This window comes from Oceanimonas smirnovii ATCC BAA-899 (assembly GCF_000381965.1).
Classification (GTDB): Bacteria; Pseudomonadota; Gammaproteobacteria; order Enterobacterales; family Aeromonadaceae; genus Oceanimonas; species Oceanimonas smirnovii.
Genome location: NZ_KB908466.1, coordinates 1 through 57,671 on the forward strand (window position 1 = coordinate 1; position 57,671 = coordinate 57,671).

Sequence of the window (57,671 nt, forward strand, 5' to 3'; positions counted from 1 at the left end):
GGAACCAGTGTGAATCGTCCAGGACGTTTGAGTAAAGCGGGTAACGCCTATCTGCGCTCAGCACTGTTTATGCCAGCGATGAGTGCAGTGAGACATGATGCACGCGCTAAGGCGTTTTATGAGGCCCTGATAGCCCGAGGAAAGAAAAAGATACAGGCCTTATGCGCAGTCATGAGGAAGTACCTCACCGGCTTGTGGGCCTGTATCAGAACGGGAACCATGTTTGATTCGACGTTGCTCTTCAGCGAAGAACACATTCAGGCTTGAATTTACGTCAAAACAGAGTATCTACGCAGCTTCCAGCTTTACTGTTGGGCGTCCAGGTAGCGTTCGGCGTCCAGGGCGGCCATGCAGCCGGTGCCGGCAGAAGTGATGGCCTGACGATAAACGTGATCCATTACATCACCGGCGGCAAACACGCCTTCAATGCTGGTTTGGGTGGCGTTGCCGTGCAGACCGGACTGTACCTTGAGGTAGCCGTTTTCCATCTCCAGCTGCCCGGCAAAAATGCCGGTGTTGGGCTGATGGCCAATAGCAATAAAGACGCCGGCCACCGCCAGTTCTTCGGTGGCATCGGACTGAGTGTCTTTCAGGCGCACACCGGTGACGCCCATGTCGTCGCCCAGCACTTCGTCCAGGGTGCGGTCGGTATGCAGAATAATGTTACCGTTGGCCACCTTGTCCATCAGCCGGTCGATCAGAATCTTCTCGGAACGGAACTGATCACGACGGTGAATAAGGTGCACCTCGGACGCAATGTTGGACAGATACAGGGCTTCTTCCACGGCGGTGTTGCCGCCGCCCACCACCGCGACTTTCTGGTTGCGGTAGAAAAAGCCGTCACAGGTCGCACAGGCCGACACGCCCCGGCCCTGAAATGCTTCTTCCGAAGGCAGTCCCAGATATTTGGCAGAGGCGCCGGTGGCAATGATCAGCGCATCACAGGTGTACTCACCACTGTCACCTTTCAGACGGAAGGGACGCTGGGTCAGCTCCACGCTGTTAATGTGGTCAAACACGATTTCTGTTTCAAAACGTTCGGCATGTTCTTTCATACGCTCCATCAATGCCGGACCTGTCAGGCCTTCGGCATCACCGGGCCAGTTTTCTACCTCTGTAGTAGTGGTCAGCTGGCCACCTTGCTGAATACCGGTAACCAGCACCGGGCTCAGGTTGGCCCGGGCGGCATAAACGGCAGCGGTATAGCCGGCAGGGCCTGAGCCCAGAATAAGCAGTTTGGCGTGTTTGGCTTGACTCATGATTTCTCCAACCAGTGGCAAATGGGCGATAATTTTGGTTAACGATTGTAGGGGATTGAGAAAGGGGAATAAAGAACTGCAACCGTCTTTGCCGGCCTGCTGAATGTAAAATCATGACGGCAGCAAGTATAACGAATAGTTATGCAATATAACTCCATTATATTGGAATCTTATTTCAATTCTGGTTCAGGCCGGACAATATGCTGTATATCAGGGCCAATACACGCACTCTGGCGGTGTGCGCACCATAGGTGTGGCGCTATTTCAGCAGTATCCATGGCTTTCTCTGAGCCGGGTATTCGGTTGTCTGATTCAGGCTAAATCCCTGCCGCCTTCACCTAAAGTTATAATTTGACGCTTTTTTGTCGTTCCAGACAAACACTTGTGCTACCGGTTTCCTTTTTATCATGTTAAGCTTCTGTTCATTGCATTTTGTATATGTAATCAATAATTTCAGATTTTTATTTTAGTAAGGCGGTATGCCGTTTTTCACGGCTGTGACAGCGGTAACCGTTACACCTTCTGAGTTTGCACTCGAGTGGTGCCGATGCAGAAGAAGCCCAGAATCCAAAGTGGAATGTACCTAAAATGAGCCAAAGGATGGATGAAGTGTTGGATGCGAACAACCGCCCCTTAAAGGAACTCGACCGGATTGACCGCAACATACTTAACGAACTGCAGCAAGATGGCCGCATCTCCAATGTGGAGTTGTCCAAGCGCGTTGGACTGAGCCCTACTCCTTGTCTGGAGCGAGTGCGCCGGCTGGAGCGTCAGGGATACATTGAAGGCTATACCGCCATTCTTAACCCGCAGTTTCTTGATGCATCACTGCTGGTATTCGTGGAAATTACCCTGAACCGCGGCACACCCGATGTGTTTGACGAGTTCAATGACGCCGTGCAGAAGCTGGAAGAAATTCAGGAGTGTCACCTGGTATCCGGTGACTTTGACTACCTGCTGAAAACCCGGGTGGCCGATATGTCTGCCTACCGCAAGTTACTGGGGGAAACCCTGCTGCGTTTGCCCGGGGTGAATGACACCCGCACCTATGTGGTGATGGAAGAGGTGAAGCAGAGCAACCGGCTGGTAATCAATACCCGTTAAGCTGTGCTAAAGTATGCCGCTCTGGTATTTTGATGCCGGCGGGACGGGAAGATTATCATTCAGCGAGCGGCCCCGGCCGCTCGTTTGTCGTTGTATTAACCATGGTGACGACTTTTTCCGTCGCATTCCCCTGATATTCTGAGCACAATCATCACAACGAGGAGCGGACGTTTGGCGGAGAAAAAGCTGTTTACTCCCATGTCTGGTTTGCAGCGTCTTTTTGAGGCTGGGCTGATAGCCATCATTCTACTGGCCGTATTTATGATGCTGTCACTGGTTTCCTATCACCCGTCGGATCCGGGCTGGTCACAGACTGCCCGTGGCGCAGACATCAGTAACGCAGCCGGCCCTGCGGGGGCCTGGCTGGCCGACATTCTGCAGTTTGTATTCGGGTTCTCAGCCTATCTGCTGCCACCTTTTATGGTGTTTGTGGGCTGGATTACCCTGTGGCGGCCCAAGGGACTGATCGACATCTGCTACCTGACCCTGAGCCTGCGTATCATCGGCTTTCTGATGGTGTTGCTCAGTTTGCTGGCGCTGGCCAGCATGAACATAGGTGACATCTATTATTTTTCAGCGGGTGGCCTGATAGGAGACATGCTGGCCGGTACCCTGAGCCCGGTATTTGGTACCCTGGGAACCACTCTGGTGTTGCTTTGTTGTCTGGCCACCGGCATTACTTTTTTTACCGGCTGGTCCTGGCTGCTGATTGTAGAGCGTCTGGGAGCCATGGTAATGGAAGCCCCCAACTGGCTGTCGACCTTGCCGGCACGCATCGCTGACTGGCAAACCCGCCGTCAGGGCGATGATGCGCCGGTGCCGGCCGCCGCAGTGCCTGCTGCTGCTCAGCTCCGTGAACCGGACGCTGCCAGGGCCGGCTTCAGTGGCTGGCAGCGCTTTCGTGAGCGCCTCGGCAAGCAGGACAGTGACAAGCATGATGACAATGAAGCCGGGCAGGATGATCCGCTGCTGGCTCCCATGCCTGAACCTTCCGCACGGCGCACTCTTATCAGTAAAAAAACGCCACCGCAGCGCCGGGAGCCGGTACTGCAGATGGCTGATGACGATGACAGCGAGCTGCCACTGGCCACGCTGGCCGAGAGCAACGGCTGGATGGATGATGACGACGATGACGAACTGGATTTGCCCTGGGCCGGTGAGGAAGACACACCAGCACCGGTTGCACAAAAGCCCGCCGCGGCACCGGTATCCAGGCCCCGCAACAGTGAACTGACGACCTTGCCGGATGTGACGCTGCTGGATCCGCCCAAGCCACGTCAGCATGAAGTGAGTGAAGAAGAGCTGGAGCGCATTGCCCGGCTGGTGGAAGCCAAACTGGCTGACTATAACGTGCAGGCTAATGTGGTGGGCGTGTATCCGGGGCCTGTGATCACCCGCTTTGAACTGGATCTGGCCCCCGGGGTCAAGGTCAGCAAAATTACCAACCTGGCCCGGGATCTGGCCCGCTCCCTGTCTGCCATCAGCGTGCGGGTGGTGGAAGTGATCCCCGGCAAGCCTTATGTGGGACTGGAGCTGCCCAATACCCGCCGTGAAACCGTCTATTTGCGGGAGGTGATTGACAGCGACCTGTTTCACAGCAGTAAGCACCCGCTTACCATGGTGCTGGGGCAGGACATAGCCGGCGATCCTGTGGTGGTGAATCTGGCCAAAATGCCTCACGTGCTGGTGGCCGGTACCACCGGCTCGGGCAAGTCGGTGGGGGTGAACGTCATGATACTGTCCATGCTGTTCAAGGCCACGCCGGAAGACGTGCGTTTTATCATGATCGACCCCAAAATGCTGGAGCTGTCGGTGTATGAGGGTATTCCGCACCTGCTCACCGAAGTGGTCACCGACATGAAGGAAGCGGCCAATGCCCTGCGCTGGTGCGTGGGCGAGATGGAACGCCGCTACAAGCTGATGTCGGCCATGGGAGTGCGTAACCTCAAGGGCTTCAACACCAAGGTACAGGACGCCATTGATGCCGGAGAACCTTTGCGGGATCCGCTGTGGCAGCCCACTCAGTCCATGGACACTTATCCGCCGGCGCTGGAAAAGCTGCCCCATATTGTGGTGGTGATCGACGAATTTGCCGACATGATGATGATAGTGGGCAAAAAGGTGGAAGAGCTGATTGCCCGTATCGCCCAGAAGGCCCGGGCGGCCGGTATTCATCTGGTGCTGGCCACTCAGCGCCCGTCGGTGGATGTGATCACCGGTCTTATCAAGGCCAACATACCCACCCGTATGTCGTTCCAGGTGTCGAGCAAAATTGACTCCCGCACCATTCTCGATCAGCAGGGGGCTGAGTCCTTGCTGGGCATGGGGGACATGCTCTATATGCCCGCCGGCGACAGCAACCCCACCCGGGTGCACGGTGCCTTTGTGGACGATCACGAGGTGCACAAGGTGGTAGCGGCCTGGAAGGAGCGGGGCGAGCCGGATTATATTGAAGATATTCTTAACGGCGATGTGGGGGCCGACGGCCTTCTGCCCGGTGAAGCGCCGGAAGGCGGTGATGGCGAACTGGACGAGTTATTTGATCATGCGGTGGCTTTTGTCGCTGAGACGCGCCGCGGCTCTACCTCCAGTGTGCAGCGCAAGTTCAAGATAGGCTATAACAGGGCTGCCCGCATTATCGAGCAGATGGAAGCCCAGGGCATTGTCAGCCCGGCGGGCAGCAACGGCCAACGAGAAGTGCTGGCACCACCGCCGGCCAGGGGATAACCAATGAAAAAAGTAATAATGGCAGGAATGATGCTGTGGTCTGCCAGCACTCAGGTGCTGGCGGACGCAGCGACGGATCTGCAACAGAAGCTGTCGGCGCTGGGGCGCTTTTCTGCCGATTTTACTCAGCAGGTCTACGATGAAAGCGGTGAGCCCATGCAGACCGCCGAGGGCAGCATGCAGCTGGCGCGGCCGGACCGCTTTCGCTGGCACACCACCTCGCCCGACGAGAGCCTGATTGTGTCTGACGGCACCGATGTGTGGATGTACGACCCCTTTGTGGAGCAGGTGAGCATAGTGCCTTTGGAGCAGGCGGTGCAGAATACGCCGTTTTTGCTGATCTCCGGTGGTGATAAGGCCCGCTGGCAGAACTATCGCATCAGCGAGCAGAATGACACTTATGTGGTGACCAGCAAGGATCCGGCGGAGCTTATTCAGCGCTTTACGCTGCGCTTTGATAATCAGGGCCGGCTGGCGCGTTTTACCGTGGTGGAGTCCGGCGGCCAGCGCAGCGAATTTACCCTGAGTGAATTTAATACCAGCCCTGAGCTTGCCGCCAACGCCTTTCGTTTTACCCCGCTGGCGGGCGTAATGGTGGACGATCAGCGCTGAGGTGGCATGAGCCCGGCATGCAAAGCGACAGCGGGGTTGCGCTACGCCGACACGCTTCAAGCCCCTCCATGGGACGCTCGGTAAATGCCTTCCCTGGCATTTGACGGTCGGCTTCGGCAATCCCCGTTGCCGCTTCGTGTCGCCGACGAAAGTGCACTATGCAGCAAACGGCACTTTGTTTTATGTGGATGAAATACCATGAGTACCCTGAGTCTGGACTTTGAGCAGGACGACTTTCGCCCGCTGGCGGCACGGATGCGCCCGGCGCGCATTGAGCAGTATCTCGGTCAGCAGCACATTCTGGGGCCGGGCAAGCCTCTGCGCCGGGCGCTTGAAAGCGGTCACTGTCATTCCATGATTTTGTGGGGGCCGCCGGGTACCGGTAAAACCACACTGGCGGAGCTGGTGGCCCACTACTGCGATGCCCAGGTGGAGCGGGTCTCGGCGGTGACCTCGGGGGTGAAGGACATTCGCGCCGCCATCGAGCGCGCCCGGGAGTACAAGCTGGCGGGCCGGCGTACTATTTTGTTTGTGGACGAGGTGCACCGCTTCAACAAGTCTCAGCAGGATGCTTTTCTGCCCCATATTGAAGACGGCACCGTCACCTTTATTGGTGCCACCACCGAAAACCCTTCTTTTGAACTGAACAATGCATTGCTGTCCCGGGCCCGGGTCTACTTGCTCAAGCGTCTGGAAACCGCCGATGTGGAAGCCATGATCGAGCAGGCGCTGAACGATGAACGCGGTCTGGCGGGACAGGGTATCAAGCTTGCCGACGGCGTTCAGCGGGCACTGGCAGAGCTGGTGGACGGCGACGGCCGCAAGGCGCTCAACTATCTGGAGCTGCTGGCGGACATGGCCGGGGAGCACAACGGTGAGCGCTGTATCGACAAGGCATTGCTGGCGGAAGTGACCGGCGAGCGGCTGGCCCGGTTCGATAATCAGGGCGACCTGTATTACGATCTGATCTCCGCCATTCACAAGTCCATTCGTGGCTCTAATCCCGATGCGGGTCTGTACTGGTATGCCCGCATGATCACGGCTGGCTGCGATCCGCTTTATATTGCCCGCCGGCTGCTGGCCATTGCTTCGGAAGATGTCGGCCTGGCTGATCCCAAGGCCATGGAGGTGGCGCTGGCTGCCTGGGACTGCTTTACCCGGGTGGGGCCGGCAGAAGGGGAGCGGGCCATTGCCCAGGCCATTGTTTATCTGGCCTGCGCGCCCAAGAGTAACGCCCTTTACACCGCCTGGAAGGCGGCGCTGCAGGATGCCCGCGAGCTGCCCGATTTTGAGGTGCCGGTGCATTTACGCAACGCCCCCACCAAACTGATGAAAGCGCTGGGCCATGGTGCCGAATACCGCTATGCCCATAACGAGCCGGGTGCTTATGCCGCCGGCGAAACCTATCTGCCCGAAGCCATGATGGGGCGGCGCTATTATATGCCCAACGAGCGGGGCTTTGAGCAGAAAATTCAGGCTAAGCTCGATTACCTCAGCCAGCTTGACCAACAGGCCAAAGGTGGTTCCTGAACAAAGCAGCTGCGCTCAGGATCTGCGTTCTTGGCCCGTTGCGGCCGATGCTGATAAACTGTAGCAGAACTCATTCAACCCCTTTGGCGTGCAAACGCATCACACGAATTTAAGGTAACTCATGCTGGATCCCAAATATCTGCGCGGCGATATCGACGACACGGCGGCGCGGCTGGCAAGCCGTGGTTTCACCCTTGATACGGCTCTGTTCAACCGGCTGGAAGAGCAGCGTAAAACCCTGCAGGCCCGTACTCAGGAGCTGCAGGCGGAGCGCAACGCCCGCTCCAAGGCCATTGGTCAGGCGGCCCGTAACGGCGAAGACATAGTGCCTCTGAAAGCCGCCGTGACTGCCATCAACGACGAGCTCGACAGCTGCAAGGTCACCCTGGATGAGCTGCTGAACGAGATTCAGGACTTTTGTGCCGCCATTCCCAACCTGCCTCACGAGTCGGTGCCGGTGGGCAAGAACGAAGACGACAACGTTACCGTGCGCAGCTGGGGCGAGCCCACACAACTGGGTTTTGAGCCCAAGGACCATGTGGCGCTGGGCGAAGCCCTGGCGGGGATTGATTTTGAAGGCGCGGTAAAACTGTCGGGCTCGCGCTTTGTGATCATGCAGGGCCAGATAGCCCGCATGCACCGAGCACTGGCCCAGTTTATGCTGGATCTGCATACCACAGAGCATGGCTACACCGAATGTTATGTACCTTATCTGGTCAATAGTGATAGCCTGTACGGCACCGGCCAGCTGCCCAAATTCTCGGCAGATCTGTTCCACACCGCCATTGAAGGCGAGGGCGATGACGAGGGCAAGGTACGCCGTTTCTCGCTGATCCCCACGTCTGAAGTGCCGCTGACCAATATGGCCCGCAACGAGATCTTCGAGGCGGCCCAGCTGCCCATGAAGCTCACCGCCCACACTCCCTGCTTCCGCTCTGAAGCCGGCTCCTACGGCCGTGATACCCGTGGGCTTATTCGCATGCACCAGTTCGACAAGGTGGAAATGGTGCAGCTGGTGCACCCCGACACCTCATGGGATGCGCTGGAAGAAATGACCGGCCACGCCGAAAAGGTGCTGCAGCGTCTGGAGCTGCCCTATCGGGTGATGGCGCTGTGCACTGGTGATATGGGCTTTGGTGCCGCCAAAACCTACGATCTGGAAGTCTGGCTGCCGGCCCAGAACACCTACCGTGAAATTTCGTCCGTATCCAACTGTGGTGACTTTCAGGCCCGTCGCATGCAGGCACGGGTGCGTGGTGCCGACGGCAAGCCGCAGCTGCTGCACACCCTGAACGGCTCCGGCCTGGCGGTGGGCCGCACCCTGGTGGCGGTGCTGGAAAACTACCAGCAGGCAGACGGCCGCATTCGTGTGCCGGACGTGCTCAAACCCTATATGGGCGGGCTGGAATTTATTGGCTGAGTTGGTTTTTCAGTTAACCAAGCCGGGGTCTGACCCCGGTTTTTTTATGCCTGAAAAATATAAATTCGTTTTAACTCGGTTTCTGATGATGTGATCTCACCGTGAAATGGCCGTATTGCAATGTATAAAACTGTTGGCTGACTAACCTTTGGCATCATATTTTGTTGAGTGTGTTAACGTCATGTGTATAATCCACCGGAATTTTTAACCTGGCCGGCATATACGGTTACTTATAACTTTTGTTATGAAGTATTGTGCTGTCGGTGCCTGCGTCTATCCCGATGGAGAATTTCGACATGACGTCATCCTCAACCCGCTGTGATGGTAATCAACGCCAGCAGCCAGCCCCTAACAAAGGCGGCTTCACCCGCTTTCTCGATACGGTAGAGTGGCTGGGTAACCTGTTACCCCATCCCATTACCCTGTTTGCCATCTTCTGTGCCGTCATTTTGCTGGCATCCGGTGTGGCTGGTTATTTTGAAGTGAGCGTGGCGGATCCCCGGCCGGAAGGTGCCCCGGGCCGGGCCGCCGATGGCATGATTACCGTGGTCAGCCTGCTTAACGGCGAAGGGCTGGCGCGCATTGTAGGCAGTCTGGTGAGCAACTTTACTGGTTTCGCTCCTCTTGGCACCGTGCTGGTGGCGCTGCTGGGCGTCGGTGTGGCCGAGCATTCCGGACTGCTGTCGGCAGCCATGCGGGCGTTGGTGATGAATGCTTCACGGCGTATGGTTACCGTGACCGTAGTATTTGCCGGTATTGTTTCCAATACTGCGGCTGAGCTTGGTTATGTCGTCTTGATCCCGCTGGCGGCCATGATCTTTCATTCTCTGGGGCGTCATCCTCTTGCCGGTCTGGCTGCGGCCTTTGCTGGTGTATCCGGCGGTTACAGTGCCAACCTCTTGTTGGGTACAGTCGATCCGCTGTTGTCAGGCATTACTCAAACTGCCGCTCGCATCATTGATCCTGTCTATGTGGTAGGGCCCGAAGTGAATTGGTATTTCATGTTTATCAGCACCTTTGTGATTTCCATTCTGGGTGCGCTGGTAACGGAAAAACTGGTGGAGCCCAAGCTGGGAGAGTATCGCAGTGAAGAGGCTGGGGATCTCAGTGAAAACCAGGACATGGGCAGGGTAACGTCAGCGGAAAAGCGCGCTCTCAAGGGAGCCGGTCTGGCGGCCCTGGCGGTGTGTGCTGTGCTGGCGTTGACCATAGTGCCCGAGAGCGGTGTATTACGGCATCCGGTGACCGGAGCCGTGGCCGGCTCGCCGTTCCTTAAAGGCATAGTGGTATTTATTTTTGTGTTTTTTGCCATTCCGGGCTTTGTGTACGGCCGCATGATGGGCACCATGAAAAGTGACCGGGACGTGATTGATGCCATGTCTAAAAGCATGAGCTCCATGGGCATGTACATAGTACTGGTGTTCTTTGCCGCCCAGTTTGTGGCTTTTTTCAGCTGGACCAACTTTGGTACTGTCATTGCGGTGCAGGGTGCTACTCTGCTGCAGAGCCTGGGACTGACCGGCCCTGTACTGTTGCTGTGCTTTATTGTTGTCTGTGGCTTTATCAATTTGATGATAGGCTCAGCCTCAGCTCAGTGGGCAGTAACGGCACCGATTTTTGTACCCATGCTGATGCTGGTGGGCTACTCGCCGGAGGTAGTACAGGCGGCCTATCGCATTGGTGACTCCACTACCAATATCATTACCCCCATGATGAGCTACTTCGGCTTGATCATGGCAGTGGCCACCCGTTACAAGAAAGACATGGGCATAGGCACCCTGATGGCCATGATGCTGCCTTACTCCATGGTATTTATTGTGGGCTGGTCTGTGCTCTTCTATCTGTGGGTATTTGTATTTGGTCTGCCGGTAGGGCCGGGAGCGGCTACCTATTACAACGGTCTTTAACATCGTATAAAGTGCCGGATCCGGTGCGATGTGTTTCGCACCGGTGCTCATCTTTGTTCAGCGGTTAGTTTGATATTGAATGAACTTTATCCGCTTTTTCGTCGCCTTTTACCAAACGTGTTTGATAGAATGCGCGGCAATCAGGAGGGCTTCGGCACTAACATGATGGTTTGGATAGATTTTGTAATACTCGGCATTATCGGCCTGTCGGCCCTCATCAGCCTGGTCCGCGGCTTCGTCAAGGAAGCCATGTCACTCGCCACCTGGGTGGCTGCCTTTTTTATTGCCAGTCGCTTTTATGCCGACCTGGCAGTATTTCTCGATATCAAAGACCCGCTTTTTCGCAATGGGGCTGCCATTGCCATTTTGTTTGTGCTTACCCTGATCCTGGGTGCTCTGGTCAACTACATTATCGGCGAGCTGGTCACCCGCACCGGCCTGTCGGGCACTGATCGAGTGCTGGGCGTCTGTTTTGGCGCCGTGCGTGGCGTTTTTATTGTGGCCGCGCTGCTGCTGTTAACCGATACCATGACTGCTTTTTCCCACAGCCCGTGGTGGAAGGAGTCGGTACTCATTCCCGAGTTTGGCATCGTTATTCAGTGGTTTTTTAATATGCTGCAGAATTCATCCAGCTTCTTACCCCCCAAGCTATAGTAATTCGAGGAAATTTTCACATGTGTGGGATAGTCGGTATACAAGGTACGACCCCGGTCAACCAGGCGCTTTACGACGCGCTCACAGTGCTTCAGCACAGAGGACAGGATGCCGCCGGCATCGTGACCATCTCCGGTAACAACTTCCGTCAGCGCAAGGCCAATGGGCTGGTCCGGGATGTGTTTGAAGAGCGTCACATGGAGCGTCTTATCGGAAACGTCGGCATTGGTCATGTGCGCTATCCCACCGCCGGCAGCAGCAGTGTGGCTCAGGCTCAGCCTTTTTATGTGAACTCTCCCTTTGGTATTGCGCTGGCCCACAACGGCAATCTGACCAATGCCGCCGAGCTGAAGGAAGAGCAGTTCCGGGTAGCCCGACGTCATATCAACACCACCTCTGATTCTGAGGTATTGATTAACGTACTGGCTCATGAGTTGGATCAGCAGACTCAAAAGCTGCACCTGGAGCCGGAGCATGTGTTTGCTGCGGTAGCCAAAATACATGAAAAGGTTCGCGGCGCGTATGCTGCCGTTGCAGTGATCATCGGCCACGGCATGGTGGCGTTCCGCGATCCCAACGGCATTCGTCCGCTGGTACTGGGTAAACGTGATGCTGAAGACGGCAGCACCGAGTATATGGTGGCCTCGGAAAGTGTGGCGCTGGATGCGGTAGGCTTTGAGCTGGTACGCGATGTAGCGCCTGGTGAAGCGGTTTATATTACCGAGCAGAATGAGCTCTTTACCGAGCAGTGCGCCGCTGAGCCCGAGCACAACTCCTGTATTTTTGAATATGTATACTTTGCCCGCCCGGACTCCTTTATTGATAAGGTCTCTGTCTATGCTGCCCGTGTGCGTATGGGGCAGAAGCTGGGTGCCAAAATTGCCCGTGAGTGGGAAGACCTGAACATTGATGTGGTGATTCCCATTCCGGAAACGTCCTGCGACATCGCCCTGGAAATTGCCCACAATCTTCAGCTGCCTTATCGCCAGGGTTTTGTGAAAAACCGCTATATCGGCCGTACCTTTATTATGCCCGGTCAGCAGCAGCGCCGGCAGTCGGTGCGCCGCAAGCTGAATGCCATTCCGTCGGAATTTGCCGGCAAGAATGTACTGCTGGTGGATGACTCCATCGTACGCGGCACTACCTCCGAGCAGATCATTGAAATGGCCCGGGATGCGGGAGCCAAGAAGGTGTATTTTGCTTCGGCTGCCCCGGAAATCCGTTTTCCCAACGTGTACGGCATCGATATGCCTTCCGTCAACGAGCTGATCGCTTATGGCCGCGAGTCGGATGAGATTTGCAAGCTGATTGGCGCCGACGGCCTGATTTTTCAGGATCTGGAAGACCTGGAAGATGCGGTGCGTTATTTCAATCCCGAGCTGCGCCGCTTTGAAACCTCCGTGTTTACCGGCGAATACGTGACTCAGGATGTTAACCAGGAATATCTGGATGCCCTGAACGCCTTGCGTAACGATACTGCCAAACAGCAGGACTGCATCGACAACAGTCATCTGGAAATATATAACGAAGGTCAGTCCTGACCATAAGAAAGCCGGGGAGTTCCCCGGCTTTTAATGCCATCAGCAGAGGGTCAGTGAGTATAGATGGGGCCCAGCCCCCAGCTCCATACAATGACCGAGCCCACCATAATACACACCAGCAAAACCAGCCCGCAGGTCACCACAGAGCTTGCATAGATAAAGCCCCGCTCCTCAGGAATGTGCATGATAATGGGGACGCCGGAATACAGCAGATAGACCGAGTAGGCCAGCCCGGCCAGGCCCACCAGCATCAGGAATATCGGCTCGGGATAAAGCACAGCCAGCCCTGTCATAAACAGGGGGGTGGCAGTGTAGGCAGCCAGCTCCAGACTTTGGGTAAAGGTAGGACTGGCGCCAAAGGTCTTGGCCATCCAGAAAGTGAGGTAGGCGAGCGCAAACACACCGGCAATTAAGGTGAAGTACATGCCCACTGACATGAACAGGGCGCTGCCCGTGGTCATCATGATGGTGTTCTGGGTGCCAAAGTGCCAGCCAATCAGGGTGGCAGAGATAAAAGTACAGACTGAAGGGATCAGGGCGATGAACGCCAGATGGGTCAGGCTGTAAGACAGGCTTTCATGGTGGTCGTCTATGGTATGCCACTCATCCTTGGGGTGGGCATACAAACCCCAGATGTGGTTCAAAATCATGGCTCTTTCCCCCAAATTCATTAAAGCCGGCTGGCTTGATAGCAGCGAGTGCAATGAGTTTGCGTTATCCCGCCTCTGATTAGTTATTGGTCACGCATTGACTGGCGTCAAGTTTTTCTACGTATAAACCACAATAATCAGTTTTCGCTAATTTAAAATCCCCGCCAGCAGAGAGGATTGCTTAGGGAGCGTCAGCCTTGTCTGATAAACTGCGTGTTTTGTGGCTTTGACCCGCAATATCAGCCGTAAGTGCTGGTGACTTTATGCGGTTCATACTATGTTTTTTCATCCTTTGTCACCGTTTGAGACACATGCTCATCACCGTTATGCAACAGGCCGTTATTCTGCTGGCCATGGGCTGGGCCCTGACGCTGAATATGCGCAAGGCTCGCCATCATCCTCATTTGCAAGTGTTTACTACCGGCTTCTGGTTCGGGCTGGCTGCGCTGGTATGTATGCTGCAGCCTTTTCATGTGGCCCCCGGCGTGTTGCTGGATGCGCGCAATGGCGTGCTGTTTGTGGCAGGCCTGTTTGGTGGTCCGGTATCAGCAGGCATGGCAGCCCTGATTGCCGGTCTGTTCCGGTATGGTATTGGCGGCGACGGTGCGTTCACCGGCACGGTGAATATCGTGCTGTCGGTGCTGCTGGGGCTTGGCTTTCGCTATGGTGTGAACCGTCAGTGGCTGAAGGTTAACATTTTTCATTTGTTGCCGGTGACGCTGCTGCTGCATACCAGTACGCTGGCAGTCATCGCCAGCCTGCTCAACGTGCAGGACAGGCTGACGTTGCTTGCCTACTTGTGGCCTTTTCTCGCAGTGATGGTGCCGTTGACGGTAATTCTTGCGCTTATTCTGCAAGATGCGGCTCTCAGGCAGCAGGAGCAGGACAGGCTCAAGAGCAGCGAGTCCCGGTTGCGGGCCATTACTTCCGCTTTGCCTGATTTGATGTTTGTGATGGATGAAGATGGTCGGTACCTGGAAGCCATGGCATCCAATGCGTCCCTGCTTTATCCGGTCAATGACAGTGTCATTGGCAGACGAGTACACGACTTGTTTGAGCCGGTGCAGGCAAACCGCTTTGTCGCCTTTATCCGTCAAACACTTAACAGCCAGAAAACTCAGCGGCTTGAATATGAGCTTAATACTCACGACGGAATGCGTATATTTGAAAGTCAGGCGCAGGTGATGGACAGGGGAGAGGGCAGTAAGCCCGCCGTCGTGATCCTTACCCGTGACATTACCCAGCGCCTGCAGAATGAAACGGAGCTGCGTATTGCCGCCACTGCTTTTGAGGGCTTTGAAGGCATGATGATTACCGATGCCGACAAAAAAATATTACGGGTAAACCGTGCCTTTACCGACATTACCGGTTTCAGCAGCGACGACGTAATTGGCAAAACGCCGTCCATTCTCAGCTCGGGCCAGCATAGCCGGGACTTTTATCAGCACATGTGGCAAAGCATTAACGAGCATAACCACTGGCAGGGCGAGATTATCAACAAGCGCAAGTCTGGCCAGGTTTATCCGCAGTGGCTGTCTGTAAGTGCGGTACGGGATAAACACCAGCATATTACCCATTATGTGGCGTCCATTACCGACATTACCCAACAGAAGAAAGACGCAGAACGTATCAACCATCTGGCCTTTTATGATGAAGTGACCGGCTTGCCCAACCGTCGTTTTTTACATGAACGTCTGCAGCACTACCTGTCCGGAGAGAGGCAGGAAAGTGCCGGCCTGATTTTTATTGATCTGGATAATTTCAAGGCCATTAATGATCTCTGGGGGCTGCCGGTGGGTGACGAACTGCTGCGCCAGGCTGCCCGCCGCCTGAGCCGGCCGTTGCGCCAGCAAGATATGGTTGCCCGCCTGGGCGGCGATGAGTTTGTGGTACTGCTATCCGGCTTACCCACTGAGCAAGCCGCCGCCGCCACCGAGCTGGAAGCAGTCGGGCTCAGGTTACTGACATTACTGGAGCAGGCCTACACTCATGAAGGTCATCAGCTCAAATGCAGTGCCAGCCTGGGGGTGGTACTGCTTAATGACTCAAGCGCGACCGCCGACGAGCTGGTACAGCAGGCAGAGCTGGCCATGTATGACGCCAAGTCTGGCGGCCGGGGCAAGCTGCGCTTTTTTGATCCGAAAATGCAGGAAGCGGTAGCCCAGCGTTTACTGCTACAGCAGGATATCAGTCGTGGTCTGGATCATGGTGAGTTTATTGCTTACTTTCAGCCTCAGTTTGACTATCAGGGGCATATCACCGGCGCTGAAGCGCTGGCCCGCTGGGAACACCCTGAGCAGGGCTTGCTGGCACCGGGGGCGTTTATTGAAGTAGCCGAGCAGGCCGGTCTGATGAACCGTATCGACAGAGAGGTATTGCACCACGCCTGCTCTTACATGGCTGCCTGGGCGGAGCTGTCTGCAGCAACCAGTTTTACCCTGTCGGTGAATATCAGTGCTGCCCGTTTGTATCAGCCAGAGTTTATTGATGATGTATTAGCCATATTCAGGCAAACCGGCGTCGATCCTGCACGGATAAAGCTGGAAATTACCGAGTCGATGTTGCTGAATGATATGCCGATGGCGATTGGGCGCATGCAGATACTGAAACAGCACGGCGTACGTTTTGCCATTGATGATTTTGGGACCGGCTATTCTTCGTTGCTGTATCTGCAGCAGTTGCCTCTGGATCAGCTGAAAATTGATCAGTCCTTTGTGCGGGCTCTGCCCGATAACAACAGCCTGAATATTATTAAAGCCATTATTGCACTGGCTCACAGCCTGAAACTGGAAGTCATCGCGGAAGGGGTGGAAACCGAAGCTCAGCGGCAGTTGCTCTATCAGCATGGCTGTGAACACTATCAGGGCTATCTGCTGGCCAGGCCCAAGCCGGCAGACCAGCTGGAAGCCCGGCTACAACAGCAGTTATGCACCCGGGTCAGCTAGCACGGCTCTGTTACGCCCCTGTTGTTTGGCCTGATACAAGGCCTTGTCGGCACGCTTGAGGGCGTCTGTTATGGAGTCTGCCGGATCACAATAAGTAACGCCCAGCGAAATGCTGATTTGACCTACCAGCTCAACTGAGGTCGCCTGCACCTGGTGCCGCAGCCGCTCTGCTACGTCCAGTGCATTGCTGGCGCTGGTACCTGGCAGAAATATCATAAACTCTTCGCCACCGCTGCGGCACAGCACATCATTGCGACGAGCCTGATGCTGCATAATGCCGGCCAGCTGTCTGATGACCTGGTCACCGCTGTCATGACCAAACCGATCATTCACACTCTTAAAGTGATCAATATCCAGTGCGATCAGAGAAAATGGCACCTGCTCTTTCTGAAAATGATCCAGCGCCTGCTGCATCCCCCTGCGGTTCAGCAAGCCGGTGAGGGCATCGGTATGGCTGTCGGTATGCAACTGGTGAATGCGCTCATTCAGCAGTCCGATGCCACGCAGTATGGCCTGTTTAAGCTGGGCCGCCTCAAAATACCAGGAAGACACACCGGTAATATCCGTTTGAGCGCTTTGTCGGTTCATCAGGCCGGCGGAGGTAGCCAGTTGCCGCAGTGGCTGTGAAATAAACAGGGCCGACAGCCAGATACCGGCCAGGGTCAGCAGCCCGACGGGGACGCTTTTCAGCACTACCTGTAACAGATGCTCTTTGATGCCCGCCAGAGTAGCGGCCTTTGGCCGCTGGGCCACTATGCCCCAGCCAGTGCTGTTAACCGGTGCAAAGCCGGCCAGCATATCGGTTCCTGCGGAATTTATCACCTGATGTGCATGTTCCTGTCCTTGCAGTACTTCATCTATGGCCGGATTACCGCTGACGCGTTCGCCAATACGGGCAGGATCAGGGTGATAAATCAGTGTTTTGTTACGATCAACCACATACAGGTAAGAGCCATCCTGGTAGTAATGCCTGCCGAGTAACTCTCCCAGCATATTGCTTTGTTTCAGGTAAATGGTGCCGGAAATATACCCGAGATACTCACCGCTGGCGGCAAACACCGGGTGTGACAGACTGACAATATAATTCCCTGACGGTGATACAAAGGGATCTGTAATGAGTGGTGCCCTGGCTTTTAAGGACTGCAGGGCACTGGCAGAGCTGAGCCTGAGCCCCTTAACCTGCAAGGTATCCGGTGAGGTGGCCACAATTACCCCTTTTGCATTAACCACAACCACCGAGTTAAAGGTATTTGTCTGCTCATGCAGCCGGCGCGCTTCCGCCATCAGGGCTGACTCATCGTTCATTCGGGTGACCAGCTCAGCAGCACTGTAAGCCAGCTGCTGCCGGGTGGAGTGAATCACACTGTCCGTCACTTCTGCCAGCTTGGCCGCATAGGCCCGGTTGGCCTCCAGCGTGTTGTTGATAAGCAGGGTACGCTGTACCTCGTAGGTGGCATAAAACGTATTGAACAGGGTGATCACTACGCTGAAGATAGCCATGGCCAGCATTAAATTACGAAGGTTTAGCCGGGGCAGGGGACGGAAGGACATTAATACTGAACCTATGAACGGGCGTTATTTGAGCCTGATGATAATCTGACAGGGATACTAATGAAATTTGCCCGCTGTGGCCACCCTGGCTGACCTTGTATAATAAATATTGGTATGACCAGCCTGCCGGCAACAGAAGAGAAAACCCGGATTACCAAAACAAAAAGGCCCCTTGCGGGGCCTTTCCAATCGATTGGTGGAGCTGGCGGGAGTTGAACCCGCGTCCGAAAAACCTACGTCGTCGGTACTACATGCTTAGTCAGTCATTAAATTCGCCAGCTGCTGCGGACTGACACGCCACAGACAGACTATCCTGAATTGGTTTTAACGCTTCAACCGTCAGGCACGGCATCCACGCGATCCTGTGAAGGATGACCTTCCGATTCCCTAAGTCACAGGCAAGCTAGGGCAGAAGGGCTCTCTGCAGGTTATTAAGCTGCGAGTGCGTAGTTTTCGTCGTTTGCGACTATTTTTTTGCGATTTTTTTACGAGGCCTATCGCACCTCGGCATGCACCTTGGAGTTCGAGAATCTCGTCGAATCCTGAATCAGCCCCAAGTACAGATTGATGATATTGCATATCATCGTTAAACACAAGAGGGGTCTAGCGGCCCTTGTGTTTCATCATACGTGCTTTTTCCCGCTTCCAGTCGCGCTCCTTCACGTCCTGGCGCTTGTCGTGGGCTTTTTTACCCTTTACCAGGCCTATCTCTGCCTTGACCCAGGATTTGGACCAGTACAGGGACAGCGGTACCAGGGTATAACCTTCCCGCTCAATCAGGCCGGTGAGACGGTCCAGTTCCCGTTTGTGCAGTAACAGTTTGCGGTTGCGCATGGGATCGCATACCACATGGGTTGATGCCATATTCAGCGGGTTGATGGTGGCGGCAAACAGAAAGGCCTCACCATTTCGCATAAATACATAGGCATCACCAATGTTGGCCTTGCCGGCCCGTAGCGCCTTGACTTCCCAACCCTGGAGCTCAAGCCCCGCCTCAAATTTTTCCTCAATGGAATATTCGTGCCGTGCCTTGCGGTTAACCGCAATGGTATTGGAGCCGGGTTTCTTTTTGGTTTTGTTTTTTGCCATAGTGAAATCATTATACGGTGACCAATGACGCTTTGGAATTAGTGAACTGGCGACCGGTTGTTTTTTGAACGATTGTCTCAGGTGAGCTTGCTGGCCAGAAGTGTTAAAATCACCGAGTCAGAATGCCAGGAGAGGTTATGCCAAGTATTACCCGAAGCGCACTGGTGATGTTCAGTGCCAAGCAAATGTATGAGCTGGTCAATAATGTCGATGATTATCCGCAGTTTTTGCCCGGATGTGTGGCCAGCCGGGTAGTGGAGCAGAGTGAGCACAGCATTACCGCCGCACTCGACGTGGCCAAGGCTGGCATTCGAAAAACGTTTACTACCCGCAATCGTCTCGAAAAAGACCATAAAATTAATGTGGAACTGGTAGACGGGCCTTTTAAATCCCTGAATGGTGGCTGGACTTTTATTCCGCTGGATGAAGATGCCTGCAAGGTTGAGCTGAAACTGCACTTCGAGTTCAAGTCACGACTGGTAGAGCTGGCGTTTGGCGGCATTTTCAAGGAGCTGGCCAATGCCATGGTGCATGCATTCAGTGAACGGGCTCGGGAGGTTTACGGCAGTGAATCTTATTCAGGTTGAGGTGGTTTATGCGCTGCCCGATAAACAAACGGTGCTGAGCCTGCGGGTCCCGCCAACGGCTACCGTGCAGGAGATCATTGAGCAGTCCGGTATTTTACGCCAGTTTCCCGACATTGATCTTGAGCGCAATGCGGTGGGCATTTTCAGTCGTCAGGTCAGGCTGGAGCAGAGCGTAAATGAAGGTGATCGCATAGAGATATATCGGCCTCTGCTGGCCGATCCAAAAGAAATCCGGCGTCGGCGCGCCGAACAGGCCAAGGAAGAAGGACGGGCTGATAAAGTGACCGGCGGCCGGCCAGATCCGAAGCGCCGCCAGTAACATGATAAAAAGAAGCCGTCAGGCTTCTTTTTCAGTTAAAGGCCCTGATGAAAGTCGTCGGGCAGTTCAAAGTCACCGCTCATGGTGGCCAGACCATCATTGATAAAGTCCAGCACCAGCCGCTTTTGCTCGGTGTCGCCCCGGCCAGGCTTGAAGTAATAAATGTAGACCCAGCGATCGTGATTAAAACCGTCGAGACTCATGGGGTTACCCAGCAGAAAACGCACCTGCTCTTTGGTCATGCCCTGACGAAGCTGGGCTACCTGCTTTTCTTCCAGGTAATTACCCTGGGGAATATCCACTTTGTAAACCAGACCACAGCCGGTGAGAGGAAGGGCGAGAAACAGAGGTAATATCAAGCTTTTGAGTTGCATAGGGAGTGTTGTCCTTAAAATTCTGAAAGCATCATAGCGGCTGCCGGTTTCGATGTAAAAGACAGACCGGTACCAAAGCCAATGGTTCCCTTTAGAGACATGGTTATTTACCCCCGGCTGTCTTACTATTTCAGGCTGATACACTGCTTCACTCTTTATGCTATGGGAGCTGGTTATGACTAAACACGTATTTCATCTGGGTATTACCGATGAGGATCTGCGGGGGGCTGCCGTGGCGATTATTCCCGGTGATCCTGAGCGGGTAGAGCGGATTGCCGGCTACCTTGCCAATCCGCACAAGCTGGCCAGTAAGCGGGAGTTTACTTCCTGGCTGGGGGAGCTTGACGGCAAGCCGGTAGTAGTGTGCTCCACCGGCATTGGCGGACCTTCTACTTCCATTGCGGTAGAAGAGCTGGCGCAGTTGGGCGTGCGTACCTTTTTGCGGGTGGGCACCACGGGTGCCATTCAGCCCAATGTGGAGGTGGGCGATACCATCGTCACCACCGGGGCCGTGCGTCTGGACGGTGCCAGCACACACTTTGCACCCATGGAATTTCCGGCGGTCGCCGATTTTGACTGCACCTGTGCCCTGGTGGATGCGGCCCGCGAGCTGGGCGTCACACCTCATGTGGGCATTACCGCCTCGTCCGATACCTTTTATCCCGGACAGGAACGTTACGACACTTACGCCGCCCATGTGGTACGCCGTTTTCAGGGCAGCATGAAAGAGTGGCAGTCCATGGGCGTACTGAACTATGAGATGGAATCAGCCACCCTGTTTACCATGTGTGCCAGCCAGGGGCTGAAAGCCGGCTGTGTGGCCGGCGTGATAGTTAACCGCACCAAGCAGGAGATTCCTGACGAAAATACCATGAAAAATACCGAGCAAAGGGCCATTGAAATTGTGGTGGGAGCCGCCCGCCGGCTGGTGTGATCAGCACACTAGCAGTTCCCGCGCGTTGGCCAACGTATTGTCGGTAATGCGGTTGCCGCCCAGCAGCCGGGCCAGTTCCTGCAGCCGGTGCTGCTCGTCCAGCTCCTGCATGCGGGTTTCAGTATGGTCGGCATCGCTGCTCTTGCTCACAAAAAAGTGCTGGTGGCCGTTGCCTGCTACCTGGGGCAGGTGTGTAATCACCAGTACCTGGGTAGACTCGCCCAGCTGGCGCAGCAGTTTGCCTACCACGGCGGCGGTGGGGCCGCTGACGCCCACATCCACCTCATCAAAAATCAGCGTCGGGGTTTCCACTTTCTGTGCGGTAATCACCTGAATTGCCAGGCTGATGCGTGACAGCTCACCGCCGGAGGCCACTTTGGCCAGCGGGCTCAGGGGCTGGCCCGGGTTGGTGCTCACCAGAAACTCGACCCTGTCGATGCCAAGGGGTGAAAAGCCCGCTGCTGCATCTGCGTGCACCTCTATTTCAAAACGGCCCTTTTCCATGCTGAGCTGGTGCAGGCTTTGGGTGATTTTCTTGTTCAGGGTAGCGGCGTAGCGCTGGCGGCTTTGGCTCAGGCGCTCGGCAGCCTGAATAAAACCGGCTTTGGCTTGCTCCACTTCCTCGTCAAGATGCTCCAGCCGATGGCTGCTTTCATCCATATTGGCCAGCCTGGCTTTCAGCTCCTGATGAAAACCATGGAGTTCAGCTGCAGGTACATGATGCTTGCGGGACAGCTCCATCAGTTTGCTCATGCGGCTTTCCACCTCATGCAGGCGCTCCGGATCCAGCTCCAGCCGATCCAGATAGCGGCTCAGCTCATTGTGACTTTCTTCCAGCTGGATCAAGCCGGCTTCTGCCATTTCCAGCACCGGTGCCAGCTGCGCATCCATAGTCACCAGCTCGTTCAGGGTTTTCAGGCCCTGACGTACCAGCTGCAGGGCATTGGTTTCATCGTTGTCGGCCAGCACATCCATCACCAGCTGGCAGTCGGTGACCAGCTCAGCCCCGTTGGACAGCCGCTTGTGCTCGGCTTCCAGCTCAGGAAATTCGTCTTCGGCCAGGGCCAGCTCGTCGAGCTCGGCCACCTGGTATTCCAGCAACTGGCGTTCTGCCTGCCATTTTTCCTGCTCTTCCTGCAGTCGTTTGCGTTCATTACTGAGCTGACGCCAGTGCTGATAATTGCGGCTGACGCCATTGACCAGTTGATGATGTCCGGCGTAGGCGTCGAGCAGGGCTCGCTGATGATCGGGCTTTTGCAGCTCCTGATGAGCATGCTGACCGTGAATATTGATAAGCAGGGCACCCAGTGCCTTGAGCTGCGACAAGGGCACGGGCGTGCCGTTAATGTAGCCGCGGGAGCGGCCTTCCCGGCTCAGAGTACGGCGCAGAATGCATTCATCCTGCTCGTCCAGCTCCTGCTCGCTAAGCCAGGCTTTTACCCGGGGAAGTTTGTCGATGCGAAAGCGGGCGCTGATGTCGGCCTTGTCGGCACCGGGGCGTACCGAGTCGGCGTCGGCCCGCTCTCCCAGGGCAAGGGCCAGGGCATCGATAGCAATGGATTTACCGGCACCGGTTTCACCGGTAATGCTGGTCATGCCCTGGCGCAAGTCCAGCTCAAGAAAGGAAACAATGGCAAAATTGCTGATGGTGAGCTGAAGCAACATGGAGATTCCCCTGCAACAAAAAGAATGCTGTATGGGAATACAGTATACTGTAGTTTTATACAGTGCAAGCTCAGAACAGTTTACTGCCCCAGCCCAGTTTGCTGCGCAGCACTTCAAAATAGCTGTGGCCACGGGGGTGCAACAGCTTCAGCCGGTGCGGGCTCTTGTTAATGTGAATTTCATCGCCGGGCTGCACTGCCAGTGAGACATGGCCGTCGCAGCTGACCAGCATGTGTTCGCTCTTGTTGGCGGGGGAGAGCACCATTTTGATCTGGGCGTCGGCGTCAATAACGATGGGCCGGCAGCTCAGGGTGTGCGGAAACATGGGCACCAGGGTAATGGCGTTGAGGTTGGGAGTGAGAATAGGGCCGCCCGCAGACAGCGAATAGGCGGTGGAGCCGGTGGGGGTGGCCACTATCATGCCGTCGGCACGCTGGCTGTACATAAAGTGGCCGTTAATATAGACCTCAAACTCTATCATGTGAGCAATTTTGCCCGGATGCAGCACGGCTTCGTTCATGGCAGTGTTGCTGGCCTTGAGCTGACCGTGACGGTGCACCTGCGCTTCCAGCAGAAAGCGATGTTCGGTTTGATAATCACCGGCCAGCAACCGCTCCAGCGGCTGTTCAAAACTGTCGGGAGACAAGTCGGTCAGAAAGCCCAGATTGCCCCGGTTAACCCCCACCACCGCAACATCAAAGCGTGACAGCACCCGGGCTGAACCCAGCATATTACCGTCGCCGCCCACTACAATGGCCAGATCGGCGCGTTCGCCCAGCTCCACCATTTCCAGCAGTTCAGCGTCATCCAGCCCCAGCTGTTCGCCTACCCGGCGCTCTATCACTACATTCAGGCCCAGTTGGTCGAGATAACGGTACAGTGCCACCAGCGTTTGGTTGGCCCCTTTATGATCCGGCTTGCCGATAAGAGCAATGGTATTGAAATCGGTATCCATTAATTGCGTTCCCGCTGGCCGTGTTGTTCGGTAAAAGTGAATATTCATCATTCTAATCAGAGTCTTGCCCTTGTACCAGCGCCGGTCTTGCAAGTCTGTCGGGTTTTCCCCCTTGAAAAGCATACTGACACCCCCATATAGGCTGCAGGCTAATTGATACTCACGGGAGACGAGATGAGCAGCAAGCAGAATCAGGTAGACCAGGAGCAGGAGCTTCAGACCGAACAGGAGCAGCACGCCGCCGCTGAGGCAGAGCTGCAGGAAGGTACTCAGGCCGATGCCGCCCTGGTAGCCGAGCTTGAGAAAAAGCTGGCCGAGGCAGAAGCCGCCGCCAAAACCGAAAAGGACACCGCCCTTCGTGCCGTGGCGGAAATGGAAAATATTCGTCGCCGTGCCGCTCAGGACGTCGAAAAAGCCCAGAAGTTTGCACTGGAAAAGTTTGTGAACGAGCTGCTGCCGGTGATCGACAGCCTGGAGCGGGCTATTGAGCACACCAGCGATGAAACTGATGCTTTTAAAGCGGTACACGAAGGGGTGGAGCTGACCCTGAAGTCGTTGATAAGTGCAGTAGAAAAATTTGGTGTCGCGCAAATCGATCCTCAGGGCCAGCCTTTTGATCCCAACAAGCATCAGGCCATGAGCATGGTGGAAAGTGACGAAGTGGCCCCCAATGCGGTGCTGGCCGTCATGATGAAAGGCTATGAGCTGAACGGTCGTGTGCTGCGCCCCGCCATGGTGATGGTGGCCAAGGGCCCGGCTATCGACACTCAGGCCTGAGCCGGTCTTCTGAACAAAAAAATGTGACTGTCGTCTTGAAAGCCGCGACCGGCAGCCACATATAGACGTTAACGCGAAATACCTAAAACGTTTGTTACCGAATTTGTAATATCAAGAGAGGATTCTATGGGTAAAATCATCGGCATCGATCTGGGTACCACCAACTCCTGCGTTGCGATCCTGGATGGGGATACTCCACGGGTCATTGAAAACGCCGAGGGTGCCCGCACCACTCCCTCCATCATTGCTTATACCGATGATGGCGAAACCCTGGTAGGTCAGCCGGCCAAGCGCCAGGCGGTGACCAACCCCAAAAACACTCTGTTTGCCATCAAGCGTCTGATTGGCCGTCGTTTTGAAGATGAAGAAGTGCAGCGTGACATCAAGATCATGCCCTTTAACATCGTGAACGCCGACAACGGTGACGCCTGGGTAGAAGCCAAAGACAAGAAAATGGCACCGCCTCAGGTGTCTGCCGAAGTGCTGAAAAAAATGAAGAAAACCGCCGAAGACTACCTCGGCGAGCCGGTGACCGAAGCCGTTATTACCGTGCCGGCTTACTTCAACGATGCCCAGCGTCAGGCCACCAAAGACGCCGGCCGCATTGCCGGTCTGGATGTAAAGCGCATCATTAACGAGCCGACCGCTGCTGCTTTTGCTTACGGTGTGAACAAGTCCAAGGGCGACCGCAAAGTCGCGGTGTACGACCTGGGCGGTGGTACCTTTGATATCTCCATCATCGAAATCGATGACATGGACGGTGAAAAGACCTTTGAAGTACTGGCTACCAACGGTGACACACACCTGGGTGGTGAAGACTTTGATAACCGTCTGATCAACTACCTGGTGGACGAGTTCAAACGTGAGCAGGGCTTTGATCTGCGTAACGACATGCTGGCGCTGCAGCGGCTGAAAGAAGCCGCCGAAAAAGCCAAGTGCGAGCTGTCTTCCGCGCAGCAGACTGAAGTAAACCTGCCTTACATCACGGCAGACGCTTCCGGTCCCAAGCACCTGAACATCAAGGTGACCCGTGCCAAGCTGGAGTCGCTGGTAGAAGACATGGTCAAGAAGTCTCTGGATCCGGTGCGTACCGCGCTGCAGGATGCGGGTCTGTCTGTGTCCGACATTGATGACGTGATCCTGGTGGGCGGTCAGACTCGTATGCCGTTGGTGCAAAAGGCCGTGAGCGACTTCTTCGGCAAAGAGCCGCGTAAAGACGTGAACCCCGATGAAGCCGTGGCTGTGGGTGCTGCCATTCAGGGTGCCGTATTGTCCGGTGACAAGAAAGACGTGCTGCTGCTCGACGTAACTCCGCTGTCTCTGGGTATCGAGACCATGGGCGGTGTGATGACGGCACTGATTGAGAAGAACACCACGATTCCGACCAAAAAGTCTCAGGTGTTCTCTACCGCTGACGACAACCAGTCTGCCGTGACCATTCACGTCATTCAGGGTGAGCGCAAGCGGGCTGCCGATAACAAATCGCTGGGTCAGTTTAATCTGGAAGGCATTCGTCCGGCGCCCCGTGGTCTGCCGCAAATCGAGGTCACCTTTGACATTGACGCCGACGGTATTCTGCACGTGTCCGCCAAAGACAAGGACACCGGCAAGGAGCAGAAGATCACCATTCAGGCCTCTTCCGGTCTGAGCGAGGAAGAGATCGAAGCCATGGTGCGTGCCGCCGAAGCCAACGCCGCCGACGACAAGAAGTTCGAGGAGCTGGTGACAGCACGCAACCAGGCTGACGGTCTGGCTCATGCTACCCGCAAGCAGCTGGAAGAAGCCGGTGATGCTCTGGCCGCCGACGACAAGAGCGCTATTGAGTCTGCTCTGAGCGACCTGGAAACCGCCGTTCGTGGTGAAGACAAGGCCGAGATTGAAGCCAAGCAACAGGCGCTGCTGGAAGCCTCCCAGAAGCTGATGGAGGCCGCTCAGGCCCAGGCGCAGTCTCAGGCTCAGGATGCGGGCACTCAGGATGCCGGTAACAAGAAAGCCGATGATGATGTTGTGGATGCCGAGTTCGAAGAAGTCAAAGACGACAAAAAATAAGGCAACCCCGGCGCACAGACGCTGACAGTGCGGGCGTTGGGATACCAACGCCCGCCTTTGTGTTAATCAGCAGGTAAACACGCAAGCTATGTCGAAACGAGATTATTATGAAGTGCTCGGGGTTTCCAAGGGAGCCGACGAGCGCGAAATCAAGAAAGCCTACAAGCGAATGGCGATGAAATATCATCCTGATCGCAACAAGGATGATGCCGACGCGGCCGATAAATTCAAGGAAGCCACGGAAGCCTATGAAGTGCTGACTGACGCCCAGAAGCGGGCCGCCTACGACCAGTTTGGCCACGATGCGGTTAATGGTCAGCACGGTGGTCAGGGTGGCTTTGGTGGCGGTGCCGATTTCAGTGATATTTTCGGTGACGTATTCGGCGACATCTTTGGCGGTGGCCGTGGCCGGCAGCAGCGCGCTGCCCGCGGGTCGGATCTGCGCTACAACATGGAGCTGACCCTGGAAGAGGCGGTCAGGGGCGTGACCAAAGAGATCAAGGTACCCACACTGGTGGGCTGTGATGTCTGTGACGGCAGCGGTGCCAAGCCCGGTACTCAGGCCAAAACCTGTCCCACCTGTCATGGTCACGGCCAGGTACAGATGCGCCAGGGTTTCTTCACCGTACAGCAGCCTTGCCCCCATTGTCGTGGCAAGGGCAAGGTGGTCAGTGACCCCTGCACCAAGTGTCATGGTGAAGGCCGCTATCAGAAAACCAAGACCCTGTCGGTGAAAATTCCGGCCGGTGTCGACACCGGTGATCGCATTCGTCTGTCCGGTGAAGGCGAAGCGGGTGAGTCTGGCGCCCCGGCAGGTGATCTGTATGTGCAGATGCACGTGCGCGATCACGATATCTTTGTGCGGGACGGCAACAACCTGTTCTGCGAGGTACCCATCAGCTATAGCGCGGCTGCGCTGGGGGGCGAGGTGGAAGTGCCGACCCTGGATGGCCGGGTTAAACTGAAGATTCCGGCTGAAACCCAGACCGGACGCATGTTCCGGCTCAAGGGCAAGGGCGTACGCTCAGCGCGTAACGGTCAGCTTGGCGATCTGGTGTGCAAGGTCTATATCGAAACGCCGGTAAACCTGACCGACGAGCAGAAAGAGCTGCTGCGTCAGCTGGAAGAATCCTGTGGTGGCTCTGCCGCCAAAAAGCACAGACCCAAGTCTGAAGGCTTTTTTGACGGGGTAAAGCGTTTCTTTGACGATTTGACCCGTTAAGCCTGCTGTATTAGGGTGGATAACTGACCACCGGCTTGCAGCCGCCAAACAATAAGCGATCTGAGCCCTGTTCCGGCAGGGCTCTTGTTATTTCAGTAGTTCGAAAGGAACCGGGTTTCCATTATGACACAAACACCGATGACCATTCGTGGTGCGCAAAAACTGCGTGAAGAGCTGGATCACCTCAAGTCCGTGCGTCGCCCGCAAATTATTGAAGCGATTGCCGAGGCCAGAGAGCATGGCGATCTGAAAGAGAATGCTGAATATCACGCCGCCCGTGAGCAGCAGGGATTTTGTGAAGGTCGCATTCAGGAAATTGAAGCCAAGCTGTCCAATGCCCAGATTATTGATGTAACCCGCATGCCCAAAAACGGCAAGGTCATCTTTGGTTCTACCGTGACGCTGTTCCGGGTGAATGACGAGCAGGAAATTACCTATCGCATCGTGGGAGACGACGAATCTGATATCAAAGCCAATCTGATTTCCGTCAATTCACCAATTGCCCGTGGTTTGATCGGCAAGGAAGAAGACGATGTGGCAGTGATCAAGACCCCTGCTGGTGAAGTGGAATACGAGATTATCAAGATCGAGTATCTGTAAGTAATTACGAAGCAGCCTCGTCAGGCTGCTTCGTTGTTTTGTTCAGCTCTCTGATAAACCCTCTGAAGACGAACTCCGACAATACCAGTCGCTCTGCCACTGCCAGTTCAAACGTCACACTGGTCAGCCAGAACTGATTCCCTCTGTGCTGGCGCACCAGCGTCATACTCAGTGGAATGGTCAGCTCCGTGTTCAGCTTCATCAGTACGTTGCGTGTTGCTCGATGAGCAAATAAACAGCGGCGTGACAAAAGCCTCATGCCATTGACCGATAAGTCCTGAATATCGGCCGCCACTCTTTTACCGTTCCGATAGACCAGGCTCAGGCCTTCCGGCGCAGGAAGCCGCCAGGCGCGGGGATGAAGACCGTCAGAGGTGATAAGCGGTGCTGTCAGTTGCGCTTCGTTTAACTGGGCGGGCAGCTGCACCGGAAAGTGCAGCACCTGATTATTCAGTTCCATGCGCAGCTCCAGTGCCGAGGCTTTTTCCAGCAGAGCACGCAGGCTGGCATCCATCGCTATCATTAAAGGTACATCTGTACGATCAGCCGAGTCGCGGAACAGCCCTGCCAGCATGGCAAGCTCGTCGTCATCGAGATATTTGTCAGACATGATAATGGCACCTGAAATACACTGTTAAAGCGTAGGTGCAATGGCGCGAAGAAAGAAAGGTAAAAACAGCAGTAACAGCAGGCGAAGCCTGACAAGGCCTCGCCATGGAGCAGGTTAGCCCCGGGGCAAAATAATTTTACGCTGCTCACTCTGACGATAGATGGTCAGCATATGGCCAATGCTCTGTACCTTGATGGCACCGGTTTCGCGTACAATGGCGTCCATGATCAGCTGTTTGACTTCCCTGTCTTCGGCGGCAACCTTTACCTTGATCAGTTCGTGATGGTTCAGGGCCAGGTCAATCTCGGCCAGAACACCTTCGGTCAGGCCATGCTGGCCAAGCAACACCACCGGCTTCAGGCTGTGAGCCAGTCCTTTCAGGTATTGTTTTTGCTTATTGTTCAGGGTCATTGCAAAATGCTTCAGTTAATCAGGTTGAAAGGGGGCTATTGTACCCCCATCTAGACACTAATGGTAATAGCAGAGCGACAAATTAATGGGCAAAAAGAAACGTTCGGCCAGCTCAACCCGCTGGCTGAAAGAGCACTTTGACGATAAATATGTACAACAGGCACAAAAGAAGGGCCTGCGCTCGCGTGCCGTATTCAAGCTGGAAGAGTTACAGGGGCGGGACAAACTGCTGCGTGCTGGCATGACGGTGGTGGATCTGGGGGCTGCTCCGGGCGGCTGGAGCCAGTATGCCACCGAACAGGTCGGTCAGAGCGGCAAAGTTATTGCCTGCGATATTCTGCCCATGGATCCCATTGCCGGTGTTGACTTTCTGCAGGGTGATTTTCGTGAAGAAGCGGTTCTCAATGCCTTGCTTGAACGGGTAGGGGACGATAAGGTCGACGTATTGCTGTCGGACATGGCACCGAACATGAGCGGCACGCCGGAAGTAGACCAGCCAAGAGCCATGTATCTGGTGGAGCTGGCACTGGATATGTGCCGTGAGGTGCTGGCGTCCAGAGGCAGCTTTGTGGTGAAAGTATTCCAGGGGGCCGGATTTGATGAATTTCTCAGCGAGGTACGCCGGTCTTTTGCTACGGTCAAGGTAAGAAAACCCGACTCTTCGCGGCCCAGATCCCGAGAAGTCTACATTGTGGCTACAGGTTTTAAACTGTAGTACCCTGTTTCTGTCATAAACTGTCAGCCGGTGAGGTTAGTAATTTGAGTGACATGGCGAAAAATTTGATCCTGTGGTTGGTCATTGCCGTGGTGTTGATGTCCGTATTTCAGAGCTTCAGCCCAGGTGAACCGTCCGGCCGCCAGACGGATTATTCCACTTTTGTACAGGAAGTGGCTCAGGGCCAGATCCGCGAAGTGCGGATGGATGGTCAGACCATCAACGGCGTTAAGCGAAGTGGTGATCGTTTTACCACCATAATGCCTTCTGAAGATCCTCAGCTGCTCAACGATCTGCTTAACAATAATGTGCGGGTAGTGGGTGAGAAGCCGGAAGAACCAAGCCTGCTGACGTCCATCTTTATTTCCTGGTTCCCCATGTTGCTGCTGATCGGCGTCTGGGTATTCTTTATGCGCCAGATGCAAGGTGGTGGCGGTAAGGGTGCCATGACCTTTGGCAAGAGCAAGGCGCGGCTGATGGGTGAAGATCAGGTGAAAACCACCTTCGCCGATGTGGCCGGCTGTGATGAAGCCAAGGAAGACGTAAAAGAGCTGGTGGATTATCTGCGTGATCCCAGTCGCTTTCAGAAGCTGGGTGGTCGCATTCCTACCGGTATTCTGCTGGTGGGCCCGCCCGGTACCGGTAAAACCCTGCTGGCCAAGGCCATTGCCGGTGAAGCCAAGGTGCCGTTCTTTACCATTTCCGGTTCTGACTTTGTTGAGATGTTCGTAGGTGTAGGTGCATCCCGTGTGCGCGACATGTTTGAACAGGCCAAAAAGTCGGCCCCCTGCATCATTTTTATCGATGAAATCGATGCGGTAGGCCGTCAGCGTGGTGCCGGTCTGGGTGGTGGTCACGATGAGCGTGAGCAGACCCTGAACCAGATGCTGGTTGAAATGGACGGCTTTGAAGGTAACGAAGGCGTGATTGTCATTGCCGCTACCAACCGTCCCGACGTGCTTGACCCGGCACTGCTGCGTCCGGGCCGTTTCGACCGCCAGGTAGTGGTAGGCCTGCCCGATGTGCGTGGCCGTGAGCAAATCCTTAAGGTGCATATGCGTCGCGTGCCCCTGGGTGATGACGTAGAGCCGTCACTGATTGCCCGTGGTACACCCGGCTTCAGTGGTGCAGATCTGGCCAACCTGGTGAACGAGGCTGCCCTGTTCGCTGCCCGTGGTGGTCGCCGTCTGGTGTCCATGGAAGAGTTTGAAAAAGCCAAAGACAAGATCATGATGGGTGCCGAGCGCCGCTCCATGGTGATGTCCGAGTCCGAGAAGGAAATGACGGCTTATCATGAAGCCGGCCATGCCATAGTGGGCCGCGTGGTGCCCGAGCACGATCCCGTGTACAAGGTGTCCATTATTCCCCGTGGCCGGGCTCTGGGTGTGACCATGTATTTGCCCGAGCAGGACAGATTCAGCTACAGCAAGCAGCATCTGGAGTCGATGATTTCCAGTCTGTATGGCGGTCGTCTGGCCGAAGAAATTATCTACGGCTTTGACAAGGTGACCACAGGGGCATCCAACGATATCGAGCGGGCCACTGAAATTGCCCACAAGATGGTAACTCAGTGGGGTCTGTCCGAGAAAATGGGTCCTTTGCTGTATGCAGAAGAAGAGGGTGAGGTGTTCCTCGGACGCAGTGCCGCCAAGAGCAAGCACATGTCTGATGAAACCGCCAAGCTGATTGATGCGGAAGTGAAAGAAGTGATTGAGCGTAATTTCCAGCGCGCCAAGCAAATTCTTCATGACAACATCGATATTCTGCATGCCATGAAAGATGCGCTGATGAAGTACGAGACCATTGACGCTCACCAGATCGATGATCTGATGGCGCGTCGGGATGTACGTCCGCCTGCCGACTGGAAAGACGAGCATGGCAACAAGCCTCAGGGGCCTGCCGCCGGGACCGGCGACAAAAAGGAAGAGGATGATGAGCAGAAAGTGTCGTCTCCCGACCTGAACAAGCCCGGTGATGCCACCAGCAATTAAACTTTTATGATAAATTAAGCCCCGGTCATGGTTACCGGGGCTTTTTATTTTCAGGACACTCTGCTTTATGTTGTTATCTTCTTCTACTCGTACGCTGGATCTTTCTACCCCACAGATTATGGGGGTGCTGAATATTACACCCGATTCTTTTTCTGATGGTGGCCGTTACCATGGTGAGGATGCCGCGTTGCGTCACGCCCTGCAGATGGTGACCGATGGTGCCACCATCATTGACGTAGGCGGAGAGTCAACCCGCCCCGGGGCCGATGAGGTGGCTGCACAGGAAGAGCTGGAGCGGGTGGTACCTGTGATTGAACGGCTGCGGGCCGAGCTGGATTGCTGGATATCCGTGGACACCAGTAAGGCGGCAGTGATGGGCGAGGCGGTAAACGCCGGCGCTGACTTGATCAACGACATTCGCGCCCTGCGTGAACCGGGCGCACTGGAAACCGCCGCTGCCAGTGGTGCGGCGGTTTGCCTGATGCATATGCAGGGCCAGCCTCGTACCATGCAACAGGCACCGGATTATGCCAATGTGATTGCCGAGGTGGCGGAGTTTCTGGCGGCACAGGTGGCCGCTTGCGAAGCCGCCGGCATTTCCCGGGAACGCATTTGCCTGGATCCCGGCTATGGCTTTGGCAAGTCTCTGGAGCATAACTATGAATTGCTGGGGCGGGTAGGTGAGCTGCACCGGCTGAGTCTGCCGCTGCTGGCAGGCATGTCCCGCAAATCCATGCTGGGGCAGCTGCTGAATCGGGAAGTCAACGAGCGTCTGGCCGGGACCCTGTCGGCCCACCTGTTTGCGGTGGCACAGGGAGTACAGATTGTGCGGGTACACGACGTTAAGGAAATGGCAGACGCCCTGCGCGTATGGCGTAAGGCAGCACATTATCAGGAACAGTTTTTATGAGCAGAAAATACTTTGGTACTGACGGCATTCGTGGCCGGGTAGGTGAATACCCCATTACGCCTGAATTCGTGATGAAGCTGGGCTGGGCTGCCGGTAAGGTGCTGTCGCAGACGGGTACCAAAAAGGTACTGATTGGCAAGGATACCCGTATTTCCGGCTATATGCTGGAGTCAGCGCTGGAAGCAGGCTTGTCTGCTGCCGGTCTGCAGGCAGCGCTGCTTGGCCCCATGCCGACTCCGGCCATTGCCTACCTCACCCGAACTTTCAGAGCCGAGGCGGGCATTGTGATCAGTGCTTCACACAATCCTTATTATGACAACGGCATCAAGTTCTTCTCTCACGATGGCACCAAGCTGCCCGACGAAGTAGAGCTTGCCATTGAAGCCATGCTCGATCAGCCCATGGACTGTGTGCCGTCGGATCAGCTGGGAAAAGCCAGCCGCATCAATGATGCGGCCGGCCGGTATATCGAATTTTGTAAAAGTACTTTTCCGTCCGGTCTGCATCTGGACGGCCTGACCATAGTGCTGGACTGTGCCCACGGTGCTACCTATCACATAGCACCGGCGGTATTTGAAGAGCTGGGGGCAAAGGTGATTCGTACCGGTGGCAACCCCAATGGCCTCAACATTAATGACGGTGTCGGCTCCACTGCACCGGCAGCGTTGCAGGCAGCGGTGCTGGCGCATAACGCGGATTTGGGTATTGCCTTTGACGGCGACGGCGATCGTCTGGCCATGGTGGATCATACCGGTGCCCTGATCGACGGTGATGAAATTCTTTACATTATCGCCCGGGATGCACAGCAGCGGGGCAAGCTGCAGGGCGGAGTGGTTGGCACCCTGATGACCAATATGGCGCTGGAGCTGGCCCTGGCCGATCTGAATATTCCCTTTGAACGGGCAAAAGTCGGGGATCGCTATGTAATGGAGTTGCTCAAGGAGCATGGCTGGAAACTGGGTGGCGAAAACTCCGGCCATATTATCAGCCTGGATCACAACAGCACCGGCGACGGCATTGTCGCGGCGCTGCAGGTCATGCGGGCGCTGCTGAACAGTGGCGGTAACCTGGCGCAACTGCGCAATGGTCTGACGCTGTTCCCGCAGGTACTGATCAATGTGCGCTATGCTGCCGGCACCGATCCGCTGGCCGATGCAGACGTAAAACAGCGGGTGGCCGCCGCGGAAGCCGAGCTGGCCGGCAATGGCCGGGTGCTGCTGAGAAAGTCGGGCACTGAGCCGCTCATTCGGGTGATGGCAGAAGGGGCTGACGAGTCGCAGGTGCGCCGCCTGGCGGAGCATATCGCCGAAGCGATACCGGCCTGACCGGCTTCGCCGGAGCTTTAACGGCTTCGCCGTAGCTGTAAGCTCGCCCGGCTGCGCCGAGGCTGGAAGCTGTCAGCTGTAAGCAACCCGACCGGGTTTTGGCATTCATACGGGCAACTGAGATATATAACCGTATGCGGAGCCTTTAAACCACTTCGGGCGGCTGAACGCTTACAGCTTATAGCTTACAGCTTGGGTTAAACGGTTGTTGAATCATCGCTTTGCCGGCTTTTTATGCAGTCGGCAGTTTTTTTTGAAATTGCGCTTGTATCCGGATGAGGGTATGGCTAGTATTAGCCCCGCTCCCAAGGGCAGAGTGGTCCGGGACGCAAGCGCCAACCAAAGGTAGCAACATGTACGAGATTCTTTTGGTGGTGTACCTGCTGATTTCACTGACCTTGATAGGTCTGGTGCTGATACAGCAAGGAAAAGGTGCAGACATGGGCGCCTCTTTCGGAGCAGGTGCATCCAATACAGTATTCGGATCCAGCGGTTCAGGTAACTTCCTGACCAAAACGACCACACTTCTGGCAGCTGGGTTCTTTGTGGTCAGCCTGGTGCTTGGTAACTTGTCTACCAACGCAGCCAAGCAAAGCAGTGAGTGGGAAGACCTGTCGGCTCCCGAAGTTATAGAAGCTCCTGCTCAGAACGACGTGCCTGTTACTGGTAACAGCAGCGACGTTCCGCAATAAAGTTTTAGCCGAGGTGGTGGAATTGGTAGACACGCTATCTTGAGGGGGTAGTGCCCGTATGGGCGTGCGGGTTCAAGTCCCGCTCTCGGCACCAATTTATAGACAGTTGAGAAGTTAGCTCAATTTGACTATAATCTCGCACGATTTCGGACGCGGGGTGGAGCAGCCTGGTAGCTCGTCGGGCTCATAACCCGAAGGTCGTCGGTTCAAATCCGGCCCCCGCAACCAATTTCACGTTCGTCGTCTGCTCACGATGAATGGTCGCTGCGAGGCGACAATCAGGGTACAGGTGAATAGCCCCGATTTGAAAATCGGGGCTTTTTGTTATCTGTATTCCGGCATTGGCAGGATCAATGCACTTTAAACTGGGCTGCGAGCCCTTTTTTTGTTTTTGAAGGGGGGTAGCTTTGGCTACATTGGAACAACGATTAACCGAAATGCTCAGTGAGCCGGTTGCGGCCCTGGGCTTTGAGCTGCTGGGGCTCGAGTATATTCGCGCCGGCCGGCATTCGACGCTGCGGCTGTACATCGACAGCGAGAAGGGCATCGATGTCAATGATTGTGCCGAAGTCAGCCGGCAGGTAAGCGCCGTGCTGGATGTGGAAGATCCCATTTCCACCGAGTATGATCTGGAAGTCTCATCCCCGGGGCTCGCACGACCCTTGTTCAAGCCGGCCCACTATCAGGCCATTATCGGTCAGGAAGCCGAACTGGCATTGCGTATGGCAGTGAATAATCGCCGTAAACTCAAGGGCACAGTGGTGTCTGCTGACGACACCATGGTCCGGCTCGAGGTGAATGGCCAGGAGTTTCCTGTGGCCTACGCCAACATTCAAAAAGCAAATCTGGTTCCGAATTTTGACTGACGAGGCCATCGGACATGAATAAAGAAATATTGCTGGTTGTAGACGCCGTTTCCAACGAAAAGGCGGTGCCTCGCGAAAAAATCTTTGAGGCGCTGGAAACCGCGCTGGCTACGGCCACCAAGAAAAAATATGACGGCGACATCGACGTTCGGGTTGCCATTGATCGTAAAAGCGGTGACTTCGACACTTTCCGCCGCTGGCAGGTAGTAGAAAATCAGGAAGCCCTGACTAACCCTTACCGGGAAATCACCCTGGAAGCGGCTCAGATTGATGAGCCGGAAATTGAAGTGGGTGATTATGTTGAAGATCAGATTGAATCTGTCGTCTTTGACCGCATTACTACTCAGACCGCCAAACAGGTTATCGTGCAGAAAGTACGTGAAGCCGAACGCATGCAGGTGGTGGAGCAGTTCCAGGATCAGGAAGGCGAAATCATTACCGGCGTGGTAAAAAAGGCCACCCGCGATAACGTGATTCTGGACCTGGGCAACAACGCCGAGGCAGTGATCTTCCGTGAAGATTTGCTGCCTCGTGAGTCGTTCCGCTCCGGTGACCGGGTGCGTGGTCTGCTCTATGCGGTTCGCCCCGAAGCCCGTGGTGCCCAGCTGTTTGTCAGCCGTTCCAGCCCGGACTTTCTGAAAGAGCTGTTCCGCATTGAAGTGCCGGAAATTGGCGAAGAAATCATTGAAATCATGGCCGCCGCCCGGGATCCGGGCAGCCGTGCCAAGATAGCGGTTAAAACCAACGATCGCCGTATCGATCCCATCGGTGCTTGTGTGGGCATGCGTGGTGCCCGGGTGCAGGCAGTATCCGGCGAGCTTGGCGGTGAGCGCGTAGACATAGTGCTGTGGGATGACAACCCGGCCCAGTTCGTGATCAATGCCATGGCTCCGGCGGATGTGGCGTCCATTATCGTGGACGAAGATGCCCACTCCATGGACATCGCCGTGGAAGCGGGCAACCTGGCTCAGGCAATTGGTCGTAATGGTCAGAACGTGCGTCTGGCGTCTCAGCTCACCGGCTGGGAGCTGAACGTGATGACCGATGAAGATCTGGCGCAAAAGCACCAGGCTGAAAACGACAAGACCATGAATTTGTTCGTGAACAACCTGGACATTGACGACGACTTCGCTGCTCTGCTGGTGGGTGAAGGTTTCTCCACTCTGGAGGAGATTGCCTATGTGCCTGTCAGTGAGCTGCTGAGCGTAGAAGGGCTGGATGAAGACACGGTTGAAGAGCTGCGTACTCGAGCCAAAGATGCACTGACTACCAAAGCACTGGCCCAGGAAGAATCTTTTGAAGGGGTAGAGCCGGCAGACGATCTGCTGGGGCTGCCTGGAATGACCCGCGAACTGGCTTATCAGCTGGCTGGCCGCGGTGTTGCGGATCTGGAAGAGCTGGCAGAGCAGGGCATTGATGACCTTGAAGGCATTGAAGGTCTGGACGAAGCCCAGGCGGGCGAACTCATCATGGCTGCCCGTAATATCTGCTGGTTCGGAGAACAGAACCAGGAATAAGATCATCGGAGGTAAATGAATGGCAGAAGTATCATTAACGCAACTTGCCAGTGACATCGACACGCCGGTTGATCGTCTGATCCAGCAGTTTCGTGAGGCGGGCATGGAGAAATCCGGTAACGATTCCGTTTCTGAAACTGAAAAAGCCGCTCTGCTTGCTCATCTTAAAAAGCAGCACGGTGGCAATGACGATAAAGAACCCAAACGGATGACCCTGCAGCGTAAAACCATCAGTACCCTCAGTGTTCAGGGTGCCGGTGGCAAGAACAAGGCAGTGCAGGTAGAAGTGCGCAAGAAGCGCACCTATGTAAGACGTGACGCGCTCGAAGAGCAGCGTCGTGAAGAGGAAGAAAAGGCGCGCCAGGAAGCCGAGGCTCAGGCGCGTCGTGAGGCCGAGGAAGCGGCCAAACGAGAAGCAGCCGAACAAGCCAAGCGTGCAGCCGAAGAAAAGGCCAAACGTGAAGCTGAAGAAAAAGCTCGTCAGGCTCAGCTGCAGGCTCAGAAAAACACCGAGCAGGGGGCAGCCCCGAAAAGCAAAGAGCAGAAAAAGGCGGACGACATGGCCAAGCGCGAAGAAGAAAAACTCAAACAGCAGCGCGAACAGGAAGCACTGCGCAAAGCCGAGCTGGAAGCCCAGCAAAAGGCAGAAGAAGTGCGCAAGCTAGCAGAAGAAAATGAAAAACGCTGGGCGGAAGAAGCGGCCAAAAAGCCGGAAGACGCCGACTATCATGTCACCACCAATCAGCACGCCCGTGCGGCTGAAGATGAGGCCGACAAGAGCGAAGAGCAGAAAGCCCGTCGCACCGGTGGCAAGAAACGCAAGGGTGGCAAGACCAAGGAAGACAGGGAAAACCGCGAAAGCCGCAATGAGCGTCAGCGCAAGGGCAAACGCGCCAAGGTAATGACGCCCAAGTCCATGAAGCACGGCTTCCAGAAACCGGCTCAGCCGGTAACCCGTGAAGTGGAAATTGGTGAAACCATCACTGTTGCCGAGCTGGCTAACCGCATGGCAGTAAAAGGTGCCGAAGTCATCAAAACCATGATGAAGATGGGTGCCATGGTGACCATCAACCAGGTGATCGATCAGGAAACTGCTCAGCTGGTGGCCGAAGAAATGGGTCACAAGGTGGTGCTGCGTCGTGAAAACGAGCTGGAAGAGCGGGTACTGTCTGATCGTGATACTGACGCTGAGCGTAAGACCCGTGCTCCTGTGGTGACCATTATGGGCCACGTTGACCACGGCAAAACCTCTACTCTCGACTACATTCGTCGTACCAAGGTAGCGTCTGGTGAGGCCGGTGGTATTACTCAGCATATCGGTGCCTATCATGTAGAAACCGAGAACGGCATGATCACCTTCCTGGATACCCCGGGACACGCGGCCTTTACCTCCATGCGGGCCCGCGGTGCCAAGGCTACCGATATCGTAGTGCTGGTGGTGGCGGCCGATGACGGTGTGATGCCGCAAACCATTGAAGCCATTCAGCACGCCAAGGCCGCTGAAGTGCCGCTGATTGTGGCGGTAAACAAGATGGACAAGCCGGAAGCCGATCCGGATCGAGTCAAGAGCGAACTGTCCCAGCACGGCGTTATGTCGGAAGAGTGGGGCGGCGAGAACATGTTTGTTCATATTTCTGCCAAGGCCGGTACCGGCATTGACGAGCTGCTGGAAGCCATTCTGCTGCAGGCCGAAGTACTGGAACTGACTGCAGTATATGACGCCATGGCCTCTGGCGTGGTGATTGAATCCCGTCTCGACAAGGGGCGTGGACCGGTTGCTACCGTGCTGGTACAAGACGGTACTCTGCATCAGGGCGACATCGTACTGTGTGGCCTGGAATATGGCCGGGTACGTGCCATGAAGGATGAGCTGGGCCGCGAAGTAAAATCCGCCGGTCCGTCCATTCCGGTGGAAATTCTGGGTCTGTCCGGCGTGCCCACTGCCGGTGATGAAGCCACTGTTGTGCGGGACGAGAAGAAAGCCCGTGAAGTGGCACTGTACCGCCAGGGCAAGTTCCGCGAAGTCAAGCTGGCCCGTCAGCAAAAAGCCAAGCTGGAGAACATGTTCGCCAACATGAACGAAGGCGAAGTGGCCGAGGTGAACCTGGTACTGAAAGCAGACGTACAGGGTTCTATCGAAGCTATTGCCGATTCGCTGATGAAACTGTCCACCGACGAAGTGAAGGTGAAGATAGTTGGCTCCGGCGTGGGTGGCATCACCGAAACCGACGCCAGCCTGGCTGCGGCGTCCAACGCCATCATTCTGGGCTTTAACGTGCGTGCCGATGCCTCTGCCCGCCGCATGATTGAAGCGGAAGAGATTGACCTGCGCTACTACAGCGTTATCTATGAGCTGCTGGATGAAGTGAAGCAGGCCATGACCGGCATGCTGGCTCCTGAGTTCAAGCAGGAAATCATCGGTCTGGCGGAAGTGCGGGACGTGTTCCGCTCACCCAAACTGGGTGCTATCGCCGGCTGTATGGTGACCGAAGGTAACGTCAAGCGCAGCAACCCGATCCGCGTGCTGCGTGACAACGTGGTGATTTACGAAGGCGAGCTGGAGTCTCTGCGTCGCTTCAAGGATGACGTTCAGGAAGTGCGTAACGGCATGGAATGCGGCATCGGCGTGAAGAACTACAATGACGTACGAGTAGGCGACCAGATCGAGGTTTATCAGATTGTGGAAGTACAGCGCACCCTGTAAGGTGGCGGTGAACCACGTCTGAACACAGTAATCAACGGGGGCCGGCAGGCCCCCTTTGTCTTGGAAGTAAAGTATGGCCAGAGAATTCAGCCGAACCCGCCGGGTAGGTCAGGAACTGCAAAAAGAAATTGCCGTTATCCTGCAGCGGGAAATCAAAGACGAGCGTCTGGGCATGGTCACCGTCTCCGGTGTGGAAGTGTCCCGTGATCTCAATTATGCAAAAGTGTTTGTGACCTTTCTCGACAACGATGCCGAGCGGGTAGAGCAGGGCATGGAAGTACTGAAAGAAGCCAGCGGTTATATTCGCAGCCTGGTGGCCAAGGCCATGCGCCTGCGGGTCACCCCCGAGCTGCGCTTCTCCTATGACCAGAGCCTGGTGGAAGGCATGCGTATCTCCACCCTGGTGTCGAGCACGGTGGAAGAAGACAAGCGCCGCAGTGCCGGCCGCAACGATGAAGACGAGAAGGAGCAGGACTGAGATGGGGCGTCAGCGACGTTTTCGCGGCCGTGAGGTAGACGGCATTTTGCTGCTCGACAAGCCGGCGGGCATCACATCCAACGATGCCCTGCAGCAGGTCAAGCGCATCTATGCCGCCGCCAAGGCCGGCCACACAGGAGCACTGGATCCGCTGGCTACCGGCATGCTGCCGATCTGTCTGGGTGAGGCCACCAAGTTTTCCCAGTTTTTGCTCGATGCCGACAAGCGCTACCGGGTGGTGGCAAAACTGGGCGAGCGGACCGACACCAGCGACGCCGACGGCGAAGTGGTTGAGACCCGTCCAGTCAATGTGTCCACCGGCGAGCTGATTGAAGCCCTGGATCATTTCCGCGGCGACATCATGCAGGTGCCGTCCATGTACTCAGCGCTCAAATATCAGGGCAAGCCCCTGTACCAGTACGCCCGGGAAGGCATAGAAGTACCCCGGGAAGCGCGCCCCATCACGGTATTTGAGCTCAAGCTCATTCGCTTTGAAGGGGACGAAGTGGAGCTGGAAGTACATTGCAGCAAGGGCACCTACATTCGTACCATAGTGGACGATCTGGGTGAGCGCCTGGGTTGCGGTGCCCACGTTGCCGTGCTGCGCCGGCTGGCGGTAGCCGGTTATCCGGCGGAGCGCATGCTGACCCTTGAGCAGCTGCAGTGCATTCTCGATAACTGCAAGGCCAATGACATTTCACCCCGGCTGGAGCTGGATCCGCTGCTGCTGCCCATGGATACCGCTGTGCAGAGTCTGCCGGAAGTGAACCTGTCCGAGCTGGTGGCGGGTTATCTGCTGCACGGCCAGGCGGTGCAGGTGTCCGGCGCGCCCCTCGACGGCTTTGTGCGCATGACGGTGGGCGATGACCGCCGCTTTGTCGGTGTCGGTGAAATCGACGATGACGGCAAGGTAGCGCCGCGCCGTCTGGTACGTTAATTGACGGTGATTTAAGGTTGCCAAGTGCGCCTTTGCTGGTAGAATGCCGTCCTTCCTTCCGGCTGAATTAGTGATCGGCTGGAATTCATTCATGCTTATTTTGGAGTAGACACAATGTCACTAAATGCTGAAACCAAAGCCCAGATCGTTGCCGAATTCGCCCGTGGCGAAGGCGACACCGGCTCTCCCGAAGTGCAGGTAGCTCTGCTGAGCGCCCAGATCAACCACCTGCAGGGCCACTTCAAGCAGCACATCCACGATCACCACAGCCGTCGCGGTCTGCTGCGCATGGTATCCCAGCGTCGTAACCTGCTGGACTACCTGAAGCGTAAAGACGTAGAGCGCTACCGTGACCTGATCAGCAAGCTGGGCCTGCGTCGTTAATCGACTCCAAAGCCTTGTTAAAAAGGGAGCCTCGGCTCCCTTTTTTAATGCCCGTAAAACATGGCTTGAAGCCATAAGCTGTCAGCTGTAAGTCAAACAAGTCTACCGCTTCCTGCTTCCCGCTGTTTTCTGTTTGTCATTCTGTCCTTTAAACAGGAATCAAGTATACTGTGCCGGCGTATTAAAGAATCAAACAATTAAAGGAATCTACCGCGTGAATCCTATCGTAAAGACCTTCCAGTACGGTCAGCATACCGTTACTCTTGAAACCGGCGTGATTGCCCGCCAGGCCACCGCCGCTGTCATGGCCAGCATCGACGACACTTCCGTGCTGGTGAGTGTGGTTGGCAAGCGTGAAGCCGACGAAAGCCGCGACTTCTTTCCGCTCACGGTGAACTACCAGGAGCGTACCTACGCCGCCGGCCGTATTCCCGGCAGCTTCTTCAAGCGTGAAGGCCGCCCCACCGAAGGCGAAACACTGACTGCGCGTCTGATTGACCGCCCCATTCGTCCGCTGTTTCCCGAAGGATTCAAAAACGAAGTTCAGGTGATTGCCACCGTGGTTTCCGCCAACCCGGAAATTGCCCCGGACATTATCTCCATGCTGGGCACCTCTGCGGCTCTTGCCATCTCCGGCATTCCCTTCGCCGGCCCCATCGGTGCCGCCCGCGTAGGTTACATGAACGGTGAATACGTGCTGAACCCCAGCATCAGCGAGCTGAAAGACAGCCAGCTGGATCTGGTGGTGGCCGGTACTGCCGGTGCCGTGCTGATGGTAGAGTCCGAAGCCTCCGTTCTGCCCGAAGATGTGATGCTGGGTGCCGTTATGTACGGTCACGAGCAGCTGCAAACCGCCGTGAACGCCATAAACGAATTTGCTGCCGAAGTGGGCACTCAGCCCTGGGACTGGCAGCCCAAAGCCGAAAACGAAGCGCTCAAGGCCAAAATTGCCGAGCTGGCCTCTGCCGAGCTGGGTGAAGCCTATCGCATCACCGACAAGACCGCCCGTCGTGACGCTATCTCCGACATCAAGGCCAAGGTTCAGGCTGCCATTCTGACCGACACCCCGGAAGCGGAAATCAAGGATATTCAGGAGCTGCTGGGCAAGCTGGAAAAAACCATTGTGCGTGGTCGTGTGGTACGCGGTGAGCCCCGCATCGACGGCCGTGAGCCCGATATGATCCGCGCCCTGAACGTGGCCACCGGCCTGCTGCCCCGTGCCCATGGCTCTGCCCTGTTTACCCGTGGTGAAACTCAGGCGCTGGTTGCCGCTACCCTGGGCACAGAGCGTGATGCTCAGCTGATTGACGAGCTGACCGGTGAGCGCGCCAACCGCTTTATGCTGCACTATAACTTCCCTCCCTACTGTGTGGGCGAGACCGGCATGGTCGGCAGCCCCAAGCGTCGTGAAATTGGTCATGGCCGTCTGGCCAAGCGCGGCGTTGCCGCCGTGATGCCGAGCCAGGAAGAGTTCCCGTACACAGTGCGTGTGGTGTCCGAGATCACCGAGTCCAACGGCTCTTCCTCCATGGCGTCTGTGTGTGGTACTTCACTGGCCCTGATGGACGCCGGTGTGCCGATCAAGGCGTCGGTGGCCGGTATCGCCATGGGTCTGGTAAAAGAAGAAGAAGGCTTTGTGGTACTGTCCGACATTCTGGGTGATGAAGACCACCTGGGCGACATGGACTTCAAGGTGGCCGGTACCAACGAGGGTGTGACTGCCCTGCAGATGGACATCAAGATCGAAGGCATCACCAAAGAGATCATGGAAGTGGCCCTGAAGCAGGCCCGCAATGCTCGTCTGCACATTCTGAAAGTGATGGATGAAGCCCTGCAGGCCCCCCGTGCCGATATCTCCGACTTTGCCCCGCGCATTCACACCATCAAGATCAACCCCGAGAAGATCCGTGATGTGATTGGCAAGGGCGGCGCTACCATTCGCGCCCTGACCGAAGAAACTGGCACCACCATTGAGCTGGATGACAACGGCATTGTGAAAATTGCCGCTGTTGACGGTGAAGCCGCCAAACTGGCCATTCACCGCATTGAGCAGCTGACCGCCGAAGTGGAAAGCGGCACCATCTATGAAGGTCAGGTGGTGCGTCTGGCCGACTTCGGTGCCTTTGTTAACATTCTGCCCGGCAAGGACGGTCTGGTACACATTTCCCAGATCACCGAAGAGCGGGTGAAAAATGTGTCCGATCACCTGAAAGTGGGTGACAAGGTCAAGGTGAAGGTACTGGAAGTGGACCGTCAGGGTCGCATTCGTCTGTCCATCAAGGAAGCCAACAAGCCGGAAGAGGCAGAAGCCGCGCCGGCCGCCGAGGCAACCGAAGAGCCCAAGACCGACAGCGCCGAATAAGCCTGAGCAATAACACCGAAAGCCGGGGAAATTTTCTCCGGCTTTTTTGTATCTGTTGCCTATGTAAAGCTGCTTGCCAATTGGCAGGCGGCTTTGCACAATGAAACCACTTTCAGCAAAAGGAACCCATTTTCATGGAGCTGGCAGATTACCGACGTGAATACCTGCAGGGCGGTCTGCGCCGCAATGACCTGCCCGACGCCCCCCTTGCCTTGTTTGAAACCTGGATGCAGCAGGCCATTGCTGCCGGTGTGCCCGATCCTACCGCCATGGTAGTGGGCACAGTAGACGAGCAGGGACAGCCTTATCAGCGTATTGTGCTGCTCAAGCAGGTGGATGAGCAGGGCTTTGTGTTTTACACCAATATGGGCAGCCGCAAGGCCGCACACCTGAACACGAATCCGCGTATCAGCCTGCTGTTTCCCTGGCACTCACTGGAGCGTCAGGTGCATGTCACCGGCCGGGTGGAAAAGCTCGCCGCCACCGAGGTGATGAAATATTTCTCCAGCCGGCCCAAAGACAGCCAGATTGGTGCCTGGGTGTCAAAGCAATCATCCCGCATTTCAGCCCGCGGTCTGCTGGAAGCCAAGTTTCTGGAAATGAAGCAGAAGTTTGCCAGCGGTGAAGTGCCACTGCCGAGCTTCTGGGGCGGTTTCAGAGTGAAGTTCGACTCGGTGGAATTCTGGCAGGGCGGAGCCAACCGGTTGCATGACCGCTTTATTTATCAGCGCGAACATGATGGTTGGGTCATTTCCCGCCTGGCACCCTGAATATGTGAGAGGCTGGCATGCTGATCTGCAGAACCGAGCGTCCCGGTGATGGCGACGAGATAGACGAGGTGGTGTTTGCCGCCTTTAACCGCCCTGACGAGGCGGATCTGGTGCTGTCCCTGCGCGAGCAGGGGGCCATTACCGTCAGTCAGGTAGCGGAATACGAGGGGGCCATTATCGGCCACCTGGCCATGAGTCCGGTGCTGGTAAACGGTGAAGACATCGGCTGGCTGGGGCTGGCGCCGGTGAGCGTGTGGCCCGACTGCCAGAATCAGGGGGTGGGCACCGAGATGATCCGCGAAGCCATTCAGGCCGCCAGCGACTTTGACTGGGCCGGCATAGTGGTGCTGGGCAATCCGGCCTATTATCAGCGTTTCGGCTTTCGTCCGGCCAGCGAGCTGGGGCTGAGCTGTCCTTATCCTGATGCCGGCGATGCCTTTATGGCACTGGCCTTAAAGCAGCCTGCACCCACCGGTCTGGTGACCTACCACCCAGCCTTTGAGCAGCTGTAAGAGCTGACAGGTATTTCCTGAGACACTCGAAGCTGGCTGACATAGCTTGCCGGCGAAGTGCAACAGCACTGATACTTCACATTGTGCCCCTTGCAGGGGCATAATACTCACCAACTTTATGCCCCCGTTGCGAGTTTTTCATGCACAGCCCACTCAACCTGGATATCGAGCACTTTCTGGCCCACGACTGGCAGCGCAAACCGTGTCTGTTCAAGGCCGCCCTGCCGGGCTTTGAAGACCCCTTAAGTCCCGACGAGCTGGCCGGCCTGGCGCTGGAGCCCCATATTGAGTCCCGCCGGGTGTGGCGTGAGCAGGAACTCTGGCAGGCGGAAACCGGGCCCTTTGACAGCTACGATCATCTGGGGGAAACCGACTGGACCCTGCTGGTGCAGGCGGTGAACCAGTGGCATCCGGGCGTACAGGACCTGGCCGAGCTGTTCCGGTTTATTCCCGGCTGGCGCTTTGATGATGTGATGGTGAGCTTCTCCACCCCCGGTGGCGGTGTGGGCCCCCATATCGACCAATACGGTGTTTTTATTCTGCAGGGCAGTGGCAGCCGTCGCTGGCGGGTAGGGGAGCGCCAGAGCCTGCGCGAATTTGCAGCCCACGGTGCTCTGCGCCACTGCGATGACTTTGAAGCAGTGATCGACGAAGTGCTGCAGCCCGGCGACATGATTTATATTCCGCCCGGCTGCCCCCACGAGGGCTATGCCGACACACCGGCCATGAACTACTCCATCGGATTTCGTGCCCCCGACGCCAAAGATCTGTTCTCCGGCTTTGCTGATCATCTGCTGGCTCATGTGGATATTACGCCGCGGTTTGATGATGCCGGCATGGCGGCCGCCAGCGCTCATGGCCGTCTCGATAGCAGCGTAATGACGCAGGTAAAAGGCCTGATGCAGGAGCTGCTGAACGACGACGCCCGCCTTAATGACTGGTTTGGCGAAATGATCTCGGAAGCCAGGCATGATCTCGATCTGGAAGTGGCCGAGCCGGCCTACAGTCTGGAAGAACTGGTGCTGCGGCTGGATCATGGTGACCATCTCTACCGCCTGGGCGGGGTGCGCTGTTTCTACCATGAAGGCAGCGAGAACGTCTTTTATCTTGACGGTGACCGTTATCAGCTGGCCGAGCCTGATACTGATGCCATTGCCCTGCTGTGCGATCAGGCTCGCATCTGCGGCCCGGAAGTGGCCTGCCTGAAAGAACCCCGTAATCTGCTCGACTGCCTGCTGCCGCTGGTGAACCAGGGCTACTGGTATTTTGAGGAAGACGAATAATGGCGGTGGAGCTTTACTTCGTGCTGGAATCGCCGGCGCGCCCCGAGAACGTGGGGGCTGCCGCCAGGGCCATGAAGACAATGGGCTTTGAGCGCATGCGGGTGATTAACAGCCGGGTGCATGAGCAGGATGAAGCGGGCTGGGTGGCCCACGGTGCGCAGGAGATTCTGGCGCAGGCCGAGCATTTTCCCTCCCTGGCCGAGGGGCTGGCCGACATGGATCTGGTGATTGCCACCACGGCCCGCCGGCGTGGCCGCTATCAGCACTATCTGACGCCCCGTGAGGCGGTGACCCAGATCAATAACAAAGTGGTACACAAGGTCGCCATACTGTTTGGCTGCGAGGAGTCGGGCCTCAGCAACGAGCATCTGGCCCAGGCCGATATCATCAGTTACCTGCCGCTCAAGGTGAGCTATCCGTCACTCAATCTGGGTCAGGCCATCATGCTCTATGCCTGGGAGCTGAGCCAGGGACTGACACCAGAAAGCGCGCAAAAAAACAACGGTCAGACCGAAAGCGCTCAGCTTCGTGTGTTGCAGCAAAAAACAGAGCAATTACTGAGTAAGGTGGGAGTTTCCCAGCAGGAAAAACTGGCTGAATGGGTTAAAGACCGGTTGCCTGTGCTGGAGCAGCGCGATCTGAACCTGCTGCACCTGCTCTGCAAGGACCTTGAGCGGGCCCTCAAACCCGGGGAGCCAGGTTGACAAGTCCGCAGCCACAGGGTATTGCTATGCCATTCGTTGTTACAGGTTGTATGTCATGCTGCACTCCATCCGCACCACCACCATTATTATTACCGGCACCACCATGAGTGGCACCGGGGCGGGCTGATGCGCTGACGACAAACAAAATTTGAATCGAAAAGCCCGTGTCCCCATCAGATACGGGCTTTTTTAGTTTTACACAGGGAGTAATGAATGCGAGTCCTGAAATTTGGCGGTACATCGCTGGCAAATGCCGAGCGGTTCGATACCGTGGCCGATATCGTGGTCAACAATCAGCGCCAGTCCCAGGTGGCACTGGTGTTGTCGGCCCCGGCCAAGGTTACCAATCATCTGGTGGCCGTGGTGGAGCAGACCATTCGCGGCCTGGAAGCGGCCCCGGTACTGAAAGACATAGAGCAGATCTTTCACGGCATTATCGACGGACTCAAGAGCAAGTACGCCGGTCTGGATGACGCTGCTCTCAAGATAACCGTAGAGCGGGAGCTGAACCAGCTGACCCGGCTACTGCAGGGTGTCAGCCTGCTGCAACAGTGCCCCGACAATATTCAGGCCCGCATTCTCAGCCGGGGCGAAGCCCTGTCCATCGCCACCATGAGCGAGCTGTTGCGCACCCGCGGTGAGCAGGTGGAAGTGATAGTGCCGCAGGACATGCTGCTGGGTGAAGGCAGTGTGCTGGAAGCGCAGGTTAATATTGAAGTCTCCCGTCAGCGGTTTATCGACAAGGGCCTGCGCAGCGACTGCGTCTACCTGATGCCGGGCTTTACCGCCGGTAACGAAAAGGGCGAGACCGTTATTCTCGGCCGTAACGGCTCCGATTATTCTGCCGCTGTCCTGGCTGCCTGTGTGGGCGCCGAGTGCTGCGAAATCTGGACCGATGTGGACGGCGTGTACAACTGCGATCCGCGCCTGGTGCCCGATGCCAAGCTGCTGCGCCAGCTGTCCTACAAGGAAGCCATGGAGCTGTCCTATTTCGGTGCCAAGGTACTGCATCCGAAAACCATAGCGCCCATCGCCCAGTTTCATATTCCCTGTCTTATCAAGAACACCGGCAATCCCCAGGGCGAAGGCTCGCTGATCGGCCCCGAATGCAGCGACGACGATCTGCAGGTAAAAGGTATTTCCGATCTGGCCGGCATGACCATGATCAACATCTCCGGCCCCGGCATGAAGGGCATGGTGGGCATGGCCGGCCGGCTGTTCTCCTGTATTTCCCGCGCCGGTGCCAGCATAGTGCTGATCACCCAGAGCTCCTCGGAATACAGTGTCAGCTTCTGTATTCACACCTTTGACAAGCAAAAGGTGCAAAAGGCCATTGCCAACGAATTTGCGCTGGAGTTCAAAAACAAGCTGCTGGAGCCGCTGGATGTCATCGACGATCTGGCCATTATCTCTCTGGTGGGGGATCGCATGCGTACCGTGCGGGGCGTGTCGGCCCGCTTCTTTAACTCCCTTGCCGAGGCTTCCATCAATATCGTGGCCATTGCGCAGGGCTCCAGCGAGCGTTCCATCTCGGCGGTGATTGGTAAAGAGAAGGTCACCGAAGCGATCAAGGCCTGTCACCAGAACTTTTTCTCCAGCCGCCAGTTTATTGATGTATTCCTGGTAGGCTGTGGCGGCGTGGGCGGCGCTTTGCTGGAGCAGATCCGCCGGCAGCAGCCGGTGCTGGAAGCGCAGGACATCGGCATTCGGGTAGTGGGTATTGCCAACTCCCGCAAGATGCTGCTGGATCGCAATGGCATCAGCCTGAATGACTGGCGTGATCAGCTGGAGCTGGCTCAGGAGAGTTTCAGTCTGGAGCGGGTTACCCGGCTGGTGGAAGACAGCCATCTGATCAACCCGGTACTGGTGGACTGCACCACCAGTGACGTTATTGCCGATCAGTATGCCGACTTTTTGTCCGCCGGCTTCCATGTGGTTACTCCGAACAAAAAGGCCAACACCGCCAGCCTGGACTACTACCGCGAGCTGCGCCGCTCGGCCCGCTCCACCCGCCGCAAGTTTCTGTATGAAACCAACGTGGGCGCGGGTTTGCCGGTGATTGAAAACCTGCAGAACCTGATCCGCGCCGGTGATCAGCTCAAGGCCTTTGGCGGCATTCTCTCCGGCTCCCTGTCTTACATCTTTGGCAAACTGGACGACGGCATGAGCTTTGCCGAAGCCACTCGTATTGCCCGGGAAAATGGCTTTACCGAGCCGGACCCACGGGATGACCTGAACGGCATGGACGTGGCCCGCAAGCTGCTGATCCTGGCCCGGGAAGCGGGCATGGAGCTGGATCTCGACGATATCGAGGTGGAGCAGGCGCTGCCGCCGGGCTTTGATGCCAGCGGCGATATCGAGACCTTTATGGCTCGTCTGCCACAAGCCGATGCCTGGTTTGCCGAGAAAACCGCCGAAGCGGGCGAGGGCAAAGTACTGCGCTATGTGGGTGCCATTGAGGACGGTAAATGCAAGGTTGTGATCAAGGCCGTGGACGGGGATGATCCCCTGTTCAAGGTGAAAGACGGCGAAAATGCCCTGGCGTTTTACACCCAGTATTACCAGCCCATTCCGCTGGTGCTGCGGGGCTATGGTGCCGGTGCCGATGTGACCGCAGCCGGCGTGTTCGCCGACCTGTTGCGCACCCATAACTGGAAGCAGGAGATTTAAATGAGTGTTGTAGCCTATGCGCCGGCCTCTACCGCCAACGTCAGTGTTGGGTTTGATGTGCTGGGGGCTGCGCTGGCCCCCCTCGACGGCTCCCTGCTGGGAGACCGCGTGCTGGTGGAAAATGCCAGCGGCGAATTTCAGCTCACCAACGCCGGCCCCTATGCCCAAAAGCTGCCGGAAGACCATACCCAGAACATCGTTTACGATTGCTGGCTGGCTTATGAACAGGCCCTCGACAAAAAGGGCCTGGCGCGCAAGCCGCTGACCATGACTCTGGAAAAGAACCTGCCGGTGGGCTCGGGGCTGGGCTCCAGTGCCACCAGCATTGTTGCCGCCTTTGTGGCGCTGAATGCCTTTTATGACAACGCCATGAGCGAGCATGAGCTGATGCTGCTGATGGGCGAGCTGGAAGGCCAGATTTCCGGTTCCATCCACTACGACAACGTGGCCCCCTGCCATCTGGGCGGCATGCAGCTGGTGCTGGACGAAGCCGGCGTGGTCAGCCAGACCCTGCCGTCCTTTGAGGAATGGTACTGGGTGGTGTGCTACCCGGGCATTGCCGTGTCTACCTCTGCCGCCCGGGAAATTCTGCCGGCCCAGTATCGTCGTCAGGACTGCCTGGAATACGGCCGCCGGCTGGCGGGTTTTGTGCACGCCAGCCACACCGGCCAGGAAAAACTGGCCGCCGCCATGTTGAAAGACGTGATTGCCGAGCCCTACCGCGCCCAGCTGATCCCGGGCTTTAATGCAGTGCGTGAGCATGCTGCCGCCATGGGCGCATTGGCCACCGGCATTTCCGGCAGTGGTCCCACCGTGTTTACGGTGATGAAGGATCTGCATCAGGCAGAGAAACTGCAGGCCTGGCTGGCCGACCACTTTATTCAGAATCAGGATGGCTTTTGCCACATTTGCAAACTCGACGCCGAAGGCGCACGAGTCACAGGAACCAGACTATGAAGTTGTACAACATCAAGGATAATGCAGAAACCATCAATTTTGCCGGGGCCGTCAAACAGGGTCTGGGCCGCGGCCAGGGCCTGTTCTTTCCGGAGCAGTTAAGCCCGCTGGCCAATGTGGATGCCTTGCTGGAGCAGCCATTGGTGCCGCGCTCCGTGGCCATTCTGCAGCATCTTATCGGTGACGAGATCCCACAAGACACCCTGACCGCCATGGTGGAGCAGGCCTTTACCTTCCCGGCACCGCTGGTGAAGGTGGACGATCACACCTACGCCCTGGAGCTGTTCCACGGCCCGACCCTGGCGTTCAAGGACTTCGGCGGCCGTTTTATGGCCCAGTGCCTGGCCACTTTGCGCAGCGACGGCAAGATCACCATTCTGACTGCCACCTCCGGCGACACCGGTGCCGCCGTGGCTCATGCTTTCTATGGTCTGCCCAATATCGACGTGGTTATTCTGTATCCCGAGGGCAAAATCAGCCCGTTGCAGGAAAAGCTGTTCACTACACTTGGGGGCAACATTCGCACCTTTGCGGTACAGGGCGACTTCGACGCCTGTCAGGCGCTGGTGAAGCAGGCTTTTGACGATGAAGAGCTGAAGGCCGCCGTGGGTCTGAACTCCGCCAACTCCATTAACATCAGCCGGCTGCTGGCCCAGGTGTGCTACTACTTTGAAGCCGTGGCCGAGCTGCCCGCCGAGCAACGTCACAAGGCAGTGATTTCCGTGCCGTCCGGCAACTTCGGTAACCTGACTGCCGGACTCATCGCCAAGGCCATCGGCCTGCCGGTGAAGCGCTTTGTGGCCGCCACCAACGCCAACGATACGGTGCCGCGCTATCTGCAAAGCGGGGACTGGGCACCCAACGCCACTGTGGCTACTTTGTCCAACGCCATGGACGTCAGTCGTCCCAACAACTGGCCGCGAGTGGAAGAGCTGTGCCGGGTCAAGGGCTGGGAGCTGTCTGATATCGCCTCCGGCATGCTCAACGACGAGCAGACCGAAGATGCGCTCAAACGTCTGTTTGCACAGGGTTACCTGTGCGAGCCCCACGGTGCCATCGCCTGGGATCTGCTTAACAAGGAGCGGGGCAAGGACGAAGTGGGCATTTTTCTGTGTACTGCCCATCCGGCCAAGTTCAAGGAAAGTGTTGACCGTATTCTGGAGCAGGATGTTGAACTGCCGGGACCACTGGCCAAGCATAATGCCATGGAGTCCCTGTCCGAGACCATTGCTGCCGATTTCGCCGTGCTGAAAGCGAAAATGATGGGCTGAGGCCAACACCTTTAGTCTGTAAAAATGCCGGGCAAGCCCGGCATTTTTTTGCTATTCCCTAATCCCCATTCCCTATTCCCCTTATTCTTTGTAAGCGATCTCTCAAAGCAGTCTGGGAAAAGGCGCTTTTGATATATGGTTTTAGCTGCATCTTTTTATAAGTATATGAATTTTAATGCTTTTAATTTTAAGGTTGAAATCTGAGCAGTCAGGTTCGTGCCTGGCCTGCATTGCTCCCGGAACAGGGTAAGGTATAGTTATTTCCAGAAGGAACACAGTGCTGGCAGGCAAGCCGGCAGCCAGGAACGGCAAAGGACAAGGTCCGGGAAGACCAAGGGGACAGGCAAGGGAACGCCAAGGGATACCTTCAGGACGAAGCGGTTGGTTGCAGGAGCGCAGCCATTCATGGAAGAGCCAGGGACAAGCCCGACGGAGCGGGAAAGGGGAAGACCCGGAGCGGTCAGGTCAGGGAATGCAGGGAGCAACTCAGGTTCAGGAAGGAGCCGACGACACCAAAAGGGGCAGCCACTGGCTGCCCCTTTTCTATGACGCTCACATGGCCGGCGGCTGAATATCCAGCTCGTCCACAAAGCGCTCTACCGTCAGCTCCGCCTGTTTGATCTCATCAAACAGGGCAATATGGCAGATGGCATCGCCTTCATTCACCAGCGGCATGGTCAGGCTGCCAATCACAATACCGCTGCGCGGAGCCACAATAAGACACTGCTCGGCTCCCAAAGGAGCGCTGATAGTCCCCAGAATATCCCCCTTGCGAATACGATCTCCCAGCCGTACCTTGAGGTGCAGCAGGCCGTCGTGCTCGGCCCGTATCCAGGTACTGCTACGGGCAATAATGGCCTCGCTGGCAGACTTGACCGTGCTGCTTTTCAGCATGCCCAGGCCACGCATCACGCGAATCACGCCACGCACGCCCGCCTTGATGGGCAAAGGGTCAAAGCGCAGTGCCTCACCGGCCTCATAGAGGATCACCGGCACCCCCTGAGCTTCTGCCACTGCCCTGAGTGAGCCATCGCGAATGCTGGCATCAAGAATAATGGGTGCACCAAAATTTTCTGCCATTTGCCGGGTTACCGGGCAGTCGAGCTGAGCCCGTATCTGGGGCAGATTGGCCCTGTGAATGGCCCCCGTGTGCAAGTCGATAATATGACTGCATTTGCTGACAATTTCATTGACAAAAAAGTGCGCCACCCGGGCCCCCAGCGAGCCTTTTTCCGAGCCGGGAAAACAGCGATTCAGATCGCGCCGATCCGGCAGATAGCGTGATTTGTGAATAAAACCAAATACGTTGACCACAGGCACGGCCACCAGAGTGCCTTTCAGCCGGGCCGGATTGATTTTCGCCAGCACCTGATTGACTACTTCAATACCGTTCAGTTCATCACCGTGAATGGCGGCACACAGCAACAACACCGGCCCCGGCTGCTTGCCGTTCACTACTTCCACCGGTACTGTCAGTGGCGACTGGGTATAAAGCTGGGCCAGCGCCAGCTGCATGGTCCGGCGCTGGCCTGCCGGCACTGACTGACCCGCCAGTTCAAAGTGATGGCTCATCAGCCTCGCTCCCGGCTGCGGGTTTTGCGGTGCAGATTTTTCTCAATATGCTCTACAATCAGCTCGGCCACATCTTTCCCGGTTGCCTTTTCAATGCCTTCCAGACCGGGAGAAGAGTTTACTTCCATCACCAGAGGGCCACGGCTGGATCGCAACAAGTCTACTCCGGCCACTTGCAGTCCCATGGCCTTGGCCGATGCTACCGCAGTTTTGCGTTCTTCGGGCGTAATACGCACCAGCCGGGCTTCCCCGCCTCTGTGCAGGTTTGAGCGAAATTCACCTTCCTGAGCCTGACGCTTCATGGCTGCAATGACTTTGTCGCCCAGCACAAAGCAGCGAATATCGGCACCTCCGGCTTCTTCAATAAATTCCTGCACCATGATATTGGCCTTGAGGCCCATAAAAGCTTCCAGCACGCTTTCTGCCGCCTTGCGGGTTTCTGCCAGCACCACACCAATACCCTGAGTGCCTTCCAGCAGTTTAATGACCAGAGGGGCACCGCCCACCATCTTGATAAGGTCGGGCACATCATCGGGTTTGCAGGCAAAGCCGGTGATTGGCATGCCTACGCCATGGCCCGACAGCACCTGCAGTGAACGCAGCTTGTCCCGGGAGCGGCTGATGGCGGCCGAATGATTGAGCGAATAGCAGCCCATCATTTCAAACTGGCGCAGCACGGCGGTGCCATAAAAGGTCACAGAGGCACCAATACGGGGAATGATGGCGTCAAACTGATCCAGATCCTGCCCTTTATAATGAATGGATGGCTTGTTATCGTTAATGTTCATATAACAGCGCAACACGTCGATCACAGTGACCTCGTGGCCGCGGGCCTCGGCGGCCTCACGCAGTCGGCGAGTGGAATATAAAGACGGATTACGGGACAGAATGGCAATTTTCATGGGTAGCGCGGTTCTCTTGACGTGATGTGCCTGACGGCGAAATTCGGCTCACTATCTACGCCAATGCAGCCTTGCATTCCAGCAAGAAAATCCGCAGTTCAGACACAAAAAATTTGTTTGCTTTGCCCGGCACCAGGCACAAGAGCAATTTCAGCGGTCAGTCATTGTCGCAGAGCAGATTGCCGGCCCTGCCACCATGAACCATACTCTAGTCCTAATTGTTTGATATTCCCAAAAAATATTCATAAAGCGGTACGCCGCGAGCAAAATAATGAGGAGGAGCCATGAGTTCCGATGCGAACAAAAGCAAGCAGTCATTGCAGGCCGGAAAACAGCAGTTTCATTATTTTTCCATTACTCCCTCACTGTCTCAGTTACCCAAGTCCCTTAAGGTACTGACCGAAAACCTGCTGCGTTATGGCGGTGACAGCCTGGCCGGCGATCTGCAGGCCATGGAGGACTGGCTGAAACAGGGCCGCTGCGAGCATGAAATCGCCTTTCGTCCGGTGCGGGTGCTGATGCAGGACTTTACCGGCGTGCCGGCGGTGGTGGATCTGGCGGCCATGCGCGAAGCGGTGAAGCGGCTGGGAGGAAAGGTAGAAAAGGTAAATCCTCAGTCGGCGGTAGATCTGGTAATAGATCATTCGGTGATGGTGGACGAGTTTGCGACTCCTGAGGCCTTTGCCGCCAACGTAGACATGGAAATGGCTCGTAACGGCGAACGTTACGCCTTTTTGCGCTGGGGCCAGCAAACCTTTGATAATTTCAGAGTGGTGCCCCCCGGCACCGGCATCTGTCATCAGGTTAACCTGGAATATCTGGGCCAGACGGTATGGCAGCAAAAAACAGACGACGGTACCCTGGCCTGTCCGGATACGCTGGTGGGTACCGACTCCCACACCACCATGATCAACGCCCTTGGCGTGCTGGGCTGGGGAGTGGGCGGCATTGAAGCTGAAGCTGCCATGCTGGGTCAGCCGGTGTCCATGCGCATTCCCGAGGTGGTGGGCTTTAAACTCACCGGTGCCCTGCGGGAAGGCATTACTGCCACGGATCTGGTATTAACCGTCACCGAAATGCTGCGTAACCACGGCGTGGTAGGCAAGTTTGTGGAATTTTACGGTGACGGTCTGGCCAGCCTGCCGCTGGCAGACAGAGCCACCATTGCCAATATGGCCCCGGAATACGGTGCCACCTGCGGCTTTTTCCCGGTGGATGAAGAAACCCTGCGCTATCTGCGCCTGACCGGCAGGGACGAAGACCATATCGAACTGGTTGAGGCGTACACCAAGGCGCAGGGCCTGTGGCGCAACCCGGGTGATGAGCCGGTCTTTACCGACACCCTTGAACTCGACATGGGCAAGGTGGAAGCCTGTCTGGCCGGTCCCAAGCGGCCTCAGGACAGAGTGGCCCTGGAGCAAGTGCCGGACGCCTTTACTCTGGCCCATGAGCAGACCGTCAGCCAGCAGGCCGAAAGCCGGCTGGAAGGTGAGGGCGGCCAGACCGCCGTAGGCTATGAGCAGGCACAGCAGGGCACCGCCTTTACCCTGAACGGCAACACCCATCACCTGCGCGACGGCGCTGTGGTGATTGCCGCCATTACTTCCTGTACCAACACCTCCAACCCCAGTGTGCTGATGGCCGCCGGCCTGATGGCCAAAGCGGCGGTAGCAAAAGGCCTCACCCGGGCCCCCTGGGTGAAAAGCTCACTGGCACCGGGCTCAAAGGTGGTTACCGACTATCTCAAGGCCGCCGGCATGATGCCGGCGCTGGAGCAGCTGGGCTTTCATCTGGTGGGTTATGGCTGCACCACCTGTATCGGCAACTCGGGGCCGCTGCCCGAGCCCATTGAAGCGGCCATTCGTCAGGACGATATCACAGTGGCATCTGTGCTGTCGGGCAACCGCAACTTTGAGGGCCGCATTCATCCGCTGGTGAAAACCAACTGGCTGGCGTCACCGCCTCTGGTAGTGGCTTATGCGCTTGCGGGCAACATGAAGGTGGATCTGACCAAAGACCCGCTCGGGCAAGACAAAAACGGCAAGCCGGTTTACCTGAAAGACATCTGGCCGTCACAACAGCAAGTGGCCGAGGCGGTGGCCAAGGTGAAAACCGAGATGTTCAGCAAGGAGTATGCCGCCGTGTTTGACGGCGACGAACGCTGGCAGGCCATTAAGGTAACCGGCAGTGCCACCTTTGACTGGCAGCAGGACTCTTCCTACATTCGTCATCCGCCGTTCTTCAGCGAGATGCAGGCCGAGCCCGAAGCGGTCACCGATATTGAGTCGGCCCGGGTGCTGGCACTGCTGGGGGACTCGGTGACCACGGATCACATTTCGCCGGCGGGCAGCATCAAGGCCGACAGCCCGGCGGGCCAGTACCTGCAGTCACTGGGCATAGCGCGCAAGGACTTCAACTCCTACGGCTCCCGGCGGGGCAACCATGAGGTGATGATGCGGGGCACCTTTGCCAATATCCGTATTCGCAACCTGATGCTGGACGGTGTGGAAGGCGGCGAAACCCGGCATTATCCCAGTGGTGAGCAGCTGTCCATTTATGATGCCGCCATGCGTTATCAGGACGAAGGCGTGCCCTTGGTGGTGGTGGCCGGCAAGGAGTACGGTACCGGCTCCAGCCGGGACTGGGCCGCCAAGGGC

48 protein-coding genes, 2 tRNA genes and 1 other RNA gene (1 of these 51 running past the window's edge) are annotated in these 57,671 nt (G+C 56.3%); 39 read left to right on the forward strand and 12 right to left on the reverse strand.

Going from position 1 to position 57,671, the window contains the following annotated elements; all coding sequences use genetic code 11:
* On the forward strand, positions 1–267 hold a 267-nt coding region (locus G364_RS17485), incomplete at its 5' end, for a transposase (protein ID WP_040614646.1).
* 38 nt (positions 268–305) lie between these two features.
* On the opposite strand, the gene trxB is transcribed toward G364_RS17485, so the two are convergent.
* Complete coding sequence (gene trxB / locus G364_RS0112670) at positions 306–1,259, reverse strand: thioredoxin-disulfide reductase (RefSeq protein ID WP_019935521.1); 954 nt, start codon at positions 1,257–1,259, stop codon at positions 306–308.
* Positions 1,260–1,859: 600 nt separating this feature from the next.
* Between trxB and lrp the strand changes: the two genes are divergently transcribed.
* The 8 genes from lrp (at position 1,860) to purF (ending at position 12,754) form a co-directional block, all read left to right on the forward strand.
* Positions 1,860–2,363 (forward strand): leucine-responsive transcriptional regulator Lrp, encoded by a 504-nt coding sequence (gene lrp, locus G364_RS0112675; protein ID WP_019935522.1) that lies wholly within the window; start codon positions 1,860–1,862, stop codon positions 2,361–2,363.
* A gap of 171 nt (positions 2,364–2,534) precedes the next feature.
* A complete protein-coding gene (locus G364_RS17520; protein ID WP_019935523.1) occupies positions 2,535–5,090 on the forward strand; it encodes a DNA translocase FtsK 4TM domain-containing protein in 2,556 nt (851 codons plus the stop codon).
* A gap of 3 nt (positions 5,091–5,093) precedes the next feature.
* Positions 5,094–5,702: an outer membrane lipoprotein periplasmic chaperone LolA gene (lolA, locus tag G364_RS0112685; RefSeq protein WP_019935524.1), complete on the forward strand. Its 609-nt coding sequence runs from the start codon at positions 5,094–5,096 to the stop codon at positions 5,700–5,702.
* Between the two features lie 198 nt (positions 5,703–5,900).
* Positions 5,901–7,232, forward strand: coding sequence for a replication-associated recombination protein A (locus G364_RS0112690; RefSeq protein ID WP_019935525.1), 1,332 nt, complete (start codon positions 5,901–5,903; stop codon positions 7,230–7,232).
* Positions 7,233–7,353: 121 nt separating this feature from the next.
* Complete coding sequence (gene serS / locus G364_RS0112695) at positions 7,354–8,652, forward strand: serine--tRNA ligase (protein WP_019935526.1); 1,299 nt, start codon at positions 7,354–7,356, stop codon at positions 8,650–8,652.
* Between the two features lie 296 nt (positions 8,653–8,948).
* A complete protein-coding gene (locus G364_RS0112700; RefSeq protein ID WP_019935527.1) occupies positions 8,949–10,559 on the forward strand; it encodes an AbgT family transporter in 1,611 nt (536 codons plus the stop codon).
* A 165-nt stretch (positions 10,560–10,724) separates the two neighbouring features.
* On the forward strand, positions 10,725–11,213 hold the full coding sequence (locus G364_RS0112705) for a CvpA family protein (protein ID WP_026344893.1): 489 nt from the start codon (positions 10,725–10,727) through the stop codon (positions 11,211–11,213).
* A 20-nt stretch (positions 11,214–11,233) separates the two neighbouring features.
* Positions 11,234–12,754, forward strand: coding sequence for an amidophosphoribosyltransferase (gene purF / locus G364_RS0112710; protein WP_026344894.1), 1,521 nt, complete (start codon positions 11,234–11,236; stop codon positions 12,752–12,754).
* A 50-nt stretch (positions 12,755–12,804) separates the two neighbouring features.
* Here the strand turns inward: purF and G364_RS0112715 are convergent, their stop codons facing one another.
* Entirely contained in the window at positions 12,805–13,404 is a 600-nt protein-coding gene (locus G364_RS0112715; protein WP_019935530.1) for a Yip1 family protein, read from the reverse strand.
* 311 nt (positions 13,405–13,715) lie between these two features.
* On the opposite strand from G364_RS0112715, the gene G364_RS0112720 reads away from it, so the two are divergent.
* Complete coding sequence (locus tag G364_RS0112720) at positions 13,716–16,349, forward strand: EAL domain-containing protein (protein WP_019935531.1); 2,634 nt, start codon at positions 13,716–13,718, stop codon at positions 16,347–16,349.
* On the opposite strand, the gene G364_RS0112725 is transcribed toward G364_RS0112720, so the two are convergent.
* The 3 genes from G364_RS0112725 to smpB all read right to left on the reverse strand — a co-directional run bounded on the left by G364_RS0112725 (position 16,329) and on the right by smpB (position 18,989).
* Positions 16,329–17,900, reverse strand: coding sequence for a sensor domain-containing diguanylate cyclase (locus tag G364_RS0112725; RefSeq protein ID WP_026344895.1), 1,572 nt, complete (start codon positions 17,898–17,900; stop codon positions 16,329–16,331). The genes G364_RS0112720 and G364_RS0112725 overlap by 21 nt on opposite strands.
* A gap of 194 nt (positions 17,901–18,094) precedes the next feature.
* Positions 18,095–18,455, reverse strand: a transfer-messenger RNA (tmRNA) gene (ssrA, locus tag G364_RS17075).
* Positions 18,456–18,503: 48 nt separating this feature from the next.
* Positions 18,504–18,989 (reverse strand): SsrA-binding protein SmpB, encoded by a 486-nt coding sequence (gene smpB / locus G364_RS0112730; protein ID WP_019935533.1) that lies wholly within the window; start codon positions 18,987–18,989, stop codon positions 18,504–18,506.
* Positions 18,990–19,126: 137 nt separating this feature from the next.
* Here smpB and G364_RS0112735 point away from each other — a divergent pair, with 137 nt between their 5' ends.
* Together G364_RS0112735 and G364_RS0112740 are read left to right on the forward strand one after the other, a co-directional pair.
* Positions 19,127–19,576 carry an SRPBCC family protein gene (locus G364_RS0112735; RefSeq protein ID WP_019935534.1) on the forward strand — a complete coding sequence of 150 codons (450 nt, stop codon included), beginning with the start codon at positions 19,127–19,129 and terminating at the stop codon, positions 19,574–19,576.
* Positions 19,521–19,895: an RnfH family protein gene (locus G364_RS0112740; protein ID WP_051089282.1), complete on the forward strand. Its 375-nt coding sequence runs from the start codon at positions 19,521–19,523 to the stop codon at positions 19,893–19,895. Before G364_RS0112735 ends, G364_RS0112740 begins: the two co-directional genes overlap by 56 nt.
* Positions 19,896–19,930: 35 nt before the next feature.
* Here G364_RS0112740 and G364_RS0112745 read toward each other — a convergent pair whose 3' ends face one another.
* The gene (locus tag G364_RS0112745) at positions 19,931–20,269 is read right to left on the reverse strand and encodes an outer membrane protein assembly factor BamE (protein ID WP_019935536.1); all 339 of its coding nucleotides are present in this window, start codon (positions 20,267–20,269) and stop codon (positions 19,931–19,933) included.
* Between the two features lie 175 nt (positions 20,270–20,444).
* On the opposite strand from G364_RS0112745, the gene udp reads away from it, so the two are divergent.
* Positions 20,445–21,203 (forward strand): uridine phosphorylase, encoded by a 759-nt coding sequence (gene udp / locus G364_RS0112750; RefSeq protein WP_019935537.1) that lies wholly within the window; start codon positions 20,445–20,447, stop codon positions 21,201–21,203.
* On the opposite strand, the gene recN is transcribed toward udp, so the two are convergent.
* Positions 21,204–22,868, reverse strand: a complete 1,665-nt coding sequence (gene recN / locus G364_RS0112755; protein ID WP_019935538.1) for a DNA repair protein RecN — start codon at positions 22,866–22,868, stop codon at positions 21,204–21,206.
* Positions 22,869–22,938: 70 nt separating this feature from the next.
* A complete protein-coding gene (nadK, locus tag G364_RS0112760; protein ID WP_019935539.1) occupies positions 22,939–23,823 on the reverse strand; it encodes an NAD(+) kinase in 885 nt (294 codons plus the stop codon).
* A 174-nt stretch (positions 23,824–23,997) separates the two neighbouring features.
* Between nadK and grpE the strand changes: the two genes are divergently transcribed.
* From grpE to greA, 4 genes are all read left to right on the forward strand, one after another.
* Complete coding sequence (gene grpE, locus G364_RS0112765; protein WP_019935540.1) at positions 23,998–24,600, forward strand: nucleotide exchange factor GrpE; 603 nt, start codon at positions 23,998–24,000, stop codon at positions 24,598–24,600.
* A gap of 126 nt (positions 24,601–24,726) precedes the next feature.
* Positions 24,727–26,649 carry a molecular chaperone DnaK gene (gene dnaK, locus G364_RS0112770; RefSeq protein ID WP_019935541.1) on the forward strand — a complete coding sequence of 641 codons (1,923 nt, stop codon included), beginning with the start codon at positions 24,727–24,729 and terminating at the stop codon, positions 26,647–26,649.
* An 88-nt stretch (positions 26,650–26,737) separates the two neighbouring features.
* Positions 26,738–27,871, forward strand: coding sequence for a molecular chaperone DnaJ (gene dnaJ, locus G364_RS0112775; RefSeq protein WP_026344897.1), 1,134 nt, complete (start codon positions 26,738–26,740; stop codon positions 27,869–27,871).
* A 123-nt stretch (positions 27,872–27,994) separates the two neighbouring features.
* Positions 27,995–28,471: a transcription elongation factor GreA gene (greA, locus tag G364_RS0112780; RefSeq protein WP_026344898.1), complete on the forward strand. Its 477-nt coding sequence runs from the start codon at positions 27,995–27,997 to the stop codon at positions 28,469–28,471.
* Positions 28,472–28,475: 4 nt separating this feature from the next.
* Here the strand turns inward: greA and G364_RS0112785 are convergent, their stop codons facing one another.
* Both G364_RS0112785 and yhbY read right to left on the reverse strand, forming a co-directional pair.
* Complete coding sequence (locus G364_RS0112785) at positions 28,476–29,081, reverse strand: PilZ domain-containing protein (protein ID WP_019935544.1); 606 nt, start codon at positions 29,079–29,081, stop codon at positions 28,476–28,478.
* Positions 29,082–29,195: 114 nt separating this feature from the next.
* Positions 29,196–29,492: a ribosome assembly RNA-binding protein YhbY gene (gene yhbY, locus G364_RS0112790; RefSeq protein WP_019935545.1), complete on the reverse strand. Its 297-nt coding sequence runs from the start codon at positions 29,490–29,492 to the stop codon at positions 29,196–29,198.
* 85 nt (positions 29,493–29,577) lie between these two features.
* On the opposite strand from yhbY, the gene rlmE reads away from it, so the two are divergent.
* The 21 genes from rlmE (at position 29,578) to thrC (ending at position 52,540) form a co-directional block, all read left to right on the forward strand.
* Entirely contained in the window at positions 29,578–30,207 is a 630-nt protein-coding gene (gene rlmE / locus G364_RS0112795) for a 23S rRNA (uridine(2552)-2'-O)-methyltransferase RlmE (RefSeq protein ID WP_019935546.1), read from the forward strand.
* Between the two features lie 44 nt (positions 30,208–30,251).
* On the forward strand, positions 30,252–32,198 hold the full coding sequence (gene ftsH, locus G364_RS0112800; protein WP_026344899.1) for an ATP-dependent zinc metalloprotease FtsH: 1,947 nt from the start codon (positions 30,252–30,254) through the stop codon (positions 32,196–32,198).
* A 67-nt stretch (positions 32,199–32,265) separates the two neighbouring features.
* Positions 32,266–33,108 carry a dihydropteroate synthase gene (gene folP / locus G364_RS0112805; protein ID WP_026344900.1) on the forward strand — a complete coding sequence of 281 codons (843 nt, stop codon included), beginning with the start codon at positions 32,266–32,268 and terminating at the stop codon, positions 33,106–33,108.
* Positions 33,105–34,433: a phosphoglucosamine mutase gene (glmM, locus tag G364_RS0112810; protein WP_019935549.1), complete on the forward strand. Its 1,329-nt coding sequence runs from the start codon at positions 33,105–33,107 to the stop codon at positions 34,431–34,433. The genes folP and glmM overlap by 4 nt, the downstream gene beginning before the upstream one ends.
* 353 nt (positions 34,434–34,786) lie before the next feature.
* Positions 34,787–35,125 carry a preprotein translocase subunit SecG gene (gene secG / locus G364_RS0112815; RefSeq protein WP_019935550.1) on the forward strand — a complete coding sequence of 113 codons (339 nt, stop codon included), beginning with the start codon at positions 34,787–34,789 and terminating at the stop codon, positions 35,123–35,125.
* Positions 35,126–35,132: 7 nt separating this feature from the next.
* Positions 35,133–35,219 (forward strand) — tRNA-Leu (locus G364_RS0112820).
* Positions 35,220–35,276: 57 nt separating this feature from the next.
* Positions 35,277–35,353 (forward strand) — tRNA-Met (locus G364_RS0112825).
* Positions 35,354–35,532: 179 nt separating this feature from the next.
* Positions 35,533–35,991 (forward strand): ribosome maturation factor RimP, encoded by a 459-nt coding sequence (gene rimP, locus G364_RS0112830; RefSeq protein ID WP_083928721.1) that lies wholly within the window; start codon positions 35,533–35,535, stop codon positions 35,989–35,991.
* A gap of 14 nt (positions 35,992–36,005) precedes the next feature.
* Complete coding sequence (nusA, locus tag G364_RS0112835) at positions 36,006–37,508, forward strand: transcription termination factor NusA (protein ID WP_019935552.1); 1,503 nt, start codon at positions 36,006–36,008, stop codon at positions 37,506–37,508.
* A gap of 19 nt (positions 37,509–37,527) precedes the next feature.
* Entirely contained in the window at positions 37,528–40,212 is a 2,685-nt protein-coding gene (gene infB, locus G364_RS0112840) for a translation initiation factor IF-2 (protein WP_019935553.1), read from the forward strand.
* A 73-nt stretch (positions 40,213–40,285) separates the two neighbouring features.
* Complete coding sequence (rbfA, locus tag G364_RS0112845) at positions 40,286–40,690, forward strand: 30S ribosome-binding factor RbfA (RefSeq protein ID WP_019935554.1); 405 nt, start codon at positions 40,286–40,288, stop codon at positions 40,688–40,690.
* Between the two features lies 1 nt (position 40,691).
* The gene (gene truB, locus G364_RS0112850; RefSeq protein ID WP_019935555.1) at positions 40,692–41,627 is read left to right on the forward strand and encodes a tRNA pseudouridine(55) synthase TruB; all 936 of its coding nucleotides are present in this window, start codon (positions 40,692–40,694) and stop codon (positions 41,625–41,627) included.
* Positions 41,628–41,741: 114 nt separating this feature from the next.
* Positions 41,742–42,011, forward strand: coding sequence for a 30S ribosomal protein S15 (rpsO, locus tag G364_RS0112855; RefSeq protein WP_019935556.1), 270 nt, complete (start codon positions 41,742–41,744; stop codon positions 42,009–42,011).
* 214 nt (positions 42,012–42,225) lie between these two features.
* The gene (gene pnp / locus G364_RS0112860; RefSeq protein ID WP_019935557.1) at positions 42,226–44,373 is read left to right on the forward strand and encodes a polyribonucleotide nucleotidyltransferase; all 2,148 of its coding nucleotides are present in this window, start codon (positions 42,226–42,228) and stop codon (positions 44,371–44,373) included.
* Between the two features lie 134 nt (positions 44,374–44,507).
* Positions 44,508–45,143: a pyridoxamine 5'-phosphate oxidase gene (pdxH, locus tag G364_RS0112865; RefSeq protein WP_019935558.1), complete on the forward strand. Its 636-nt coding sequence runs from the start codon at positions 44,508–44,510 to the stop codon at positions 45,141–45,143.
* A gap of 17 nt (positions 45,144–45,160) precedes the next feature.
* A complete protein-coding gene (locus tag G364_RS0112870) occupies positions 45,161–45,655 on the forward strand; it encodes a GNAT family N-acetyltransferase (protein ID WP_019935559.1) in 495 nt (164 codons plus the stop codon).
* Positions 45,656–45,795: 140 nt separating this feature from the next.
* Positions 45,796–46,938 (forward strand): ribosomal protein uL16 3-hydroxylase, encoded by a 1,143-nt coding sequence (locus G364_RS0112875; protein WP_019935560.1) that lies wholly within the window; start codon positions 45,796–45,798, stop codon positions 46,936–46,938.
* A gap of 5 nt (positions 46,939–46,943) precedes the next feature.
* On the forward strand, positions 46,944–47,642 hold the full coding sequence (locus G364_RS0112880; protein WP_026344902.1) for a tRNA/rRNA methyltransferase: 699 nt from the start codon (positions 46,944–46,946) through the stop codon (positions 47,640–47,642).
* 213 nt (positions 47,643–47,855) lie between these two features.
* Positions 47,856–50,312 carry a bifunctional aspartate kinase/homoserine dehydrogenase I gene (gene thrA / locus G364_RS0112890; protein WP_019935562.1) on the forward strand — a complete coding sequence of 819 codons (2,457 nt, stop codon included), beginning with the start codon at positions 47,856–47,858 and terminating at the stop codon, positions 50,310–50,312.
* Positions 50,313–51,269: a homoserine kinase gene (gene thrB, locus G364_RS0112895; protein WP_019935563.1), complete on the forward strand. Its 957-nt coding sequence runs from the start codon at positions 50,313–50,315 to the stop codon at positions 51,267–51,269.
* Positions 51,266–52,540, forward strand: coding sequence for a threonine synthase (gene thrC, locus G364_RS0112900; RefSeq protein ID WP_019935564.1), 1,275 nt, complete (start codon positions 51,266–51,268; stop codon positions 52,538–52,540). Before thrB ends, thrC begins: the two co-directional genes overlap by 4 nt.
* A gap of 552 nt (positions 52,541–53,092) precedes the next feature.
* Here thrC and G364_RS0112910 read toward each other — a convergent pair.
* Positions 53,093–54,112, reverse strand: coding sequence for a succinylglutamate desuccinylase/aspartoacylase family protein (locus G364_RS0112910; RefSeq protein WP_019935565.1), 1,020 nt, complete (start codon positions 54,110–54,112; stop codon positions 53,093–53,095).
* Complete coding sequence (gene rimK / locus G364_RS0112915; protein WP_019935566.1) at positions 54,112–55,014, reverse strand: 30S ribosomal protein S6--L-glutamate ligase; 903 nt, start codon at positions 55,012–55,014, stop codon at positions 54,112–54,114. Before rimK ends, G364_RS0112910 begins: the two co-directional genes overlap by 1 nt.
* Positions 55,015–55,298: 284 nt before the next feature.
* On the opposite strand from rimK, the gene acnA reads away from it, so the two are divergent.
* Positions 55,299–57,671, forward strand: partial view of an aconitate hydratase AcnA gene (gene acnA, locus G364_RS0112920; protein ID WP_019935567.1) — the 5' portion only. It continues 321 nt past the right edge of the window; 2,373 of the gene's 2,694 nt are visible here — the first part of the coding sequence; its start codon is at positions 55,299–55,301; its stop codon lies beyond the right edge, outside the window.

What these genes read in the sequence shown, in the direction of transcription:
- trxB (WP_019935521.1), bottom strand. Translation starts at nt 1,259, where the DNA reads ATGAGTCAAGCCAAACACGCCAAACTGCTTATTCTGGGCTCAGGCCCT.
- lrp (WP_019935522.1), top strand. Translation starts at nt 1,860, where the DNA reads ATGGATGAAGTGTTGGATGCGAACAACCGCCCCTTAAAGGAACTCGAC.
- lolA (WP_019935524.1), top strand. Translation starts at nt 5,094, where the DNA reads ATGAAAAAAGTAATAATGGCAGGAATGATGCTGTGGTCTGCCAGCACT.
- G364_RS0112690 (WP_019935525.1), top strand. Translation starts at nt 5,901, where the DNA reads ATGAGTACCCTGAGTCTGGACTTTGAGCAGGACGACTTTCGCCCGCTG.
- serS (WP_019935526.1), top strand. Translation starts at nt 7,354, where the DNA reads ATGCTGGATCCCAAATATCTGCGCGGCGATATCGACGACACGGCGGCG.
- G364_RS0112700 (WP_019935527.1), top strand. Translation starts at nt 8,949, where the DNA reads ATGACGTCATCCTCAACCCGCTGTGATGGTAATCAACGCCAGCAGCCA.
- G364_RS0112705 (WP_026344893.1), top strand. Translation starts at nt 10,725, where the DNA reads ATGGTTTGGATAGATTTTGTAATACTCGGCATTATCGGCCTGTCGGCC.
- purF (WP_026344894.1), top strand. Translation starts at nt 11,234, where the DNA reads ATGTGTGGGATAGTCGGTATACAAGGTACGACCCCGGTCAACCAGGCG.
- G364_RS0112715 (WP_019935530.1), bottom strand. Translation starts at nt 13,404, where the DNA reads ATGATTTTGAACCACATCTGGGGTTTGTATGCCCACCCCAAGGATGAG.
- G364_RS0112720 (WP_019935531.1), top strand. Translation starts at nt 13,716, where the DNA reads ATGCTCATCACCGTTATGCAACAGGCCGTTATTCTGCTGGCCATGGGC.
- G364_RS0112725 (WP_026344895.1), bottom strand. Translation starts at nt 17,900, where the DNA reads ATGTCCTTCCGTCCCCTGCCCCGGCTAAACCTTCGTAATTTAATGCTG.
- smpB (WP_019935533.1), bottom strand. Translation starts at nt 18,989, where the DNA reads ATGGCAAAAAACAAAACCAAAAAGAAACCCGGCTCCAATACCATTGCG.
- G364_RS0112735 (WP_019935534.1), top strand. Translation starts at nt 19,127, where the DNA reads ATGCCAAGTATTACCCGAAGCGCACTGGTGATGTTCAGTGCCAAGCAA.
- G364_RS0112740 (WP_051089282.1), top strand. Translation starts at nt 19,521, where the DNA reads ATGCATTCAGTGAACGGGCTCGGGAGGTTTACGGCAGTGAATCTTATT.
- G364_RS0112745 (WP_019935536.1), bottom strand. Translation starts at nt 20,269, where the DNA reads ATGCAACTCAAAAGCTTGATATTACCTCTGTTTCTCGCCCTTCCTCTC.
- udp (WP_019935537.1), top strand. Translation starts at nt 20,445, where the DNA reads ATGACTAAACACGTATTTCATCTGGGTATTACCGATGAGGATCTGCGG.
- recN (WP_019935538.1), bottom strand. Translation starts at nt 22,868, where the DNA reads ATGTTGCTTCAGCTCACCATCAGCAATTTTGCCATTGTTTCCTTTCTT.
- nadK (WP_019935539.1), bottom strand. Translation starts at nt 23,823, where the DNA reads ATGGATACCGATTTCAATACCATTGCTCTTATCGGCAAGCCGGATCAT.
- grpE (WP_019935540.1), top strand. Translation starts at nt 23,998, where the DNA reads ATGAGCAGCAAGCAGAATCAGGTAGACCAGGAGCAGGAGCTTCAGACC.
- dnaK (WP_019935541.1), top strand. Translation starts at nt 24,727, where the DNA reads ATGGGTAAAATCATCGGCATCGATCTGGGTACCACCAACTCCTGCGTT.
- dnaJ (WP_026344897.1), top strand. Translation starts at nt 26,738, where the DNA reads ATGTCGAAACGAGATTATTATGAAGTGCTCGGGGTTTCCAAGGGAGCC.
- greA (WP_026344898.1), top strand. Translation starts at nt 27,995, where the DNA reads ATGACACAAACACCGATGACCATTCGTGGTGCGCAAAAACTGCGTGAA.
- G364_RS0112785 (WP_019935544.1), bottom strand. Translation starts at nt 29,081, where the DNA reads ATGTCTGACAAATATCTCGATGACGACGAGCTTGCCATGCTGGCAGGG.
- yhbY (WP_019935545.1), bottom strand. Translation starts at nt 29,492, where the DNA reads ATGACCCTGAACAATAAGCAAAAACAATACCTGAAAGGACTGGCTCAC.
- rlmE (WP_019935546.1), top strand. Translation starts at nt 29,578, where the DNA reads ATGGGCAAAAAGAAACGTTCGGCCAGCTCAACCCGCTGGCTGAAAGAG.
- folP (WP_026344900.1), top strand. Translation starts at nt 32,266, where the DNA reads ATGTTGTTATCTTCTTCTACTCGTACGCTGGATCTTTCTACCCCACAG.
- glmM (WP_019935549.1), top strand. Translation starts at nt 33,105, where the DNA reads ATGAGCAGAAAATACTTTGGTACTGACGGCATTCGTGGCCGGGTAGGT.
- secG (WP_019935550.1), top strand. Translation starts at nt 34,787, where the DNA reads ATGTACGAGATTCTTTTGGTGGTGTACCTGCTGATTTCACTGACCTTG.
- nusA (WP_019935552.1), top strand. Translation starts at nt 36,006, where the DNA reads ATGAATAAAGAAATATTGCTGGTTGTAGACGCCGTTTCCAACGAAAAG.
- infB (WP_019935553.1), top strand. Translation starts at nt 37,528, where the DNA reads ATGGCAGAAGTATCATTAACGCAACTTGCCAGTGACATCGACACGCCG.
- rbfA (WP_019935554.1), top strand. Translation starts at nt 40,286, where the DNA reads ATGGCCAGAGAATTCAGCCGAACCCGCCGGGTAGGTCAGGAACTGCAA.
- truB (WP_019935555.1), top strand. Translation starts at nt 40,692, where the DNA reads ATGGGGCGTCAGCGACGTTTTCGCGGCCGTGAGGTAGACGGCATTTTG.
- rpsO (WP_019935556.1), top strand. Translation starts at nt 41,742, where the DNA reads ATGTCACTAAATGCTGAAACCAAAGCCCAGATCGTTGCCGAATTCGCC.
- pdxH (WP_019935558.1), top strand. Translation starts at nt 44,508, where the DNA reads ATGGAGCTGGCAGATTACCGACGTGAATACCTGCAGGGCGGTCTGCGC.
- G364_RS0112870 (WP_019935559.1), top strand. Translation starts at nt 45,161, where the DNA reads ATGCTGATCTGCAGAACCGAGCGTCCCGGTGATGGCGACGAGATAGAC.
- G364_RS0112875 (WP_019935560.1), top strand. Translation starts at nt 45,796, where the DNA reads ATGCACAGCCCACTCAACCTGGATATCGAGCACTTTCTGGCCCACGAC.
- thrA (WP_019935562.1), top strand. Translation starts at nt 47,856, where the DNA reads ATGCGAGTCCTGAAATTTGGCGGTACATCGCTGGCAAATGCCGAGCGG.
- thrB (WP_019935563.1), top strand. Translation starts at nt 50,313, where the DNA reads ATGAGTGTTGTAGCCTATGCGCCGGCCTCTACCGCCAACGTCAGTGTT.
- thrC (WP_019935564.1), top strand. Translation starts at nt 51,266, where the DNA reads ATGAAGTTGTACAACATCAAGGATAATGCAGAAACCATCAATTTTGCC.
- G364_RS0112910 (WP_019935565.1), bottom strand. Translation starts at nt 54,112, where the DNA reads ATGAGCCATCACTTTGAACTGGCGGGTCAGTCAGTGCCGGCAGGCCAG.
- rimK (WP_019935566.1), bottom strand. Translation starts at nt 55,014, where the DNA reads ATGAAAATTGCCATTCTGTCCCGTAATCCGTCTTTATATTCCACTCGC.